The 57,671-nt window shown below is 40.7% G+C and carries 55 protein-coding genes, 1 tRNA gene and 1 other RNA gene (2 of these 57 cut by a window edge); 36 read left to right on the top strand and 21 right to left on the bottom strand.

The window, feature by feature from the left end; all coding sequences use genetic code 11:
* Window positions 1-401, top strand: the 3' portion of a protein-coding gene (locus B3600_RS12655) for a hypothetical protein (protein ID WP_286753179.1). Its footprint begins 196 nt before the window's first position; the window shows 401 of its 597 coding nt (coding positions 197-597); its start codon lies off the left edge, out of view; it ends in the stop codon at window positions 399-401.
* A 277-nt stretch (window positions 402-678) separates the two neighbouring features.
* Window positions 679-763, top strand: a tRNA-Ser gene (locus B3600_RS12650).
* Window positions 764-828: 65 nt separating this feature from the next.
* Here B3600_RS12650 and B3600_RS12645 read toward each other — a convergent pair.
* Complete coding sequence (locus B3600_RS12645) at window positions 829-1,719, bottom strand: winged helix-turn-helix domain-containing protein (protein ID WP_286753178.1); 891 nt, start codon at window positions 1,717-1,719, stop codon at window positions 829-831.
* Window positions 1,720-1,890: 171 nt separating this feature from the next.
* On the opposite strand from B3600_RS12645, the gene B3600_RS12640 reads away from it, so the two are divergent.
* On the top strand, window positions 1,891-2,433 hold the full coding sequence (locus tag B3600_RS12640; RefSeq protein WP_286753177.1) for a hypothetical protein: 543 nt from the start codon (window positions 1,891-1,893) through the stop codon (window positions 2,431-2,433).
* A gap of 388 nt (window positions 2,434-2,821) precedes the next feature.
* Window positions 2,822-3,358 (top strand): ExbD/TolR family protein, encoded by a 537-nt coding sequence (locus tag B3600_RS12635; protein ID WP_070566193.1) that lies wholly within the window; start codon window positions 2,822-2,824, stop codon window positions 3,356-3,358.
* Window positions 3,359-3,546: 188 nt separating this feature from the next.
* On the opposite strand, the gene B3600_RS12630 is transcribed toward B3600_RS12635, so the two are convergent.
* Window positions 3,547-4,113 carry a hypothetical protein gene (locus B3600_RS12630; protein ID WP_070566135.1) on the bottom strand — a complete coding sequence of 189 codons (567 nt, stop codon included), beginning with the start codon at window positions 4,111-4,113 and terminating at the stop codon, window positions 3,547-3,549.
* 167 nt (window positions 4,114-4,280) lie between these two features.
* On the opposite strand from B3600_RS12630, the gene B3600_RS12625 reads away from it, so the two are divergent.
* Complete coding sequence (locus B3600_RS12625) at window positions 4,281-4,694, top strand: group III truncated hemoglobin (RefSeq protein WP_286753176.1); 414 nt, start codon at window positions 4,281-4,283, stop codon at window positions 4,692-4,694.
* A gap of 104 nt (window positions 4,695-4,798) precedes the next feature.
* On the opposite strand, the gene B3600_RS12620 is transcribed toward B3600_RS12625, so the two are convergent.
* The 3 genes from B3600_RS12620 to fbaA form a co-directional block, all read right to left on the bottom strand.
* Window positions 4,799-5,467 (bottom strand): sterol desaturase family protein, encoded by a 669-nt coding sequence (locus tag B3600_RS12620; RefSeq protein ID WP_236585996.1) that lies wholly within the window; start codon window positions 5,465-5,467, stop codon window positions 4,799-4,801.
* A gap of 233 nt (window positions 5,468-5,700) precedes the next feature.
* Window positions 5,701-6,375 (bottom strand): head GIN domain-containing protein, encoded by a 675-nt coding sequence (locus tag B3600_RS12615; RefSeq protein WP_286753175.1) that lies wholly within the window; start codon window positions 6,373-6,375, stop codon window positions 5,701-5,703.
* A gap of 158 nt (window positions 6,376-6,533) precedes the next feature.
* Window positions 6,534-7,613 (bottom strand): class II fructose-bisphosphate aldolase, encoded by a 1,080-nt coding sequence (fbaA, locus tag B3600_RS12610; RefSeq protein ID WP_046672381.1) that lies wholly within the window; start codon window positions 7,611-7,613, stop codon window positions 6,534-6,536.
* Window positions 7,614-7,941: 328 nt separating this feature from the next.
* Between fbaA and B3600_RS12605 the strand changes: the two genes are divergently transcribed.
* From B3600_RS12605 to B3600_RS12580, 6 genes are all read left to right on the top strand, one after another.
* Window positions 7,942-8,289 carry an ArsC family reductase gene (locus B3600_RS12605; protein ID WP_070566141.1) on the top strand — a complete coding sequence of 116 codons (348 nt, stop codon included), beginning with the start codon at window positions 7,942-7,944 and terminating at the stop codon, window positions 8,287-8,289.
* A gap of 169 nt (window positions 8,290-8,458) precedes the next feature.
* Window positions 8,459-10,405 (top strand): M1 family metallopeptidase, encoded by a 1,947-nt coding sequence (locus B3600_RS12600; RefSeq protein ID WP_239468752.1) that lies wholly within the window; start codon window positions 8,459-8,461, stop codon window positions 10,403-10,405.
* Window positions 10,406-10,526: 121 nt separating this feature from the next.
* Window positions 10,527-11,213 carry a hypothetical protein gene (locus tag B3600_RS12595; protein WP_053003519.1) on the top strand — a complete coding sequence of 229 codons (687 nt, stop codon included), beginning with the start codon at window positions 10,527-10,529 and terminating at the stop codon, window positions 11,211-11,213.
* Between the two features lie 115 nt (window positions 11,214-11,328).
* Window positions 11,329-11,742 (top strand): RrF2 family transcriptional regulator, encoded by a 414-nt coding sequence (locus B3600_RS12590; protein WP_112375580.1) that lies wholly within the window; start codon window positions 11,329-11,331, stop codon window positions 11,740-11,742.
* A 7-nt stretch (window positions 11,743-11,749) separates the two neighbouring features.
* A complete protein-coding gene (locus tag B3600_RS12585; protein WP_070566149.1) occupies window positions 11,750-12,397 on the top strand; it encodes an NAD(P)-dependent oxidoreductase in 648 nt (215 codons plus the stop codon).
* Window positions 12,398-12,529: 132 nt separating this feature from the next.
* Window positions 12,530-14,005: an amino acid permease gene (locus tag B3600_RS12580; RefSeq protein WP_046672387.1), complete on the top strand. Its 1,476-nt coding sequence runs from the start codon at window positions 12,530-12,532 to the stop codon at window positions 14,003-14,005.
* A gap of 75 nt (window positions 14,006-14,080) precedes the next feature.
* Here B3600_RS12580 and B3600_RS12575 read toward each other — a convergent pair whose 3' ends face one another.
* Complete coding sequence (locus tag B3600_RS12575) at window positions 14,081-14,623, bottom strand: DUF1543 domain-containing protein (RefSeq protein ID WP_046672388.1); 543 nt, start codon at window positions 14,621-14,623, stop codon at window positions 14,081-14,083.
* Between the two features lie 156 nt (window positions 14,624-14,779).
* On the opposite strand from B3600_RS12575, the gene B3600_RS12570 reads away from it, so the two are divergent.
* Window positions 14,780-15,649, top strand: a complete 870-nt coding sequence (locus tag B3600_RS12570; RefSeq protein ID WP_070566153.1) for a serine hydrolase — start codon at window positions 14,780-14,782, stop codon at window positions 15,647-15,649.
* A gap of 95 nt (window positions 15,650-15,744) precedes the next feature.
* Here the strand turns inward: B3600_RS12570 and B3600_RS12565 are convergent, their stop codons facing one another.
* From B3600_RS12565 to B3600_RS12550, 4 genes are all read right to left on the bottom strand, one after another.
* The gene (locus B3600_RS12565) at window positions 15,745-16,287 is read right to left on the bottom strand and encodes a hypothetical protein (protein WP_070566155.1); all 543 of its coding nucleotides are present in this window, start codon (window positions 16,285-16,287) and stop codon (window positions 15,745-15,747) included.
* A gap of 86 nt (window positions 16,288-16,373) precedes the next feature.
* Window positions 16,374-17,261: a bifunctional 5,10-methylenetetrahydrofolate dehydrogenase/5,10-methenyltetrahydrofolate cyclohydrolase gene (locus B3600_RS12560; RefSeq protein WP_046672391.1), complete on the bottom strand. Its 888-nt coding sequence runs from the start codon at window positions 17,259-17,261 to the stop codon at window positions 16,374-16,376.
* Between the two features lie 64 nt (window positions 17,262-17,325).
* Complete coding sequence (gene lepA / locus B3600_RS12555; protein ID WP_046672392.1) at window positions 17,326-19,116, bottom strand: translation elongation factor 4; 1,791 nt, start codon at window positions 19,114-19,116, stop codon at window positions 17,326-17,328.
* A gap of 146 nt (window positions 19,117-19,262) precedes the next feature.
* Window positions 19,263-20,252 carry a cation diffusion facilitator family transporter gene (locus tag B3600_RS12550; protein WP_286753174.1) on the bottom strand — a complete coding sequence of 330 codons (990 nt, stop codon included), beginning with the start codon at window positions 20,250-20,252 and terminating at the stop codon, window positions 19,263-19,265.
* Window positions 20,253-20,519: 267 nt separating this feature from the next.
* Here B3600_RS12550 and B3600_RS12545 point away from each other — a divergent pair, with 267 nt between their 5' ends.
* The 3 genes from B3600_RS12545 to ssrA all read left to right on the top strand — a co-directional run bounded on the left by B3600_RS12545 (window position 20,520) and on the right by ssrA (window position 24,620).
* Complete coding sequence (locus B3600_RS12545) at window positions 20,520-21,725, top strand: pyridoxal phosphate-dependent aminotransferase (protein ID WP_236560274.1); 1,206 nt, start codon at window positions 20,520-20,522, stop codon at window positions 21,723-21,725.
* A gap of 171 nt (window positions 21,726-21,896) precedes the next feature.
* Window positions 21,897-23,927, top strand: coding sequence for a M3 family metallopeptidase (locus B3600_RS12540; protein WP_046672395.1), 2,031 nt, complete (start codon window positions 21,897-21,899; stop codon window positions 23,925-23,927).
* Between the two features lie 325 nt (window positions 23,928-24,252).
* Window positions 24,253-24,620: a transfer-messenger RNA gene (gene ssrA / locus B3600_RS12535) on the top strand.
* Window positions 24,621-24,655: 35 nt separating this feature from the next.
* Here the strand turns inward: ssrA and B3600_RS12530 are convergent.
* The 3 genes from B3600_RS12530 to B3600_RS12520 form a co-directional block, all read right to left on the bottom strand.
* On the bottom strand, window positions 24,656-25,687 hold the full coding sequence (locus B3600_RS12530) for a glycoside hydrolase family 18 protein (protein ID WP_286753173.1): 1,032 nt from the start codon (window positions 25,685-25,687) through the stop codon (window positions 24,656-24,658).
* An 86-nt stretch (window positions 25,688-25,773) separates the two neighbouring features.
* Window positions 25,774-26,700: a DUF5009 domain-containing protein gene (locus tag B3600_RS12525; RefSeq protein ID WP_376749797.1), complete on the bottom strand. Its 927-nt coding sequence runs from the start codon at window positions 26,698-26,700 to the stop codon at window positions 25,774-25,776.
* Window positions 26,701-26,729: 29 nt separating this feature from the next.
* A complete protein-coding gene (locus B3600_RS12520) occupies window positions 26,730-26,966 on the bottom strand; it encodes a hypothetical protein (RefSeq protein WP_286753171.1) in 237 nt (78 codons plus the stop codon).
* 565 nt (window positions 26,967-27,531) lie between these two features.
* Between B3600_RS12520 and B3600_RS12515 the strand changes: the two genes are divergently transcribed.
* Together B3600_RS12515 and B3600_RS12510 are read left to right on the top strand one after the other, a co-directional pair.
* A complete protein-coding gene (locus B3600_RS12515) occupies window positions 27,532-28,035 on the top strand; it encodes a GNAT family N-acetyltransferase (protein ID WP_286753170.1) in 504 nt (167 codons plus the stop codon).
* Between the two features lie 84 nt (window positions 28,036-28,119).
* Window positions 28,120-28,563 (top strand): hypothetical protein, encoded by a 444-nt coding sequence (locus B3600_RS12510; protein WP_286753169.1) that lies wholly within the window; start codon window positions 28,120-28,122, stop codon window positions 28,561-28,563.
* A gap of 60 nt (window positions 28,564-28,623) precedes the next feature.
* Here the strand turns inward: B3600_RS12510 and B3600_RS12505 are convergent, their stop codons facing one another.
* Both B3600_RS12505 and B3600_RS12500 read right to left on the bottom strand, forming a co-directional pair.
* Window positions 28,624-29,442 carry a universal stress protein gene (locus B3600_RS12505; RefSeq protein ID WP_070565812.1) on the bottom strand — a complete coding sequence of 273 codons (819 nt, stop codon included), beginning with the start codon at window positions 29,440-29,442 and terminating at the stop codon, window positions 28,624-28,626.
* A 117-nt stretch (window positions 29,443-29,559) separates the two neighbouring features.
* A complete protein-coding gene (locus B3600_RS12500; RefSeq protein WP_070565810.1) occupies window positions 29,560-30,447 on the bottom strand; it encodes a sugar phosphate isomerase/epimerase family protein in 888 nt (295 codons plus the stop codon).
* Window positions 30,448-30,710: 263 nt separating this feature from the next.
* Here B3600_RS12500 and B3600_RS12495 point away from each other — a divergent pair, with 263 nt between their 5' ends.
* Window positions 30,711-30,893: a hypothetical protein gene (locus tag B3600_RS12495; RefSeq protein ID WP_070565808.1), complete on the top strand. Its 183-nt coding sequence runs from the start codon at window positions 30,711-30,713 to the stop codon at window positions 30,891-30,893.
* Window positions 30,894-31,332: 439 nt separating this feature from the next.
* Complete coding sequence (locus B3600_RS12490; protein ID WP_286753168.1) at window positions 31,333-31,821, top strand: helix-turn-helix domain-containing protein; 489 nt, start codon at window positions 31,333-31,335, stop codon at window positions 31,819-31,821.
* On the opposite strand, the gene B3600_RS12485 is transcribed toward B3600_RS12490, so the two are convergent.
* Complete coding sequence (locus B3600_RS12485; protein ID WP_286753167.1) at window positions 31,818-32,873, bottom strand: fatty acid desaturase; 1,056 nt, start codon at window positions 32,871-32,873, stop codon at window positions 31,818-31,820. The two genes, B3600_RS12490 and B3600_RS12485, sit on opposite strands and share 4 nt — an antisense overlap.
* A 279-nt stretch (window positions 32,874-33,152) precedes the next feature.
* Between B3600_RS12485 and B3600_RS12480 the strand changes: the two genes are divergently transcribed.
* Complete coding sequence (locus tag B3600_RS12480; RefSeq protein ID WP_286753166.1) at window positions 33,153-33,860, top strand: DUF6266 family protein; 708 nt, start codon at window positions 33,153-33,155, stop codon at window positions 33,858-33,860.
* A gap of 294 nt (window positions 33,861-34,154) precedes the next feature.
* Here the strand turns inward: B3600_RS12480 and B3600_RS12475 are convergent, their stop codons facing one another.
* From B3600_RS12475 to B3600_RS12465, 3 genes are read right to left on the bottom strand one after another with little or no spacing between them, the layout of a single operon-like run.
* A complete protein-coding gene (locus B3600_RS12475; protein ID WP_070565800.1) occupies window positions 34,155-34,565 on the bottom strand; it encodes a hypothetical protein in 411 nt (136 codons plus the stop codon).
* 55 nt (window positions 34,566-34,620) lie between these two features.
* Complete coding sequence (locus tag B3600_RS12470) at window positions 34,621-34,782, bottom strand: hypothetical protein (RefSeq protein ID WP_172462450.1); 162 nt, start codon at window positions 34,780-34,782, stop codon at window positions 34,621-34,623.
* 16 nt (window positions 34,783-34,798) lie between these two features.
* Window positions 34,799-36,661: a vWA domain-containing protein gene (locus B3600_RS12465; protein ID WP_286753165.1), complete on the bottom strand. Its 1,863-nt coding sequence runs from the start codon at window positions 36,659-36,661 to the stop codon at window positions 34,799-34,801.
* A gap of 80 nt (window positions 36,662-36,741) precedes the next feature.
* Between B3600_RS12465 and B3600_RS12460 the strand changes: the two genes are divergently transcribed.
* The 5 genes from B3600_RS12460 to B3600_RS12440 all read left to right on the top strand — a co-directional run bounded on the left by B3600_RS12460 (window position 36,742) and on the right by B3600_RS12440 (window position 42,195).
* Window positions 36,742-37,320, top strand: coding sequence for an RNA polymerase sigma factor (locus B3600_RS12460; protein WP_286753164.1), 579 nt, complete (start codon window positions 36,742-36,744; stop codon window positions 37,318-37,320).
* A complete protein-coding gene (locus B3600_RS12455) occupies window positions 37,307-38,578 on the top strand; it encodes a TonB family protein (RefSeq protein ID WP_286753163.1) in 1,272 nt (423 codons plus the stop codon). The genes B3600_RS12460 and B3600_RS12455 overlap by 14 nt, the downstream gene beginning before the upstream one ends.
* Before the next feature lie 180 nt (window positions 38,579-38,758).
* Window positions 38,759-40,729 carry a DUF3857 domain-containing protein gene (locus B3600_RS12450; RefSeq protein WP_115046761.1) on the top strand — a complete coding sequence of 657 codons (1,971 nt, stop codon included), beginning with the start codon at window positions 38,759-38,761 and terminating at the stop codon, window positions 40,727-40,729.
* 391 nt (window positions 40,730-41,120) lie between these two features.
* Complete coding sequence (locus B3600_RS12445) at window positions 41,121-41,672, top strand: dihydrofolate reductase family protein (RefSeq protein WP_112375548.1); 552 nt, start codon at window positions 41,121-41,123, stop codon at window positions 41,670-41,672.
* The gene (locus B3600_RS12440; RefSeq protein WP_286753162.1) at window positions 41,662-42,195 is read left to right on the top strand and encodes a MepB family protein; all 534 of its coding nucleotides are present in this window, start codon (window positions 41,662-41,664) and stop codon (window positions 42,193-42,195) included. Before B3600_RS12445 ends, B3600_RS12440 begins: the two co-directional genes overlap by 11 nt.
* Here the strand turns inward: B3600_RS12440 and B3600_RS12435 are convergent.
* Window positions 42,192-43,676, bottom strand: a complete 1,485-nt coding sequence (locus B3600_RS12435) for a PLP-dependent aminotransferase family protein (RefSeq protein WP_286753161.1) — start codon at window positions 43,674-43,676, stop codon at window positions 42,192-42,194. The two genes, B3600_RS12440 and B3600_RS12435, sit on opposite strands and share 4 nt — an antisense overlap.
* A 141-nt stretch (window positions 43,677-43,817) precedes the next feature.
* On the opposite strand from B3600_RS12435, the gene bioB reads away from it, so the two are divergent.
* Genes bioB through bioD form a run of 6 tightly spaced genes read left to right on the top strand, consistent with a single transcriptional unit; the run spans window position 43,818 to window position 49,518 of the window.
* Complete coding sequence (bioB, locus tag B3600_RS12430) at window positions 43,818-44,897, top strand: biotin synthase BioB (RefSeq protein ID WP_286709722.1); 1,080 nt, start codon at window positions 43,818-43,820, stop codon at window positions 44,895-44,897.
* A gap of 8 nt (window positions 44,898-44,905) precedes the next feature.
* On the top strand, window positions 44,906-46,222 hold the full coding sequence (bioA, locus tag B3600_RS12425) for an adenosylmethionine--8-amino-7-oxononanoate transaminase (RefSeq protein WP_286753160.1): 1,317 nt from the start codon (window positions 44,906-44,908) through the stop codon (window positions 46,220-46,222).
* Window positions 46,219-47,379, top strand: a complete 1,161-nt coding sequence (locus tag B3600_RS12420) for an 8-amino-7-oxononanoate synthase (protein ID WP_286753159.1) — start codon at window positions 46,219-46,221, stop codon at window positions 47,377-47,379. The genes bioA and B3600_RS12420 overlap by 4 nt, the downstream gene beginning before the upstream one ends.
* Window positions 47,376-48,074 carry a DUF452 family protein gene (locus tag B3600_RS12415; RefSeq protein ID WP_286753158.1) on the top strand — a complete coding sequence of 233 codons (699 nt, stop codon included), beginning with the start codon at window positions 47,376-47,378 and terminating at the stop codon, window positions 48,072-48,074. The genes B3600_RS12420 and B3600_RS12415 overlap by 4 nt, the downstream gene beginning before the upstream one ends.
* 5 nt (window positions 48,075-48,079) lie before the next feature.
* The gene (gene bioC / locus B3600_RS12410) at window positions 48,080-48,838 is read left to right on the top strand and encodes a malonyl-ACP O-methyltransferase BioC (protein ID WP_286753157.1); all 759 of its coding nucleotides are present in this window, start codon (window positions 48,080-48,082) and stop codon (window positions 48,836-48,838) included.
* Window positions 48,839-48,885: 47 nt separating this feature from the next.
* Window positions 48,886-49,518 carry a dethiobiotin synthase gene (gene bioD, locus B3600_RS12405; protein WP_286753156.1) on the top strand — a complete coding sequence of 211 codons (633 nt, stop codon included), beginning with the start codon at window positions 48,886-48,888 and terminating at the stop codon, window positions 49,516-49,518.
* A gap of 97 nt (window positions 49,519-49,615) precedes the next feature.
* Here the strand turns inward: bioD and B3600_RS12400 are convergent, their stop codons facing one another.
* Window positions 49,616-52,129, bottom strand: a complete 2,514-nt coding sequence (locus tag B3600_RS12400) for a phosphocholine-specific phospholipase C (protein ID WP_286753155.1) — start codon at window positions 52,127-52,129, stop codon at window positions 49,616-49,618.
* 160 nt (window positions 52,130-52,289) lie between these two features.
* Here B3600_RS12400 and B3600_RS12395 point away from each other — a divergent pair, with 160 nt between their 5' ends.
* The 5 genes from B3600_RS12395 to B3600_RS12375 all read left to right on the top strand — a co-directional run.
* Window positions 52,290-52,976, top strand: coding sequence for a response regulator transcription factor (locus B3600_RS12395; RefSeq protein ID WP_204990845.1), 687 nt, complete (start codon window positions 52,290-52,292; stop codon window positions 52,974-52,976).
* A complete protein-coding gene (locus B3600_RS12390; RefSeq protein WP_286753154.1) occupies window positions 52,973-54,352 on the top strand; it encodes a HAMP domain-containing sensor histidine kinase in 1,380 nt (459 codons plus the stop codon). The genes B3600_RS12395 and B3600_RS12390 overlap by 4 nt, the downstream gene beginning before the upstream one ends.
* A gap of 175 nt (window positions 54,353-54,527) precedes the next feature.
* On the top strand, window positions 54,528-55,862 hold the full coding sequence (locus B3600_RS12385; RefSeq protein ID WP_286753153.1) for a TolC family protein: 1,335 nt from the start codon (window positions 54,528-54,530) through the stop codon (window positions 55,860-55,862).
* The gene (locus tag B3600_RS12380) at window positions 55,852-56,943 is read left to right on the top strand and encodes an efflux RND transporter periplasmic adaptor subunit (protein WP_286753152.1); all 1,092 of its coding nucleotides are present in this window, start codon (window positions 55,852-55,854) and stop codon (window positions 56,941-56,943) included. The genes B3600_RS12385 and B3600_RS12380 overlap by 11 nt, the downstream gene beginning before the upstream one ends.
* Window positions 56,944-56,964: 21 nt before the next feature.
* A protein-coding gene (locus tag B3600_RS12375) for an efflux RND transporter permease subunit (protein ID WP_286753151.1) crosses the window boundary here: on the top strand, window positions 56,965-57,671 show its beginning. 2,401 nt of this gene lie beyond the right edge of the window; only the first 707 of its 3,108 coding nucleotides appear in the window; its start codon is at window positions 56,965-56,967; its stop codon lies off the right edge, out of view.

Raw genomic sequence — 57,671 nt, 5'->3', positions numbered from 1 at the left:
CGCTGGCATTGTACACAGCGATGTTTATCGTATCCTGCCTTTGTTTTATACAGGCATCCTTAATGATGACCACTGTAGCTAAAATCAAAAAGATCAATGAAGTAGCTTTACCTACCGAGCATTTACAACAGTGGCAACAGTTTGATTCCTTTAGAAAGAAAAGAATTCATTGGAATATGCCCATTTATCATTTAATTCTCTGTATAGCAATCTCGATCTATCTTCGGGAAATCCTAGTGGGTGCCAGTTTCAACTATTATTTACTCACTTACCTTCCAACCTACAGTTGGATGCTATTTTCCTACTTTTATTTAGGCAAAAGACAACTCGCTAAAATTGATCGATCCATCAACGAAGTTATTTTTGAATTACAAGAACTAGAACGACAATTCGGGAATTGAAAAATCGGATCGTGTTTGCTCCTTAAAAATACTTTCATAGCTCCATTTTTAATTGCAATTTCCTTAAAACAAGGTTATGATCACATCTAAAGCGAAAATATCCACCAAGGCGGAGTTTTTTTTGTCGCCAATATGACATCGGAAAGAGGGGCACCCCTTAAAAATAACCAACTGGTATTCAACTACATTTCTATTTAAGAGTGCTAAAACTGCTTTTAAACAAAGAAAAATGTAAAATAAGTTTTGTAATTCTACCCAAAATTTCTACTTTTGTCGCGGAGAGTTGGCAGAGTGGTCGAATGCGGCGGTCTTGAAAACCGTTAACTGTCACAGGTTCGGGGGTTCGAATCCCTCACTCTCCGCAGAAAAAGCCTTTCAGAAATGAAAGGCTTTTTGCATTTTAGCCCAATCCGTCCCCTTACTCTTCTTAAGAACTAACCTCAAGTTTATATCCTTTACCACGTATAACCGTAATTTTGATAGTCGGATCAAACTCCAATTTTTTTCTAAGTTTTGATATAAACATATCTAGACTGCGCCCGACAATAATCCCCTCATCTTCCCAAATCTCTTTTTGCAGCCGGGTTCGTGCTATCGTCTGGTTAGGTGACAAGGCGAAAATATGCAACAGACGAGTTTCCGTTCCGGTGAGATCAATCGTGTTGTCGTGAATGACCATTTCTCGCTCCTGCGGATTAAACAAAACTGACCCTAAGGCTAAAACAGAGTTATTTCGATCGTACAACACAGCACTTCGCCTCCGATCCGTTTTCAAAAAAATGAATCCAGCAAATACTAAAAACCACAGAATAATCAAAAAAAGGCTACTCGCTGCCGTGTTTATTCCGGTAGGTTTAAATTTAATGTTAACCATGTAACATCCTTTAGGTTGCACTCTTCCTCTGCAAGCAATAATATCATCTTTTTTATTACTGGAAATAGCATATCCATAAGCTACGCTTGAGTTGCCACAATTCAGGACGTTAACAACGTAATCACTGGCAAGAGGATCATTGACCAACAGGCGCTGAATAGCACTCACCAGCGAGTCCGGTTTAAAGGTGATTTCATTCTCAAACCTGATCTGATATTCATTTTCTTGAATCTTTTCAATCGGAAGCACCCTTGATCTACTGTCACCCGACTGTGTAAGCAGTTCATCCCCTATCCGCCGAAGCAAAACTTCTCTCCTGGCGCTATCAAAATCGTCTGTACCAGTCTTATCAAAAGCGATAAAGGCCATTGCAATAAACAAGAGCATTATCCCGCCATACAAGTACTTCCGGTTCCCTGAGAAAATATTTCGGCTTTCAGACATACGATTTACAATTTATTTACAAAGATTACATCACTATTTACAGTCTAAATCCCACTATATAAGTATCATCAACGTATTTTTGTTACATCACGCTAAAAAGGATACGAGAAAAAAGTTTGAACGGATCTAATTTACTGTGATAAATCGAATCTTCATTAAATTTTTAAAAATATGAAAAAAATTATCTATTTATTGGTCTTACCGCTTGCCATAGGAAGCGGCTTGGCATTTGCCAATCGCGAAATCAAAAATGAAACTTTTAAAAAATCGGCTGCGAAATCACGCACTCGTTCTGAAATGACCGCCGAAAGGAATAAATGGGAAGCGAGTCCTAATGGTATAAAGTTCAAAAAATGGCAAGAATCTCCCGAAGGCATAAAAGTACTTGACAACGCGGCGAAAATAAACAATCAGATAAAGAATTCTGCCGACATAGCCGCAGTTGTAACTTCGCTTTATCTTCCACTAGGAGCACAGTTAGGTTTCGGTGTGATGGTTAGAATTAATCGTGAAGACTATATTCTCAGTTTTGGCCAGGAAAATTCCAATGAATTTCAACAATTGCGAAGCTTGAAAGTAAACGACAAAATAACGATAAGGGGTCGTGGTGTCATGTACGCGCCTAAGTATTCGTATCCAATAGTAGCGGGCGACTATGTACAAAGAGATAACAAAATAATTTATAAACGCATACCTAACCAAGGCGCTTGCTGAGTAACGTAACAACCACTCCACAAGAAAAGCCTTTCAGCATTGAAGGGCTTTTTTGCAAACACAACTATTTGTACAAAAATTAAAATCACAACGAAAGTAACCTTGTTACTCAAATTAAGTCACCAAACCAACTCGATAAATTTCGACAGCCTAGCAACCGACCTAAATTGGATGAAAGGAAAAATAACAAGCGAATTAAACAAATCTGATCAACAACGAACAAACCAAAACACCAGGTAAAAAAACTGATTACCAACAGTTAAGAAAAAAAAAACAGAAAGTATCTAAAAAAAACTTCATTTTTTTTTTTTTAAACACTGTGGAATCCATTCTTTTCTGCCATCATTATAAGGAGTAACAACAACGTGTTAACCTAAAGATGACGATCATGGCAGAATTAAATCAAAAAACGCAAGAAACGGGAAAGAAAAAAATAAGAAGCAGGAAAATGGCCCCTAAAGTAGATTTAACAGCGATGGTAGACCTCGCATTTCTTCTCATTACATTTTTTATGTTGACCACAACATTAAATAAACCATCTGCAATGGATATCGCCATGCCAGACAAAACTAAATCAGCTATAGAAAGTTCGGTTCTTATTGATGAAAACCGCACGGCAACTCTTATCCTGGGCGAAGGAAAATTCATGTGGTATCATGGGGATTTCAAAAAACCGATCAGCTCTTCACAAATACCGGTAGATATCGACAAAGGGCTCTCGGCTGTTATTGCACAGTTAAAAGCTAAGATTAGCACCATGCCCAATACAAAGGACATGATTGTATTGATTAAACCTAGCAAAGAAGCGCGCACGAAAGATGTTATTCAAACGATAGACCATTTGAAGGACCAGCATATCGCACGTTACGTAATCAGTAAAACGCAAATCGAAGAAGAAAAGCAATTGCTCGCTGCACTCCAGTAACATTGATTTAAACGATATCTTGTCCATGCTTTGAGATAACCTATTGAATGAGCCTTTCATAGGTAAAATCAATTAGTGATCAAAAAATGCGGAAATGCTTACTATTTGATCAAATATACAATAACAAGTTTACCGAAAGATCGTATGATCCATCGATCTTTCGGTAGATTCCAGACGCGTAGCCTATATTATCTTTTATCCAGATTATTCCAATAACGTTCCACATTTTCTTTTACTTCAACCGGTAGGGATGCATAATTGTCCGAAAACGTTGTTTGGCTATAACCATCTGCTTCCTCTGCACGGAGACGGTAAAACTTATTCTTATAAAGAACTAGTCCAATACAGCTTAGCTGCTTTTGCAGGTCATCCTTTGGATGCCTTGAATAGATAAATAATGCATCCAATTTACCATCCCTATCCGCATCAAAAAATGCCTTTCGAGATTCCCAAACCGACGTAACAATCCCTTCTTCGGATATCAATTCATCAGCCACAAGCTGCCACATTCCATCGATCTGCTGAAATTGTTGTACATAAAGTTTATCGGGATCAGCACCCCGTTCCTCTTTTGAAAAAACAATATAATTATCTTCTTTTGGAGTCTGAAGGCGTTCCACTTGTAACACACGCTTCCCCTTAAATGGAAAACCAGAAGACTGAAAATTTTCCTTATTGATCGAAATTGTTGTAACCTGTGCCTCAACAGCATAAAATCCCATCGATAATAGGATTAAAAGAACGTATTTTCCCATATGTTTTTCCCTTAGTATTGAGTCAATTTACTGACAATAAAAGAGAATTACAAAATTTCAACGAGACATCTTTACATCCAAGTGATGCGATTCTCTATAAATGTCACTACATTTAATCCAGATAAACATCATGAAAAAGTTTTTGATCCAGCTATAGGCCTTTATTCATGAGCATAGATCATACGCCGATGAAACAGGATATTCAGACACTCGATAACATTAAAGTATTAGTAGATCAATTCTATACGACGATAAGTAAAGATACTTTGCTCGGACCTATTTTTAAAGAACGAATCCAAGACAATTGGGCTATACATCTTGAAAAGATGTATAGTTTCTGGCAGACTATCCTGCTGGATGAACATAGTTATTTCGGCAGCCCTTTTCCACCCCATATCAATTTACCCATTGATGCACAACACTTTGATCAATGGCTCAATTTATTCGAAGCAACAGTAGATTGCTTATACAGTGGACAAAAGGCCGAAGAGGCCAAATGGCGTGCGCAGAAAATGGCCCAAATGTTTCAGTTCAAACTGGAATACCTGCAGGCCAACCCCAACAAGAAACCCTTGATCTAAAGTTGGCCTACAAAGCCCACTTGATCACATTGATAAATAAAAATTAATCCATAAAAAAAGCCCTTGGAAACTATCCAGGGCTTTTTTAGTTGATGTGATTCAATTTATGCTTTTTCTTCTTTTAAGGAAGTAGATTCTTTTTTGGGTTCCTTTTCTTCGAAACCTGAGCGTAAAATTTCATCCCATAAGGAAGAACTTACTCCAAAGCCTTTTTCGGGATCAGAATAATGATGCAACATATGGTGCTGCTTGATGCGTTTGAAAATGCCGCTTTTAAAATTAGCATGGTGCATCGCATAATGACATTCGTCATAGATCAAATACCCCACCATAAAACCTGAGAAAAAGCAGGCCAGGATAAACTCATTCGAGAAAAACAATGTAAAACCAAGATACACCAAAAGAGCGAGTGGAATACTCGCTGACAATGGCATCACCAAACGCATACGGTCTCTTGGGTAATCATGATGCACACCATGGAAAATAAAAGCAATTCGCTTTCCCCATTCCGTTGTCGGGTGAAAATGAAATACCCAACGATGTAATGCATATTCAAAAGCAGTCCAGAAAGCTAAACCAAAAATAAAATACCCCATGTATGTTAAGAAGGAAACCTCTCCCCAAACTAGCGCTTTATACGAAAAGAACACAACCACGGGTACATAGAAAATCAAAGGTACACTCCAATGCACCTTCGTCAAAGACTCTAAAAAGTCATTCTTGAACATGCGCGTAGATTCCGTAGAATTTGAAACATAATTACGCTTTGCCATAATACTATTTTTATTATTCCCTTACAAAAATAGATATTTTAAGCACAAATGAAGAAGGTTTCTGATGAGAAAAACAAAATAACTGACCTTTTTAATAAAAAGGTTAAACGACGATCATTACCCCGGTTAAGTTAAACCCTTTTTATTCCATCTCCTCCCCTAAATTTCACTCTTTTCGCTTCAATCACCTAAAATCTAAGCATCAGAAAATTGACAAATCCAAGACAGTTCACTTATTTAAAATTGACTGTTCCACCAGCCATTTTCTTTTCTACACGTTGTTCTGGTTTTCCATAAACATCAATGACGCCACCGCCACGTGTTTTGGTTTCGATGGAATCAGTAACATAAACATCCGCTTTACCACCACCATTGACGGTTACCACCGTGGTGTTCGTCTTAAAATCTTTTCCTTCATATTTACCGCCAAAATTCGAAATGATCTCCTGTTTGTTTGCCTTTCCATACAAAGCGATTGTAGCACCTGAGGTCACTTTTATTTCAGCTGTTTTTACCGCTGTATAGAGATCGACCAGACCACCTTCTGAAGCATATACTTTTAAGTGATCAGCAGCAACTGTATTATTTGTGGTCGCAAATACCTTGGCCCCTTTTTTTGCTTCCACATTGTTCAAACTCTTGTAATACACCTTCACAGAGATATTCCCCCCTTGCAGCATGTTCAACGTATTCATTTTCAAAACCAAGGATCCATTTGTGTTGACCACCTTAACATTCTCGTGATTCTGTCCTTCAAACGTCACCAAGGACTCGTCGGACTTAATCAACTCCACCTGAATCTTGTCTGTCGCTACAACCGAAGAAAAATCGCCAACATTTTGCTTCACCTGCCCAAACCCCATTTGGGCAATTAATAAAAGAATTACACTGACTCCTAAAAATTTCATATTTACTTGACTTTTTATTGTTGTTCGTCAAAAAATAAGCCAATTCCTACTAAGAACAATATTTTTAACCTATTTTGACATAAAAAAATGCCCCCATAAAGTGTTTAACTTTTTGGGGGCACTAAAGACGTTTTTATAATCTATTTTTTAGCTTATACTTATAGTTTGCTATTGACATCTACTGCATTCAAATCAGCGAACGCTTCTTTCAGACGAGCAACAAAAGTTTCTTCACCTTTACGTAACCAAACGCGTGGATCGTAATATTTTTTATTCGGAGAATCAGCTCCTTCAGGATTACCGATTTGACCTTGCAAATAATCGTGGTTTTTCGCTTCATAGGCTCTCACACCATCCCAAAACGCCCATTGCATATCGGTATCAATGTTCATTTTGATTGCACCGTATGAAATCGCTTCTGCAATTTCTTCAGGAGATGAACCAGAACCACCGTGGAATACAAAGTTTACTGGTTTTTCAGCAGTAAGATTATATTTCTCACGAATATATTCTTGTGAATTGTGTAATATAACTGGTTGCAACTTCACATTACCTGGTTTGTAAACACCATGAACGTTACCAAATGCAGCTGCCACTGTAAATTTGTCAGATACTTTAGACAGTTCTTCAAAAGCATAGGCAACCTCTTCCGGCTGAGTATACAGTTTTGAACTATCTACATCCGAGTTGTCAACACCATCTTCTTCACCACCTGTAACACCCAACTCGATCTCCACGGTCATACCAAGTGGTTTCATACGTGCTAAGTATTTAGCTGAAATTTCAATATTTTCTTCAATTGGCTCTTCCGATAAATCCAACATGTGAGAAGAGAACAATGGTTTTCCGTGTTGCGCAAAGAATTTCTCGCCAGCGTCCAACAAACCGTCGATCCAAGGTAAAAGTTTCTTAGCTGCGTGATCTGTATGCAGAATAACCGCTACACCATAATGCTCAGCTAATAAATGAACATGTTGTGCTGCGGATACCGCTCCCAATACACAAGCTTGTAAATTATCGTTGTTCAAGGTTTTACCAGCGTAGAATTGCGCTCCACCATTTGACAATTGAATAATTACAGGAGAATTTACTGCTTTCGCAGTTTCCATAACCGCATTGATAGAGTTTGTTCCGATAATGTTTACCGCAGGCAAAGCAAACTTATGTTTCTTCGCTACCTCAAACAACTCTTGTACTTGATCTCCTGTCAATACACCTTTAAAATCTTTTAGGCTCATATTTCTGTTATTGATTTATTTTAATCTTTCATTATACTTGAAGCTACTAAATTATTAAAAATTATTATTACTTCCTAATTTTTATAGTGTACTAAATACACTATCAATCCATAGGGAATATAGAATCTTAACAAATCATAAACCTCTGATTATTCCTTTGAATAGAATAGTCCACTTGTCCCTATTTTTCCCAATACCATGAACAACAGGATATCCGCAATTATCATTGGATCACAGATAAGGCATCTTGAATGTATTCAGAAATACGAATTATTTTAAATATTGTGTCGAGATTGATTAAATTTGGATTCACCAAATTGTCACTATTATGCTACAGGTATACGGTATCAAAAATTGTAACACAGTAAAAAAAGCACTTACATGGTTGGAAGACAACAATATCCCCTTTCAATTTCATGACTTCAAAAAAGAAGGTGTCAGTGAGGATAAATTAAAAGAATGGGAAACACAGGTAGACTGGCAGGCCTTAGTGAATAAAAAGGGAACTACATGGAAAAAACTATCTCCGGAAACTCAAGAACAAGTCGTAGACAGTAATAGCGCCAATAAGGTGCTTCAGGAAAACACGAGTATGATTAAACGTCCCGTTATTGAATACAATAAAGGCATATTACTTGGTTTTAATGAAACAGAGTACGTAACAAATTTAAAATAGTTCCAGAAAGCTCCCTGGAATGGAGGTCTTAAAAAGCCTCCAATTGTACCAAATACACCTTTAAAGTCCCCCTTTTTCCCTTAACTTTTAAGACGTCGTTTTCGTTTTTTTTGGCTCAATGTACTTTTCATTGTATATTGGAGCAAATAAACATAATTTAAGTAAACGTATGATGAAAAGAATTGCACTGGCTTCTTTAAGCCTTGTTGCGTTGAGCTATGCTTATCCGGCCTTTGCACAGGAGAAAACATCCAATTATAGCTATACTGAGGCCTTTGCACCCTTGTTTTTTAAAAATAATGGTAACGAATATCGTTCCGCAGCCGGAAAACCGGGCCCTGCCTACTGGCAAAATGCAGCCGATTATAAAATTCAGGCTTCCCTGAATGATCAAAATGATCAAATTACAGGAGCTGTTGAGATTACTTATAGTAACAATAGTCCGGACAATATGAACTATCTGTGGTTGCAGTTAGATCAAAATATGTTTTCACAACATGGCCGTGGTCAATTGATCTCCCCCTTGACCGACAGCCGTTACGGTGATGGCAACTCCACTTTTGATGGTGGATATCAGATACAATCGGTTACGGACGTAAACGGAAATACGATCGAACATATTATTGACGATACCCGCATGCAGCTTCGACTTCCGACAGCATTAAAGAGCAAGGGCGGAAAAATAACTTTTAAGATTAAATACCAATACACCGTTCCTAAATATGGAGCTGATCGTACCGGTATACTTGATACAAAAAACGGAAAAATCTATGCCATTGCACAATGGTTCCCAAGACTGTGTGTCTATGACGACATTAGAGGTTGGAATACGCTTCCTTATACAGGACCAGGAGAGTTCTATCGTGAATTCGGAAATTACCAGGTTGAGATCACTACTCCAGCAAACCACATGGTTGTCTTGGGTGGCGAATTGTTAAACCCACAGGAAGTATTTACAGCTGAGCAACTCAAACGATACCAACAGGCACAACGTAGCGATGAAACCGTAATCATCCGCTCCGCCGAAGAAGTTACCGCAAAAAACTCCAGACCTGACAAGAAAACCTTAACCTGGAAATATCAACTTAATAATGCGCAAGACATTGCCTGGGCCTCCTCTACGGCATTTATAGTAGATGGTGCGAAGATCAATCTGCCCAGCGGAAAAAAATCCCTTGCTTTGTCAGCCTATCCAATTGAAAGTAACAGTAACAATGCCTGGGAACGCTCGACAGAATATACAAAAGCCGCAATTGAAATCTATTCAAAAAGCTGGTTTGAATATCCTTACCCTGTAGCTGTGAATGTAGCTTCCAATGTTGGTGGAATGGAATACCCAGCCTTGTCGTTCTGTGGCAATCGGGCCAAAGCAGGTTCACTTTGGGGGGTTACTAACCACGAGTTTGGTCACAATTGGTTCCCAATGATTGTCGCATCCAACGAACGTGAACATGGCTGGATGGATGAAGGGTTCAATACATTTATTAACGAACTCGCTACAAAGGAATTCAATAATGGTGAATATTACCGTAATCAGGCGAGCAGATCCTACATCTTTACTGCCCGTAATCTTGAACCGATCATGAGTACTCCGCAAAACATGAAAGAACGTAATATTGGTGCTTTGGTCTACTATAAGCCAGCTTATGGACTGAAATTATTGCGAAACGAAATCATCGGTCCTGAGCGCTTCGATTACGCTTTTAAAAAATATATCCAAGAATGGGCTTACAAACACCCTACTCCAGAGGATTTCTTCAAAGCCATTGAAAACGGTGCTGGAGAAAACCTAAACTGGTTCTGGCGCGGGTGGTTTGTCAACAACTGGCAAATGGACCAAGGTATAAAATCAGTATCCTATGTCAACAACGAGCCAAAATTTGGCGCACTTGTCACCGTGGAAAATCTCGAAAAATTACCGATGCCAGTTATTATTGAAGCGACAACCGTATCGGGCAAGAAGATCCGAAAAAAACTACCGGTGGAAATCTGGGAAAGAAACGATGTATGGCAATTTAAAATACCGACCACAGAATCATTGCAATCCGTACAGTTAGATCCAGACATGGTTATGCCAGACAAGAATCCAGACAATAATTCGTGGAAAGCAAATTAGCAAATTTTCAAAATCTATTCGTTATTTTTGGCTAGAGAACAATCATGAACGTACGGCGTAAACAAAACAGCAAATATCCTGTTCATTCATAGATTGAAAATACATAACTATATTTATTCGCATGAAAATCTTACAAACGATTCTAAGCTGCTTACTTATTACGCTAATGAGTGGACATCTTGTTGCACAGGAAAAAACCAAGGGGATTATTATGGAACTTGTCAGCGGTGAGAAAATCGAGGCTGCACAGATCCAAAATTTAAGAACCAAGGTTGAAGTACAGACCAATAGAGATGGCTCCTTTGCTATTGACGCCAATATAAACGACCTCTTGTTGATCAAGGCCGTCGGATACGAACAGGATACAGTCTTCATTTATGATACAAGCTTACGCAGAATCTATTTGAACAGAATGAATAATGTTATCGAACTGAGTGAAGTTGTCGTCGAACGGATGACAGACAGCAGACTTGCTGCTGAAATCCAGCGCGAGAAGACTTTAGGAAAGTATTCTGACGCCAGTCAAAATCGCGGTGGAGTACGGATTTCTCCAAGCCGCATATTTAGCAAAGAGGGAAAACAAGCGCGTTCAAACTATAAACTTCTGGTCGATGAACTCGAAAAAAGAGCAGTTGACAGAAAGTTCACAGAAAACCTGATTAAAGAATTGACTCCGCTCAATGGTTCGGATCTAGCCCTGTTTAAGGAAAGATTTAGACCATCTTATAAATTTATCCAAAACAGCAGCCAAGAAACTTTGAAGGTCTATATTATGGATAGTTATAAAAAATTTAACGAGAAAAAATAAAAAACAAACACTTTTATCACGTGATTGTCAGAAGGTTTTAAACTGTAATAATTTTTATTTCAGTTTAAAACCTTTTCTGTTACTTTGTGTTATAATTTAGAAAAATCAGCAGAGGATGTTACACAACTTGAGGTTCGCAACAGCATTACACATTATGGTTCTGGCACAGTTAGAGGAGGCAAATCAATGGCTTTCTTCTGAATATATTGCGTCAAGCATTCAGGTCAATGCAAGTGTGGTTCGCAAAGAAATTGCATCTCTTAAAACAGCATCTTTACTCACGAGTAAAGAAGGTAAGGGCGGCGGTATTCGCATAAATCCCGAGAATCCAACGATTACCTTGGCTGATATTTATATCAGCACCAAGCAAAGCGATTTCGGCGGGAAATTTAACAATCCCAATCCGGCCTGTGTTGTTGGCAAAAATATCAACTCCAAACTCCAGGATCTGTATCAGGAAGTCGACACTGATATTGTACAGCGTTTGGAAAAGATAACCCTAGCTGATTTTAGCAAAACATTTAATTAAAGGAAACATGAAAGTAGCAGTAATTGGATCCACAGGATACGTAGGATCTCATCTCGTAAAAGAATTGGTAGACCGCAACTATGACGTCGTTGCAATCGCCCGCCACACCGAAAATATTCCATCGACTGAAAAAGTAACCAAACTCCAAGTAGATATCAATGATAATAATCAATTGGTTTCTGCTCTAAAAGGTGTTGATGTTGTTGTTTCGGCTTTCAATGCCGGATGGACCAACCCTAATCTTTATGAAGATTTTACAAAAGGTGCATTGGCAATCCAACAGGCTGTTAAGGATGCCGGTATCAATCGTTTCATTGTTATTGGTGGTGCAGGAAGTTTATTGATTGATGGAAATAGACTGGTCGATTCACCGGATTTTCCAAAAGAAATTAAACCTGGGGCTTTAGCTGCAGCAGATTACCTGAAAACCATCCAAAAAGAAGATCAACTTACCTGGACCATGTTTAGTCCTGCTATAGAAATGAATTCCCATGCTGGTGGAACCCGTACAGGAAAATACCGTACAGGCCTTGATGCTCCTGTATTTGACCAGGAAGGTCGATCTAGGTTATCAGTAGAGGATCTTGCTGTAGCAATAGCAGACGAAATTGAGAACAAACAATTCCTCAATAAACGCTTTACAGCAGCATATTAGTACCCAAACAAGCATTTGATTCAGATTTTATTACAAAAGGGAGGAGCAATCTTCCCTTTTTTCATTGAGATCATTTATATTTGACATTAATTAAACAATTAAAAAGCTAAATAATCGTAAAGAATTAATCCTATGCTATTTAAAAAATCGATTCCTCAACTCATTGCTGAAGCAAATGAAAATGGTGAACACACGCTAAAGAGGACACTGTCCAGCTCGGGCCTTATCGCCCTCGGTGTTGGGGCCATCATTGGGGCAGGACTTTTCTCCCTAACAGGAATTGCCGCTGCTGAAAATGCAGGGCCAGCTGTTATCCTATCTTTCATTATCGCAGCAGTAGGCTGTGGGTTCGCAGGTCTTTGTTATGCCGAATTTGCCTCTATGATTCCTGTTGCAGGAAGTGCTTACACGTATTCCTATGCCACAATGGGTGAATTTGTCGCCTGGATTATCGGCTGGGATCTCGTCCTCGAATATGCACTAGCAGGAGCTACAGTAGCCGTCAGCTGGTCCCAATATTTCAACCAGCTCCTGATGATATTCCACATCCAACTCCCCGATACCCTACTCAAAGGCCCTTGGGAAGGTGGCGTGGTTAACTTACCTGCGATCATTATTGTTTGTTTACTCTCGCTATTGCTGATGCGTGGCACACAGGAATCATCCCGTGTAAACAATATTTTGGTAATTCTAAAAGTCGGCGTCGTATTGATTTTTATCGCCTTGGGTTGGAGTTTTATCAATCCTGCAAACCACGATCCATTTATTCCTGTAAATGCAGGTGAAGAGCTTGTAAAAAGTGGGCAACAAAGCTTCTGGTCATTTCTAAAGAGTGATGACTTTGGCCACTTTGGCATCAGCGGTGTATTGCGTGCTGCAGGCGTTGTATTTTTTGCATTCATCGGTTTTGACGCGGTGAGTACAGCTGCCCAAGAAGCAAAAAATCCAAAAAAAGGTATGCCTATAGGTATCATCGGTTCATTAATAATCTGTACACTTTTGTATGTTTTATTCTCCTACGTAATGACCGGAATCGAACATTACACGATGTTTAAGGGGGACGCTAAGCCAGTTGCGACAGCTTTTGCCAGAACAGGCTACCATTTCTTAAATACAGCGTTGATTATTACGATTATTGCAGGATACACTTCAGTTATTCTCGTGATGTTACTTGGTCAGAGCCGCGTATTTTATTCGATGAGTAAGGATGGTTTGCTTCCAAAGATATTCTCAGACTTATCCAAAAGACAGACTCCTTGGAAAACAAACGCTATTTTCATGGTATTCGTCAGTATATTCGCAGGTTTCGTTCCAGTTTCAGACCTTGGCCATATGGTAAGTATCGGTACCTTATTTGCCTTCACCCTCGTATGTGTGGGTATTTTAGTACTACGTAAAACAGACCCCAATTTGGAGCGCCCATTTAAAACACCACTGGTTCCTTTCGTTCCGATCATGGGAATCTTGGTCTGTATTTTAATGATGGCTTCATTGCCAATAGAAAGCTGGGAGCGTTTGGCCGTCTGGCTTGGTATAGGCTTATTGATTTATTTTGTATACGGCAAAAAACATAGTGTCATTAGAAAACAACATCAGAACCAACAATAAGCTGGTTAAACATAAAAAAGGCTTCTTTATAGAGAAGCCTTTTTTATGTTTAAGAAATCGAATAGCGCATTCCCTCTATAACGCGCTCAGTTTAAAATAGCCATTCGCAATGGTATCTTCTTCCAAACCGGTCTTTGGGGTAATTTGAATACTATACTGCTCTTTATCACGAGGTAATAGCAAATCTTCGATCTCATAAATATCATCAACATCCAAACCATACTTATCATCGATGTGTGCCGAACTGTGGTGCTTCCAAAAAACAGTCCGTTTTGCCTTTTCAGTAGCCTTGGCCAAACTCGATGCAACAATAAGCTCTTTGTAATGGAACTCATCAAATTCATTCGGTTTGTATCCCCCTAAATTAACAAAAAACAATTTCACTTCCGAATCAACAGCCTGTCCATTCCCCCTTTCAGTAACCTTAATTTCATATTCCCCGATCTTATGGACAATACGGTAGGCATCAATATGGATTTTACCATCAGCCTCAGGCCAAAAATCTTTAATGGGATCAACAAAATCCTTGAGCTCATTCCCAATGCCAAAGAAAATGTCATGCTGTTCTGTCCGTCTATTTTTCGGCTTACAACCGATCAAAATCATAAATAACTTCATAGTCAAAAACCAGTCTTTCAATGTCCATACTAGAATATCCAGTTTATTTTTCAGCGATGTTTATGCGTACGAATCATGGATATTTCATAACTTAAGCCCTATAAAAAATAAAAATAACTATTATCCACCACATTTAACATACATTATAACTTCACAATGCACAAAATATTCCTATCATTTACGTTACTATTCTTATCATTACTGTCCTTTGGACAAAAAGCCGCTACCGATAAAAAACTCGAATCACAGATAAAACAGCTCATTCAGGGTTTTCAAGGCGATGTTGGCATTTATGTACACCATCTTAAAAAAAATAAAGAAGTCAACATTCAGGGCGACAGCATTTTCCCTACAGCAAGCATTGTCAAAATCCCCATTTTAGTCGGTATCTTTGATAAAATTGAAAAAGGTGAACTACAACTTGATCAGCAACTACTCTACCGTTCGAGTCAACGCTATGGTGGCTCAGGACTGATGCAGTTCTTTAAGGATAGTACACAGGTTGACCTGAAAACCTTGGTCGCACTTATGCTATCGTATAGTGATAATGTAACCAGCATTTGGAATCAAAAGCTAGCAGGAGGAGGTATCGCAATCAATCAATTAATGAGTAGCCTTCAACTGCCCCATACACGTGTCAACTCGCAGACAGAAGGGCGGAAACCGGATTGGGAAAAATATGGTTGGGGCCAGACTACACCAAAAGAAATGGCCGACTTGGTCACACTAATCCGACAAGGCAAAGTTGTGTCCTCAAAATCTTCCGATCAGATGTATCGTTTTATGGGCAACATGTTCTATGACGAGAGAGGGCTATCGCAAATCCCTTCCACTATCAAAACAGCTTCAAAAACAGGCTCTTTAGATGACGTACGCAATGAGGTCATTTTGGTCAATGCGCCGAAAGGAGATTACGTTTTCAGTATTTTCACCAAGAACAACACGGACAAAAGCTGGGGTAAAACAAATGAAGCAGAGGCACTTACCCGTAAGCTCTCCAAATTGTTATGGGATTATTACCAATAAGCATATTGAAGTCAATATGATAACGATATGATATAAAAAAGGTGGGCACTCAAAAAAGTGCCCACCTTCCCTATCTTTAAAATGAAATACGTCGACTAATTCTTTAACGCTTCACCTACATTTTTTGCTTTCCGGCTAATATCGTCACCTACTTTTTTGGAAGCATCTTTTACATCTTTAGCGGCCTCTTTCGTTCCAGTCGCAACATCATTTGCAACTTTCTTCGTACCGTCAGCGACATCTTTTGCAGCATCCTTTGTTTTATCAACAGCCGTGTTCGTTGCATCCACTGTCGCATCTTTTGCATCTTTCAATCCCTCTTTTACATCCTCACCGGCATTACGTAGCGCAGCCTTGGTTTTTTCCCAGGCAGTATTAGCTTCTTCAGAGGCAGCGCGAGCTTTTTCTTCAGCTGCTTTATCACCTTTTGCGATAGCTTCATCCAGATCCTTTTTTGCTTGTTCTGCTTTCAAACGTGCATTTTCTTCCGCATTTTTTAAATCTGCGATCGCCGCATCTACATGCTCACCGACTGTTTGTGCCGAATCTGTCGCTGTAGTGTCTTTTTTCTCCGAATTGTTGCAAGAAGACATAACCAATGCTCCTGCTACGACTGCTAAAAGTGCAATTTTTTTCATTATAAATTGATTTATGAGTGTAGTTTTCAACGGCTCATCAGAGCGCGCATACATCAATTTACAACTTCTATGCCAAATAGACAAAATTATTGCTTTGGATAGATCGTTCCTTTCGCAGCTTCGAGCGTATTTTTCAATAAACCAACAATCGTCATCAAACCTACGCCCCCTGGTACAGGTGTAATCCACGAGGCCTTAGGAGCAACATTTTCAAAATCAACATCCCCATATAACTTAAAACCAGATTTCGTTGCTGTAGAAGTTTCTCTATTGATACCCACATCGATCACTACTGCACCGTCTTTAACCATGTCGGCCGTAACAAAATTTTTCTTACCAATTGCTGCAACAACGATGTCGCCTCTCAGAACCTCCGTTTTAAGATCTTTTGTACGACTATGTGTTAATGTCACTGTACAATTACCTGGATTGGAATTACGTGCTAGTAAGATACTCATTGGCGATCCTACGATATTGCTTCTTCCAACCACAACGGCGTGCTTGCCTGCAGTATCGATCTTATAATATTCCAACATCAGCATAATACCATATGGTGTTGCTGGAATAAAACAAGGAAGATTACGTTGCATGCGCCCGAGGTTGATTGGGTGGAAACCATCCACATCTTTGCGGTAATCAATTGCTTCGGTAACTTTATCCGGATCAATATGTTTTGGTAAAGGCAGCTGAACAATCAAACCGTCAATAGACTCATCCTGATTGATTTCTTTGACCTTAGCGATCAATTCATCCTCGGTAATGTTTTCATCATAACGAATGTTTGTTGATTCAAAACCGACCAGTTGACAGTTGCGCATTTTGCTGGCCACATAGGTTTCGCTACCACCATCATTCCCCACAAGGATAGCAACCAGATGAGGTTTGCGGCCAGTCTGTGTCGTAAATTCAGCCGCATCTAACGCAATTTGCTCTTTAATTTTTTCGGAAACTAGTTTACCATCTAATAGATTCATGTTTAGGAGATTTTATTGTATTTAAAAGGAGCCCAAGAGCTCCTTTATTATAGTGTTATTTTGATTAATCTAATTTCAATACCGCCATAAATGCAGATTGCGGAATCTCTACATTCCCAACCTGACGCATGCGTTTCTTACCTTTCTTCTGTTTCTCCAAAAGCTTACGCTTCCGGGAGATGTCACCACCATAACATTTTGCCGTAACATCTTTACGTAAAGCGGAGATCGTCTCACGTGCGATGATCTTTGCGCCGATTGACGCTTGGATACGAATTTCAAATTGTTGACGTGGTAACAGTTCTTTTAGTTTTTCACAGATCTTTTTACCAAAATCATAGGCATTACTTCTGTGAATTAACGACGACAGGGCATCTACAGGTTCATCGTTCAATCGGATATCCAATTTGACCAAGTCTGACTTGCGATAACCAATCTGGTGGTAATCAAATGAAGCATAACCTTTAGAGATTGTTTTCAACTTATCATAAAAGTCAAATACAATTTCTCCCATTGGCATTTCAAAAACCAATTCAACACGATCTGAAGTCAAATAATGCTGATTCATGATCGTACCACGTTTCTGGATACAAAGAGACATAATTGGTCCTACGAAATCCGATTTCGTAATAATATTAGCTTTGATATAGGGCTCTTCGATTGAATCCAATTTACTTGGATCTGGTAGATCTGAAGGATTATGTACGATCACTTCCTCTTTATCTTTGGTCATATAGGCCTTATAAGATACGTTGGGAACTGTCGTGATAACCGTCATATCAAACTCGCGCTCGAGGCGCTCCTGAATAATCTCCATGTGAAGCATACCCAAGAACCCACAACGGAAGCCGAACCCCAGGGCTGCTGACGACTCTGGTTCAAACACCAAAGAAGCATCGTTCAGCTGCAAACGGTGCATAGATTCACGCAACTCCTCGTAATCTTCCGTATCTACAGGATAAATACCCGCAAAGACCATCGGTTTCACCTCTTCAAACCCTTGGATAGCCTCAGAACAAGGACGATCTTTATGCGTAATGGTATCCCCCACTTTCACTTCACGTGCCTCCTTAATTCCAGAGATAATATAACCAACATCACCGGTCTTAATGACTTCTTTGGGTACTTGATTCAACTTCAGCGTCCCAATTTCATCGGCAAAATATTCTTTCCCAGTGGCAACAAATTTCACGCGGTCGCCTTTACGGATTTCACCATTTTCAACTTTAAAATAAGCCATGATACCACGGAATGAGTTGAAAACAGAGTCAAAAATCAAGGCTTGCAAAGGTCCGTCAGGATCACCCACAGGATGTGGAATACGGTCTACAATAGCTTCCAAAATATCCGGAACCCCAAGACCTGTTTTACCGGATGCAGGAATAATCGCATCACGGTCACCACCGATCAAATCCACAATCTGATCTTTGACTTCTTCTGGCATAGCACCTGGAAGATCCATTTTGTTGAGGATCGGGATAATTTCCAAATCATGTTCCAACGCCAGATATAAATTTGAAATCGTTTGGGCCTGAATACCTTGAGATGCATCAACGATCAATAAAGCGCCCTCACAGGCAGCAATTGAACGCGACACCTCATAAGAAAAATCCACGTGTCCCGGGGTATCGATTAGGTTCAAGATATATTCCTGACCATCTCTTTTATAATTCATTTGGATGGCGTGACTCTTGATCGTAATACCACGTTCACGTTCCAAATCCATATTATCAAGTAATTGTGCCTGTGCCTCACGCTGACTGATGGTATTGGTATACTCTAAAAGGCGGTCTGCCAAAGTACTTTTGCCATGGTCAATATGCGCAATAATACAGAAATTACGAATGTGCTTCATATAGGATTTTTAAACTCTTTTGCTAAAAGGCAAAGATACCTTTTTTTATATATATTTATATAACCTAGCTTTTTTTTAGTTTACTATACATGAAGAAATCAGACGATACCGTATGCCTGTTAATTAGGAGAAAGAAACAGTATTCCCTATTCGGCAATAGCATATAAAAAATGTTTTTGATTCCGCGTAACATTTTCCGTATCCCAAGAAATTCTTACCCGAAATTGCTCCGTACGAATTGGGCAATTGTCGACCTGACAATACTGGCAGCACTGTGGAAGACAAGGATCCGCATGAACAAAAAATTCGGTTCGTACCAACATCTCCTTATTGACAATCTTATCCACAGCAGAAATTTCATCGTGCACCTGGGTAAGGTCAAGGTAACGGGGAAGTGTGAGATGGCAATCTACATGAAGTTCGTTCCCATAACGCTGCACACGAAGATTATGGACATCAATCCATTCATCTTTCCGATTGCGCTCCAAGATTTCAACAACATCCTGCACGAGTGCTGTATCCGATTCATCCATCAATCCACCGATCGATTGGCGAAGTAGCTTATAACCATTGAAGAGAATAAAAAGCCCCAATACAATGGAGATGACTACATCGATCCACAGGAAACCTGTCAGTTTCATCAACAATAACCCCAGTATCAATCCGACCGTACTATAGGCATCGACCTGCAGATGTTTTCCATCTGCCACCAAGGTAATGGAGCCCAATGCACGCCCACGCTTCATAATATAGAATCCGACAGCAAAATTTAGCACAGATGTAATACCAATCAGATAAATCCCTTGTTCGAGGTGTGTTAACGCTGCAGGAAAGAAAAGATTGTAACAAGCCTTGGCTAAGATAATGGCTCCAGCGATGAAAATAAGTCCACCTTCCAAAAACACCGAAAAGAACTCCACTTTACCATGTCCGTAAGGATGATTCTCATCCTTAGGCTGTGCCGAAAGATAAATACTATAAAATGCAAAACCCGAAGCAATCACATTAACAATACTCTCTGCCGCATCTGTAAAGATTGCACTGGAGTCCGTTAAGAAGTAGGCAAAAAACTTCACAATCATCAGACCTATTCCCGTAAAAAGCGATAATAAAACCAATCTTCTTTGTCTTGACATGATGCTTATCTTCTATATGAAACCGTTTATGAGCAAATGATGAAATGAGGACTAGCCAACATTTTTGTGAGCGCAAAGGTAAAGATATAACGACAAATCAGAACGATTAGTTTTGAACATCCAACGTCGGGGATCAATTAAATAACTGTGCTAAATCGCTTCAATAGCCCTTTTGTTAAAAAAGCCCAATAAAAGAGCTACTTTTCTTTGTAAATTCTCAAAAATAAAGAAGATTATTTGCAACGTATGTAATATCTTTGTCTTACCATGAGCACATCATCATACTTATCAGACAGGATAAATAATTTGTCCGAATCGGCTACACTTAAAATGACCAAGTTGGGCCGCGAATTAGCAGCAAAAGGCGTTAATGTAATTAGCCTTAGCGTAGGTGAACCTGATTTCAACACCCCTGAGCATGTAAAGGATGCAGCGAAGAAAGCCCTAGATGAAAACTGGACGCGTTATTCGCCGGTACCGGGATACCCTGAATTGCGCCAGGCAATTGTAAACAAGTTGAAGACGGAAAACAATTTAGATTATGATATCTCTCAAATTGTTGTTTCTACAGGTGCAAAACAATCCCTGTCTAATGTAATTTTGACTTTGATCAACCCCGGTGATGAGGTAATTATCCCAACACCTTATTGGGTATCATACTCCGAAATGGTCGTTTTAGCAGAAGGAAAATCGGTATTTATCAATACAGAGATCGACAATAACTTTAAGATTACACCAGCACAATTGGAAGCGGCAATTACACCAAAAACCAAATTGTTCATGTTCTCTTCGCCAAACAACCCTACTGGAACAGTTTACAGCAAAGATGAATTGGCTGCATTAGCTGAAGTTTTCGAAAAACATCCGCAGGTATTTATCCTATCCGATGAGATCTACGAACATATCAACTTTGTAGACAAACACGAATCCATCGCACAATTTGAAAGCATCAAAGATAGAGTGATCATCATCAATGGTTTTTCAAAAGCATTTGCAATGACGGGATGGCGTTTAGGTTATATCGCTGCTAACAAAACCATTGCCGCCGCAAATGATAAATTACAAGGACAGACAACCTCAGGTACCTGTTCAATTTCTCAACGTGCGGGTATCGTCGCTTATGAACAAGGATTAGAATCTGTCAACAAAATGAAAGAAGCTTTCGCTCGTCGTCGCCAATTGGTATACGATCTATTGAGTGAAATCCCAGGTGTAAGAACAAATCTACCAGAGGGTGCATTCTATTTCTTCCCTGAAATCTCTTCGTTCTTTGGTAAAAAAGACCAAGATGGTAATGTCATTAAAAACTCATCTGATTTGGCATTGTACTTATTGAATGTTGGTCACGTAGCCACTGTAGGTGGAGATTCATTCGGTAACGACAACTACATCCGTTTGTCCTATGCAGCTTCAGATGAAAGTTTGATCGAAGCTTTAAAAAGAATCAAGGAAGCATTAGGAAAACTAGCCTAGTCGCTTATCCCAATATAAAAAAAGAGCTCATAGGAGCTCTTTTTTTATGCAGTGCCAATTCCCCATACGTTTTCGACACAGCTTAAACGCCGATTCGGTCAAATATCATCTCAGCTCCATAATTTAAGTAGATGCTATCGCTTGAAATAAATATTTATTACATTTACTCCTATGAGTATTTTAACAGAGAAATTTAAAACGCAGCACGACACGGCTCCGTTTTCACAGATAAAAAACGAAGATTATATTCCCGCATTTGATGAAGCTATTCAACAGACAAAAGATGAAGTCGATGCAATCGTCAACAATCCCGAAACGGCAACGTTCGACAATACGATCGCTGCGATGTCTTACTCAGGACAAACACTAGACCGCTTGTCCAATATCTTTTTCAATCTTCATTCCGCTGAAACCAACGCCGATCTTGAAAAAATCGCACAGGATGTAGCCCCAAAATTATCTGCTTTAGGAAATGATATCACCTTAAATTTCGATCTTTTCAAACGAGTTAAGGCTGTATACGATCAGAAAGATCAACTGACATTGACGGCAGAACAAACGACTCTATTGGAAAAATCCTATAAGGATTTTGTACGCAACGGAGCTCTTTTGAATGATGAACAAAAAGGAAAACTCCGCGAAATAGATGCCGAGCTATCGCTTTTAAAATTGAAATTCGGCGAGAACGTCCTCGCCGAAACCAATGCCTACCAGCTGTTGGTAACAGACGAAAAAGATCTTGCCGGACTTCCAGAGGGTGCCATAGAAGCTGCACATGCTCTGGCTAAAGCCAACGAAAAAGAAGGCTGGCTTTTTACCCTGGATTTTCCAAGCTACCTTCCTTTTGTCACGTATGCCGACAATCGGGAACTTCGCAAAGAAATTACCCTCGCGGCAGGCCGCAAAGGATTTCAAGATAACGAGCACAACAACGTGGACAATGTCCTTAAAATTGTAAAACTTCGCTTCGAACGGGCCAAATTATTAGGCTACGCTACCCATGCCGACTTTGTCCTTGCCGAACGTATGGCACAAGACCCAGGCAAAGTCAAGGAATTTCTAAACGACCTACTGGGAAAAGCGAAACCAGCAGCAGTAAAAGAATTTGCAGAATTATCCCAATTTGCAAAAAACTTACATGGCATAGACCAACTGGAAAAATGGGATGGCGCCTATTATGCCGAAAAGCTGAAACAAGAACGCTTTAATCTGGACGATGAAAAGCTCAAACCTTATTTCAAACTCGAAAATGTCTTACAAGGCGCTTTTGAAGTAGCGCATCGTTTGTTTGGCATCAACTTCAAAGAAGTCGATACAATAGATACCTACCACGAAGAAGTACAAACATTTGAAGTCAGTAAAGACAATGGTGAATTAGTGGCTATCTTCTATGCCGATTTCTTCCCGCGTAAGGGCAAGAGAAATGGGGCATGGATGACCTCTTTCAAACCACAGTACATTCAAGATGGTAAACAAGAACGTCCTCATGTCTCTATTGTCTGCAATTTTACGCGTCCTACAGCGTCAAAACCTTCGCTGTTGACCTTTCAGGAAGTGACAACATTATTTCACGAATTCGGACACGCCCTACATGGTATGCTCGCTGACAGCACTTATCCTACACTATCCGGAACATCTGTGTATTGGGATTTTGTCGAGTTACCGAGTCAGGTGATGGAAAACTGGTGCTATGAAAAAGAAGCCCTTGAGCTATTTGCCAAACACTATGAAACTGGCGAAGTGATCCCGATGGAACTTGTCGAAAAGATCCGCGAAAGCGCGTCCTTTCTTGAGGGGATGGCGACTATGCGCCAATTGAGCTTTGGGCTATTGGATATGGGCTGGCATGGACAGGATCCAACTTCGATCTCGGATCTGAAAGCATTCGAAGACGAACAGTTTGCCTCAACAAAACTCTATCCCGATGTCAAGGAAAATGCCATGAGTACGGCCTTCTCCCATATTTTCAATGGCGGTTATTCTTCAGGCTATTACAGCTATAAATGGGCCGAAGTCCTGGATGCCGATGCATTTGACTACTTTAAACAAAACGGTATTTTCAATAAGGAAATCGCGACTAAATTCAAGGATAATATCCTTTCAAAAGGTGGAACCGAACATCCAATGGTGCTATACAAACGCTTCCGCGGACAGGAGCCTTCGGTAGAACCCTTATTGAAAAGAGCTGGATTGATCAAATAACTGGATTGATTAAATTATAAAAAAGCTGGATGTAAAATCCAGCTTTTTTATTGGAAACATAGGTATACCAAGAACTTCCTTGCCTATCAAAGTCCCTGTGAAAATACCGAGCATTCAGCCGATCAAATAACTTTTATTTCGCACTGTATAATTGCAAGCAACATTAATATTGCACGAATTCCATAGGTTTTATACTGGCCATACCTGATCCTAAGTAATTTTATAAAAGCGTCATTTGTTTTCCATTCAAAACCAGGACATTAAACAAGAATCGCGTATATCTTGCCCATTTAGCAAAAAAATAGTACCTTTGTAGGACATAATTGGGGTTGACCGGAATTGACAGGATGGAGACGGTTATGTAAGCATGTAGTGCGTTGTTAGTAGAGCACTTTAATCTGAACTTTCAGAATTATAACTGGCGAAGAAAACTACGCCTTAGCTGCTTAAGTTAGACTTAACATAGCTATTTGTCCCGTTAGATCCTGTTCTTTGGTTTAACATTCGGGGCATCGAACAATAGAACTGGCAAGTGTGATGTTGCTAAGCACTTGTGAGAAACAGCAACTACGGCGTACGGTATAGGTAGGCGACTCACCTTCCCTCGCTCGACAATTAAAGAGAAGCTAAACATGTAGAAAGCGTATACAGTACCATGACTGGACGAGAGTTCGAATCTCTCCAGCTCCACAAACAACAAAGCCGAACTTAAAGTTCGGCTTTGTTGTTTATTGCATAATACCTTTGTAGACTGCATCCCGTAAGACACCACCTGTTGTATCTCCCGCGTATTCCCAATACATCGCACCGAGCAGCCCCGTCCTATGTACGTAATCGCATTTAAGTGCAATCGACTCTGGCGTTTCATAAGTTAGTACAAAATCACCTTTATCGTTGACAAGATAATGCGCTTTAGCTTCATCGTCCCATTTCTGCTCAAAGCCCTGCAAGGCAAGCAGATCTTTATAATCTATAAAACCTTTGACATCAGTTTTATTGCCCCGGCCATAGAATGGAATTCCCAGCACCAATTTTTCCACAGGCATACCGCCTTCGACATGCGCCTTTACAGCCTCCACACAGGTTGTACCACCCGACATAGCGGAACGATGCAAACTCGCATGATGGTACGGCGGGTGCCCCGAATCATAAGTCATGATATTCACAAAATCCACCTCTTTTCTAATCTTATCAAAGGCGATATACTTACCGTTCGCAACCGAAGCCAAGGTCAACAGTCTTTTCTTACCAATAGCCCTGCGAATATCGTGCATGAGCAAGGTGAAATTTTCCGTATCGGCTAAAGAAGACGAAATCCCGGGAGAAGAATTCGTTGGATATTCCCAGTCGATGTCAATACCATCAAGATTAAACTCCCGCACCACACGCAAGCAGTCTTTGGCAAACTTCTGCCGATTCATTTCATCAGCTGCCATTTCGCTAAACCGGCCGCTTCCCCAGCCGCCAACGGACAACAATACCTTTAGATGTGGATGTGCTTTCTTAAGATCCGTAATAGCTTTCAATCTAGATTCATTATCTATACGCAGGCCGTCAAAGCTATCGTTGACATGTGCAAAGGCATAATTGATATGCGTCAGATAGGTCGGATCAGGCATCACTTTAGACCAGGAAGTGACATAGGCGATAACAACTTTGTTGTTTTTTGTTCGCGCACGACTTACACTAGGGTACAATAATAAAGTCAATAACAGAACAGTGAAGGTCTGGCTAAGTATTGATTTCAATTTAGATTCCATAATAGCTTTTTATTTTGTTTCAAGATGATATTGATTGTCCTAAAATATGATCGTTAAAGTATGCGCATTCGATGCTTATGGGGGACCTACAGTTTCAGATAAATAGGTAGCTTCTTCAGCAAGATCGCATACCACAACATCGCAAAAGCCCAAAGCAATGAACCGGCAATAGCTAAGCCCATATACTCCGATTGTTTATAGAAGAACAGGGGAAGATGAAAACCCCAGCAGATAAAGTAGATTAGATCGGGAGCAAGATAGGTCGTTAATGAGTTCTTTCCAGCCTCCTCAAAAACCCGCATACCCCGCTGGTAGCCTTTCACGTCTATGAAATAATAAAGCGGTATCAAAAGCAATACGCTAATCCCGCAACAAACCAATGCCCAACTCGGCGTACCATGGATTTTGGATAAAATAAACCAAAAACGCAAAACAAAACCCATAGCCAGCCAGATCGTGGCAAGGAGAAACAAGATACGCAACAAGATGCGCGGCGTTGCCGCATATCGTTTCATAAGCATTCCCACAAGTGTTCCGGCTAACACAATACAGGGTATATTACCGGATAATAGGACATGCAGATACCGTCCAATGCCAGAAAGTTCAATTTTTAATTCGGTGTGAGCCAAAATATTGAGCAGAAAAAATATCAGCCAGCCACATACAACAACGATTATCCTACCCCGACTCAACAAGAAAATAGAAGCCGCGGCAAAATATCCCCATCCAATCAGCCCTAAAATCCCCCACCATCCTACTTCCAGCCCCTTTCCATCAGAGGCTTTAAACATGTATACGAGATAAATAATACCCACTACACCAACAAGACGCATCCCCTTAAAAAAGTGCGGATAGGTAGAATCTTTCGGATAATGATTCCAAATCAGAAAAACGAATACATACAGCAGTCCCAACCACAACAAATGCGACATTCCCGTCAGCTGTGGATCAACTCGCGAACCATTCAATATCAATACCCCAATAAGCAATAAACTTAATGTTCTGATCAGCATATGAACAAAAATAACCGTTGTCGACGATCCTAACTTTTCCCGGGCTGCCACAGCATAAGGAACAGCCACTCCAACCATAAAAAGAAATCCCGGGAAAACCCAGTCCGCCAACCCATTCCGTCCTCATCTGCTTCTGTATGAACCAACCATTTAGGCACAGCTGGAATAAACAGGTCATTAACAAATAACATCAGGAATAGCGTAAGACCACGCATAACATCCATTGAACGGATTCGGATTGTAGGTACAGCTTGCAATGCGTTCATAATTGATTCGTTGTGTTCAAAAAGTAGCTATCAGCGTAGCTGCTTAGCCCATCTCTTTCCTGGATCCTTCTTTGATAATTTTTTAGTGATTTTATGGCGACCGGAACCTGGTGAAAAATTCCCGCATAGAAAAATTCCTGTATAACGAAACGAAAAGACAGGCTATTTCGCTAAGATTTATCATCAGTAACGCTAATGAGATATCTTTGAATAATCTAAGATGAGAAAAAAATAACACTATATAGTGAAATATTTGTTCAAATTAGTGTAAATTTTACTCATAAAACACAGAAATCGTGTGCTTTACTGCAGTGATCCTTATAAACGACAACTTACAAGCCAGTCAACGCACAAAAAGAAATGTCATACATGCTCGAATTGTTACTTTTATGATCTGTATTGTATTGCATATAAAAAGCAATTTATCTAAGTTTGACAAAAACAAATTTACGATACAGCCGATCTACATGAAATTCATTCTTTTTATCTGCTTGTTCTTCGCAACACAAGCTATCTTCGGACAGAATATCAGCGTCGTCCAAACAACAAATAAACAGTACAAACCATGAATCAATTAAAATTTCGTGACGCCACGCAACAAGATTTACCACGCATCGTAGAAATATACAATTCTACCATAGCCTCTCGCATGGTCACAGCAGACACTAGTCCAGTATCTGTCGCCAGTAGACAAAAATGGTTTGACGAACACAACGCTTCGAAAAGACCCCTGTGGATGATAGAAGATGTAAATAGCCAGGTACTTGGCTGGGTAAGTTTTCAATCTTTCTATGGTCGTCCAGCTTATAATGCAACAGTAGAAATTAGTATCTATTTGGACGAACAGCAACGCGGCCGGGGCCTGGGTAAACAGATTCTCCAGTACTGCATTGATAAAGCCCCAGGTTTAGGCGTACATACCTTATTGGGATTTATCTTTGCACACAACTTGCCTAGTATCGCATTATTTGAAAAGATGGGTTTCAAGGAATGGGCCAACTTACCCAATATAGCAACCTTGGATCAGGAAGAACGTAGTCTAAAAATATTAGGTATACGAATTAAATAACAGCGTGACAATCTAATTACCCGTCATCAAAAATAAAATTGTTAAATTACAGTATTCATTAGATAAGATCTTTAATTCGGCAATATGAAACATTTTATCCAATTCTCCTTGATGCTGATTGCTTATGTATTCTTCTTTTCCAGCCCCCTGTTGGCACAAAATCCAGAGCGCACCAAAACTATCCCGATCACAAGTGATTCAGCATACAGCAAGATAATTCAAGTGCTTCAGGATGGCGGTTATTTTATTGCACAGCTCGATCGACCTTCGGGATTTATTCAAACTAGTACGTATCTCGAAAACAATAATCTCCTAAGCAATAAAGAAGGAGAAAAATTAATTTTCAACTTCCTGATCAGCCCTTTACAAGCTAAAAGAGCAAAAATAGTTTTAAATATATTTTCAATAGAGAGGCGTAAAGGCGGGAGCTTTGATGCACCTAATTATTATGATGAAGATAAGGGGATCGTCCGGGACAATAAAGCCTACCAGCAAATTTGGGATAGGATACTCCTCCTATTTCAATAAGTACAATCAAGATAAAGCCCAGCTGATCTCAGTTCACCTGGGCTTTTATAATAAAAAAAATTAGATCGAGATGGTCAGTAAAGGAACATCCAGACCCGATGCCATCATCCGTGTTTTACTCCGGTGGGTCAATGAGCTCCAAAAACCGTACTTATAGGGGATCATGACCAGCAGATCCGTACTGCTCTCTTTTACTTCGTCCCGGATCGCTTTTACAACCTCATTGGAGGTTACATTTTTGTAGTAATAACTTACGATTCCCATCACATCGTTGATGGTTTCACGTGTTTCTTTTCCTTTTTCCTCATTCAGCTGCTCAACAGTTTTTCGAATATTGAGAACCTCCAGTACCGCACCAAATTCAGCGGCAAAATCCTTGACTTTTTCAAGAATTTCCTTTTGTACACCACGAACAATATCACAGGCAAAAAGAATATGCTCCAGACCCGTAAATTTTGCGCCCAGCGGAACGGAAAGGATAGGTATTTTTAACTTACTGATTGCTGCCGTGGTGGTATTCCCCAGCATGTCCTGATCAAAGGAACGTTTGGCCATTCCCATCACCAACAAATCCGCATTCGTCTCCTGGATGCATTTTGTCATCTGGTCATAAAACAAACCTGCCGCAAGATAAGGAATAGTCAAAACACCACTTTCGGCCGTAATCGCCTCGGCTTTACGTCGTAAAACCTTACTTTGATGTTCAAAAATCTTGAACATAGAATCGGGAGAAAGTCGAGCGTTCATTGCATGAATGGAAGGATTTTGAAGAGAAAATAAAACGAGCTCGTATTCTTTTCCTGCAAAAACTTCCATAATAAACTTTAAGGCATGTTCGGCCTCTTCAGCATAGTCTGTGGCAACAATAATCCGTTTCATATGGTCTAATTTAATTCAATAAAAAATCCCTTTTTATTACATTCAAGTTAACGAAAAATAATAAATCTATCAAACGGAGAATTGTCTCAACTGGGTCAATTTTCTCCCGATTTTTGGCTATTTTAAGTAGCTAGCCTTTACAAAAGATGCTTTTTTCAGATAATCGATACTTTGTTGTAAACCGGTATAAATATCGTTACGTGTTTCTTCCAGCTCAACAAAAATATATTGCAGGCCAGCAACTTTTGAATTGTTAAAAATTGCATCGAAACCGACCATACCACTTTGGCCAATTTCGCGGTGGTCCTTAATGTGCAAAGCCTTGAATCTGCCCGCATATTTATTGAAGTAATCAACCGGACTAACTTGCCCCATGACCGCCCAATAGACGTCCATCTCGAAGAATACATGTTCAGGATTTGTATGCTCTAACATATAATCGTACATCACTTTATCTTCCACTTTTCTAAACTCATGCGAGTGGTTGTGGTATCCGTAAATGATTCCTTGCTGACGGCATTTCGCACCCACAGCATCCAGGTAGCGACATTGCGTTTCCAGATCCTTAAGTGTTTTAGGTACATCCATCCAAGGCGTGACGATGTATTTCATTCCCGCTGCTTTGTGCGTAGCAATACATTCGTCCCACCATTTTAGGGATTCTGTAAAATCTCCAGAGCTTAACTCTTTCTCTGATAGCGTTTTCGTTGCATGTGATGAAATCACCTTCATTCCAGCTTTTTCAACTTTTGCCTTAAACTCTTGTGGGCTCAAGTTATATAATTTACCATCTTTGTATCCAGCAGCTTCCACTCCTGTATAACCCAATGCTGAGATCTTTTGCAGAATCTGGTCGAAATTGGCGTTTTTACCGATTTCTTCACGTACAGAATATAACTGTAGACCAATTTCCTTTTTTGCAGCTTTCTGTTGTGCAAATGTTGGACTAACAGCCAACATCATACATCCAGCTACCAATGTTCCGATAAGAGTTCTTCTTTTCATTTAGTGCTCAATTATTTATTACAGACTTCGTTTAACGCAAAATTATTTGTAAACGCAGGTTTACAGGTTGTTTAGGTTTGTCGCGTTAATTATAGCCGCAATGTATGCAAATACTCGAAAAAACACAATGCTTTACCGTTTTATTTATTCACGTCGCGTGCTCAGCGCTCCATAACATGCTTTTTTATAGGAATAAAAATATACCCAACTCAACGATTTACAATTTGCAACTGTTCTATTTACAATAACAAACAAGTTGAGTGATGGAAAATAAATATGAAACCCCCGAACATAGCGATCAAAAACAGGAAGAGAAACTACCTGATGTTGCCGTTGAGGAAAAAGATGATGAACCTGCCGGTCGAAATCTCAAACGTACACTTATTATTGCAGTATGTGTGTTGATTGTGTTTTATCTGATTTATTATTTTATGAGTGGACAATAACAGGCGAATAGCCGCAACCATGCAACTCACCACAGCTCCGGCGGAACTTGACGGATTCTTGGAAACCGAAGCCGGGCAAGTCGACTTTTGTCGTCATACACAATCTGGTAGAATCTGACCAAAATTTCGGTCATTGTGCCGACGTACTCGACAATTTACCACGGCTCCGGTGGAACTTGACGGATTCTTGGAAACCGAAGCCAGGTAAATCGACAATATCTGCTTAAATAATTTCGTTTTTCATTCGCCTGTGTGCTACTAGAAAATAACTTTTTATATTGGTTTACACAGGACGGTGACGTAGGGTCTATTTACTAAACAAATCTCAGTACCGATTAAATCATCTGTTATAACAAATATAAAAGAAAAAATAATAAATACAAATTTTTAAACAAAATAATGAACTATATTTTGCGCAAATTGTCATTCAATTCGTTGTATGACGGATGAAGACAAAGCATTACTGGAAACAATTGGTTTACGCTTTCGCGCGAAACGAAATGATCTTTATTATTCACTACGGGATCTATCCCATCTAACAGGCATTTCAACAGGAACACTCAATGGTATAGAAAAGGGAAAAGACTTAACGCTCACAAACTTTTTAACTTTATGCCGCAGCCTGGAAATCCAACCGACGGTATTTTTTCAGCATGATATTGTTTTTAATTCGCCCTATTCCCTACCTCCTGATGCGCAGGAAAGAATCACGCTAAGCAAAAAACTGGATGACCTCGTCTATCATTCGGATTTTTTCCACGCAGCACGACGTGTTTCGGAAGTGTTGGTCCAATTGGGTATTGACAAGAGCCAAAGCAACAAATTCTCTGTTTATCTAACCAACTATTGTGAAGAGGGAGCCCTCGTCTATCAGCAGCATGGTAACTATAAAACCTATCGTAAAAAAAAGGTAAATAAAAATGACTAAACTTCTTTGTTGGAAAGTTCACGAAAACGGTTTGCCCTTCTAAACGTTCCCAAATCATTAAAACGAACCCCATACTTGCGCAAAATTTCTTGTGCCTTCTTGCGCCCAATATGACGTACGTAAAATGTCTCATTGACGACAAAATGATGGATGCTATGTGTCCAACCGAAAAAGAAACAAAACAATTGCATCGGAAAAGTCCACCAAACTGTCAATACTTGTGTCTGCTCAATAACATTTCCAGCTTCAACATCACCAAAATAATGCATGTTTGATGTAATAAAATGCAAACAAAACTGACGTAATAAGTTTGGCAATAGAATAACATAAATGATCCCATGCAGACTTATCAACATGTTATTAACATAGTGTGGAAAACTCAAATCTAACTCAAAAAACTCACTTAACCAACCAAATAACAGGTCTGCAAAAAAGAAATATAAAATCACATGTGCAAAAATCGTCACTGGAACAATGCTCAAAAACATAATCCGTTTTAGTTTTGAAGAAGTCTCCAACTTTAGATTTCCATTTTTCACCTCGCTGTCCATATCGTTAAACATGCGATGCAGTCGAAAGAGCCCACCCAACACAACATCGGGAGTTGTTAACAGACGTTTGATCGACCACTGCTCGCCATTCGTAACACTGCGTTCCTCAACATCATGTAATGTACCCGAAAACTTATGATGATGATGATGCAAGGTCCTGCGTATCCAAGGATTTACCGTCAATGGACGTAATATCCATACACTAAAAAGCATAAAATGATGAATTGCCTTTTGTCTTTTAAAATAAAGCCAATGAATCAGATCATGCTCTATTTCATGCAACACGCCCATAAAAAACGCATTACTGACAATCATAAGCCAAGTTGGAACAACAGCGCGAAACCAAGCTATCGATACAACGACAATTGCCAGGATCGCCAGTGCGAATAGAGCCATTCCGATACTGTTCTGACTTTTTAAGATGGGATACATTCCTTTAAGCTGCTGGTAGGAAAGATTTATTTCCCTCCTAATCTGGCTCGACTTTTCCTGATGTGTCAAATTCGATGTGATTTAATTGGTAAAAATAAGTTTTTTTTTCGCAAACACCAATTTACCAACACCTCATCAATAAGCGATTTCACCCAAAAAAAATAATGCACTTAAAGGGATTTGGTAGGGACTTTATAGGGACCTTATAGGGACCTCATTCGGATGAAGCCGGCTTAACTACCTATTAACTCCCTATTACGTAACACCTTATTTACAATTATTTAACAGATTAAACTAAACTTATCTATTCGTTGTGTGTTAGTACCCCTACACATTTAATTTAATACTATGGCAAATGTAACACAGGGTGTAAATGGTCCTCCCTCGGGCAAAGTGGGGGCAGTTGTTTTTTGTAAATGGAAAGAGATCAATTATGTCAGGTCTCTTCCGAGGGTGAATAAAAAAAGAGCACTTTCTGAAAAGGAAGTGAACAACCGAAACAAATTTGGACTTATGCAACAATTCTTAAGTCCTTACACGAGAGTCATACGGCTCGGCTTCTCAACCTCCGCCAAAAATATGACAGCATTTAATGCAGCGATGTCCTATAACCTTCACCATGCCATGCAACAAGACGATGAAGGTTTTCATATCGATTATGAAAAGATTGCCATAAGCCGAGGTTTGGACGAAGAGATTACAGGGGCAACATTTCAATTGTTGAACGAAACTATCCATATCACTTGGGAACTAAAAAACACCGAAAAACTCTTGTACGAGGATCTGACAGATTTCCGAACCTTGGTACTCCTCATTCCTGAAAATCCAATAAACGCTTCACAAGGTGTTTTACTTCAAAATTACATTATGGATTTGCGAGAATCTATTCAAATACCGAAACTAACCCAAAGTGATACATATCATCTATATCTAGGTTTTGTTGCAGCTGACGGAACTAATCGGAGCATGAATAGCAGCTATCTCGGAAATATAAACCTAGAAAGAGGATTAAGGTCCCCCCGGGAATTAAATTCATCAACAGGAGAAATAAAATAATTCAAAAACAAACACACAACACGCTTAATCACAATAAGATAACAACATTTTAACACCGAATTCATGTTAATATGCTTACTTCGTATAAGCGATATGATTTACAATCGATGGTTTCAACAGCCACATCAATTTCGGCCATGAAGCCAATCGTCTTTATATCTAGTAGGCATTTGGTTACCCCCTCAGCAATCCTCAACACATATCCATGTGCAAGTCCTACTACTTTCTCTATTCAGTTCGGCAAGCTCATACCTTGCCGAACATTCTATTACCCAACGGATCCCCCATTACGATTTAACTTCCAAAAGGATCTGTCTTTTTTTCGGTCTTTACGATTTTAACCAAATGCTCCAATGCATTTTTCAGACGTTTAGCATCTTCTTCCGTTTGGATCGCCCATAAAATTTCATCCGTGCTTGGCGAAGACTTAAATCGAATTTGATAACCGGATTTTACTCTTGCAATGACAAGTACATCTGATTTGGCAATATCACTTCTAAAATGCTGGCCACTGGAAAGAAAGACTGTTAACACCTTCCCATCTACCGTTACCGTGTCAATTTTCGTATCCTTATAACGGTAAGCTACCTTATATAGCTTATTAATATAAGCCATGGTCTGCTGTTTATTCAAGCTCGCATTTTGGGCTACCGATGGCACTGTAATACCAATAGCCAAAAGAAAGCACAAGAAAAAATTCTTCATTTATCTAACATTTTTTATTTCCATATACTATAACAACACATCGCTCAGATTGCACTTACTCACCAAATATCACATAGCGCAAATCAGCAGAAGCAAAATACGTTCCTTTTATTGATGAACTAAAAATATAGATTTTATTTACTTTTTTACCTATTGCCCCACAAACTAAACTTATTTCCAGTAGCCGCATTTCGATTGCTGCTACTGAAAAATTCATCTTTAGCCATTTTTAGTTATTCTTTCGATCTCGATAAATCCCGTGCATTCTCTGCCATACGGATAAATTCAGCACGATAACCTTCCTCATCTTTGCCTTTGGAAGCTTTTGCGCGCGCGATGAGCTGATCAAAACTGGCCTTTTGCTTAAAATCAGAATCACGAAGTAATAGACCAAGTTCCGCTACCGCAGTGGCGAACTGTAAATCTTCACTCACGCGATTCAATTCCGTAACAGTAGTTCCTATCACCTTTTGTTGCAACTTGCTTTTCTCCCCTTCGGGCTCCTTATACCGAAATTTCACGGTTGCCAGTTCAGCATTTCTCCGCTCAGCTACCTGATCCGCTTGTTGTTGATATTTTAAGGGATCTACCGTTCCGACCATCCCAGACTCCACACCGACCGGTACAATTTCATATAGGGCTGTCACCACATGACCTACCCCCATATCACCACCCATCTTTTGATCGTCATTGAAATCTTCAGCTTCCAACAAGCGGTTTTCGTACCCCACTAAACGGTATGCCTGCACATAACTGGGATTAAATTCGACCTGGATCTTGACATCTTTCGCAACGGTAAACAAGGTTCCCCCGAATTCGGTCACCATCGCTTTTCGTGCTTCAGAAATGTTGTCGATATACGCATAATTCCCATGCCCTTTGTCTGCAAGGATTTCCATCTTACTGTCCTTCAGATTCCCCATGCCATACCCCAATACTGTGAGGAAAACCCCCGATTTACTTTCTTTGGCAATCAGCTCTTCCATCGATTCGTCACTGCTTTCCCCAACATTGAAATCGCCGTCACTAGCCAAAATAATCCGGTTGTTTCCACCTTTGATAAATTGTTGCTTCGCAATTTCGTAAGCCTTCTTAATTCCTGCAGCTCCAGCCGTACTTCCACCGGCTTCCAGCTCCTCAATAGCCGATTTAATTTTCATCTTTTCATCACCGGGCGTACTCTCCAGTTTTACCCCTGCCGATCCAGCATAGGTCACAATGGCAACATGGTCTACAGCACGTAGTTGATCAACCAACATCTTCAGCGAAGCTTTCACCAAAGGCAGACGCCCCGGTCCCATCATTGATCCCGACACATCGATCAAAAACACCAGATTGGAAGCTTTAAGATTCGCCGTCGGTATATCTTTCGCCTTTAATGTTACGCGCATGAGCTGATGTGTAGTATTCCAGGGTGCCTTGGTCAATTCGGTGACGATATTTACAGGTTCGCCATTCTTAGGTCCGGCCACTTGATACTGAAAGTAATTGATCATCTCTTCAACCCGTACCGCATCTTTTTCAGGTAGTGTTCCTGAATTGATAAAACGACGTACGTTACTATAGGAAGCAGCATCAACATCGGCCGCCAACGTTGATAAAGGTTCTTTTCGTGGATTGATAAACTTGTTTTCCTTTATTTTTTGATAAGATTCTAGGTTCTGATTAGGCACATAACCCGTCCCTCGAATATACAGACCCGATACTTGCCCTGACAAAGCTGCATTAACATTCATCACCGACGCCGTCTGACGCTTCGCCCTGCGCTCAGATCCGGTCACCACAACTTCATCCAGTGTGGTGTTTTGTTGCGCCAAGGCCACATCAATCGTTGTCCGATGATTGACCGCTATCCGTTGCTCAAGATATCCGATATAACTAAAAATCAAGGTATTTTTACCGTCAAGGACTTGAATACGATAGTTTCCCTTATCGTCGGTCTGCACGAGCGCTTTTGTAGCAACATTGCTCACCTGTACGCCCGCAAGGGCAGTCCCTGTATTCGCATCGACAACCTTACCGCTGACCTCATATCCCTGCTTGGCATGTCCACCTAAGGATAGCAACAAGCCTATTACAAAAAGTATTGCTCTCATATCTTTACATTTTTGCCAAGGGATGCCACAAATATTAAATTTCCATAAACCAGAAAAAAAAAATATTTTTAGCCAATAAAATGTTCGCATTCAAGTCGTCAAAAATAGATACTGCACAAGACCACGAGCTCTTGCTGCACTACCAGGAATCCATGGAGCTCCAGGTATTGGGAGATCTATACCAGCGACATACCGAGATGGTATACTATGTTTGTTTACGGTATCTCCAAGATTCCGAATTGAGCAAAGATGCTGTCATGAATATCTTTGAAGAATTAATATATAAAGTCAACAAGCAAGAAATCAAGGACTTCCCAAGATGGCTTTATGTACTAAGCAAGAACCATTGTCTGATGTATTTAAGGTCTCAAAAGAACAAATCTCAAATTTCTTTGGATGAATTTGTGAAATTTCCAGGAGACGTGCATCAGTATGAACAATATGATGAAAAAGAAGAACAGCTAACAGCCATGGAAGGCTGTCTGGAAAAGTTGCCAGACAAACAGCAGCAGTCGGTCAGACTCTTCTTCTTAGAGGAAAAATGTTACAAAGAGATTAGCGAATCTACCGGTTATAGCTTGAACGAAATAAAGAGCTATATACAGAATGGGAAACGGAATTTAAAAAATTGCATGGAGGCTTGGAATGAGCAACAGTAATTACGACATAGCATACTTAAAGAAATACGTCAACGGCGAATTATCTCCTACGGAGATGTACGCGCTTGAACGTGAGGCACAGCGTGACCCCATGCTGGCCGATATTCTTATGGGTATGGAGATGGATCAGAATAAAACCGTACTTACAACAATCAACAACCAAATTGCACAACGTGTTCAGAAAGATAATACCGCTAAAATAAAGGTCTTTGATTGGAAGAGACTTGCCATCGCCGCAGCGGCAGTGATCGTATTGGGGATTGGTCTCCTCCTTTACCGTCAACAGGACAAAAATTCATCCGAAGCGAGGCGTACCGCCGAAGTAAGTATTACGCAGGAAAAACCCAAAACAAAGGTTACAGCAGCAGATTCTATCATTCCTTCAGATGATATTGCATCAAAAATAGGATCTCAAGATCATTTGCCACAATTAGCCGATAATAACCGAACGCGGCTTCATGAACAGCATCCACTCGAAGAGGTGACCGTTTTATCCCGGGAACCATCCCTGCGTGTAAAATCATTGGAAGAAATAAAGGAAGGTCTCAATAATGATCGCCCTGTATTTGGATTAAGACCTGCAGACAGTACAATTGTTATCGGTTATGCACCAATGGCAAAGAAAAAAGATGCTTCCCAAACCATTATGATTCGGGGAACATCAAGTTTAAACAATACCCTTGCAGGCAGAGCTCCGGGTATTGCGATGCCACAACAACAAGGTACCCCGCTACAACTTACAATTCGGGACAAAGAGACAGGCTTACCTATTTCGGGAGTGACAATCATTCAACCCAATAGCAAGTTTGCGACGAATACCGACGCACAGGGACAAGCTACCATCCAACCCAGCACAATGGATTCACTCGTCGACATCATGGCTCTGGGCTACAATTCTGTCGCATTGAATATGCGTCGCAGCAAAAATACGACGATCAAAATGCAACCTTCCGGCGCCTCTCTTGATGAAGTCGTCGTTACAACGATGTCTTCACGCAAGTCAAAAAGTGCCGAACCTATCTGGGGCTGGAGATCGTTCAACAATTATATCAAGAAAAAAACAGCTAAAAGCCGTTATGAGGGCACTGTCCGTTTAAGCTTCTATATCGATAAAGATGGACTCCCAACAAATATCAGCGTTCTCCAAAGTGCAAATGATTACCTCGATGCCAAAGCCAAAGAGATTCTACTTTCGGGACCAAAATGGAAAGGGGAAGACTACCGCTATGTCACGTTAAGCTTCGAATTCACCTTGTAAGGATGCGATCTGAGCACATCCTATCTAATTACAACACAAGTTTATCTCGCTATCGGGACAAATAAGCAATCGCAATTGATCGATCCATTTATCTTTTCAACCAATTTAATTTATAAGGGTTTGGATTTAAAATTATTTCATACTTTAGTGTTATAATTCTTAACCATACAGTCATTTTTTATGAAAAGTTTTTTCACTGGCCTCCTCCTGCTTAGTGGTGTATACCTACAAGCGCAAGATTTTTCGTTCGGTAAAATAAAAAAGGAAGATTTTGCCATTACTGTTGACAAAATAGATACAGCAGCAAATGCCTTTGTCTTACGCGAATATGGATCAGCCGAAGTAAGTTATGATAAAAACAAAGGTCCGGTTGTTCAATTTTTCAGACACGTCCGCATTAAAATATTAAATAAGGAAGCTTATAATTACGCTAATTTCAGTATCCCTTTATATAAAAGCGGCAACGACCGGGAAGTCCTTATGGACATCAAGGGAGCGTCCTATCACCTCGTCGGAGATAAGGTTGTAGAAACAGAGATGACGAAAGCGAATATTTTTAACGAAAACGCCTCAGAAAACTATGCGGTAACGAAAGCGGCCATTCCGCAGGTCCAAGAAGGTACAATTATTGAATACCGCTACCGCACAGAATCGCCATTTATTTTTAACTTAAATGCCTGGGAATTTCAGGAAGATCTCCCAAAAATTTATAGCCAATACGTCACGCGTATTCCCGAAGTTTTTCATTACAAAGCCAATTTAAAGGGGGGATTAGCCGTCAGTGACCGGAAGGTAGAAAATTACAACACAGGCCTGGATTCTCAAGTTGGAGAAGTCTTAGGCAATAAAACCACCTATACCATGGAAAATATTCCGGCTTTCCATACCGAAGATTACATGACCTCTTCCAAAAATTTTAGGTCAATCATTTTCTTTGAGCTTGGTCGGTATAGCATTCCAATGGGACCGACAAAAGACTTTTCGCTCACGTGGGAAAATGTCAGAGATAAACTCGTACAGGACGAAAGTTTTGGTGGACAGGTAAAGCGAAAAACGGCATTGAAAGAGTTCATTGAACCGGTATTGCAGGATTCAAAAGATGACCTGGAGAAAGCGGTACGACTGTATACCTACTTCCAGAAACAAATAAAATGGAATAACCGCCATTCGATCTACGCAAAAAATATCAAAGAAGCCATCGAAAAAAGAACAGGCAATAGCGCCGATATTAACCTTGGACTGGTCAATGCCTTACGTTATGCGAAACTAGATGCCATCCCTGTTATTTTATCGACACGTGAGAATGGCTATGCAGGGCTCTATGCACCAGCGATATCAGAGTTCAACCATGTCATTGCCCAGGTAAAAATAGGTGAAAACTACTACCTGCTGGATGCGACCTCTCCCTATGAGATGTTTGGAAATATTCCAATGAAATGTGTCAACTTTCAGGGAAGATCAATTCCTCTGGAAGGCGAATCTGACTGGGTAAAGCTCGAGGCAAATCTTGCCTCTACTTACAGTAACTTCTTCTACGGTGAACTGTCGGAAGATGGTGCATTAAAAGGAAAATGGATTACCTCACGTAACGGTTACGGTGCTTCCAAAATGCGTGAGCGCCTTCAAGGAAGTAATTCTGAAGAAGAATTCTACGAAAAAATAGATGAAGAAAACAATCGCATCAAAATCAATAGTTTTAAAGTATCGAATCGGGAATCCCTTGATAAACCGCTAACGGAGGAGTTTGAAATTGAGATTAAGAATTTTGCAACCCTGCAAAATGAACAACTTCTATTCAATCCTTATATTGACACAAAAATGTCCAAGAATCCCTTCAACCTTACGGAGCGGAATTATCCGATCGACTTTGGTTCTTTAGTCCAAGAAGAGTGCTACATTGAAATCAAACTGCCAAAAGGCTATGCATATCCAACGGAAGGAAAGTTAAAAAACATCAGTATGGCTCTTCCTGAACGTGCGGCCCGATATATTTTCAAAATCAATAATACAACACCGGATGTTCTGATCATCGAATCTGCAACACAATTAAACAAACCCTTGTTTATGCCGGAAGAGTATTTTGATTTAAAAGAGTTTTTCAGTCGGATCATCCAGGCAGAAAAATTAGATGTTGTACTCAAAAAAATATAACGATATCACTTAACACAAACTTCATTTTATATTGACGATTAGCTTAAATAAGGGTGATAACTTTGAATATCAAAAAATAGTAAAATGATTAAAGATTCAGATTTATTCGAACTAGAGAATACCTTCCTTGGTGAAGGTTTCGAATTAGATGGTGATGATATTATCACCGATGAAGACTAGGTCTTCACTTTTTTAGCAAGTATTATTCCCCTTATATAATCTCAAAGCCCAGACATTCTTTGCTGGGCTTTTTCTTTGCTCCGTTGTTCGGCAATTTGGCCAAACCTTATTATTTCTCTATCTTTATGTTATCCTGACAATCCGCCGTTGAGCTAACCCAGCTTCTATTATTACGGGAACGCAAGTAACAGGTTTAAAGCAAATAACACACATGAGAAAAATAATATTGGATCTGGCCATGACCCTAGATGGCTTTATTGAAGGCTCACAGGGAGAGGTTGACTGGTGCATTATGGATGATGACATGGATTTCGATGGCTTTTTGGCTTCGGTCGATACCATCTTTTATGGCCGGGTGAGCTATGATGCCTGGGGTAATTTCCAACCGGGTGCTACGGCCGATGAAACGGAAATAAATCTTTGGAAAAATGTCCATGCGAAGAAAAAATATGTTTTTTCCAGTCAAGCAAGACAAGATGAAAACGCTACTTTCATCCAAACTGATATCACTGAACATGTTCAGGAAATAAAAGCGCAGCCCGGAAAAGATATTTGGCTATATGGGGGAGCACGTCTAATCACAACATTCATCCAAGCCAACCTTGTTGACGTCTATCGCATTTCCGTTCACCCCATTGCCCTGGGAAGTGGCAAGCCTTTATTCGAAAACTTACCTGAACGACTATCCCTAAAACTTGTCCAAAGCGTCACATTCAAATCGGGTGTTGTTCAGTTAATCTATATCCCTCAACATGAATCTTAACCATCAGGCAGCCCCACAGATCGCTGACCAGATGATTAGGAAAGTACTAGATCAGCTCGAAAGTATATTTATGCCCCATTGCTCGCTCCTATCGGAAGATCAACCAGGTAGAGCCTATTATGGTTTTAATTTTCAACTGGGCAACAAAAACTTCAAATTTAGGAAGGCTAAGATAACACCAAGAAAAGTGGGGTTATTCGTTGCTCTTTGGAAACGTGACAGCGGTGGTCAAACCATCCCCTTTACTGCAGATGATCCTTTCGATTATTACCTTATTTTAGTTGAGCAAGACCAGCATTGCGGCTTATTTGTTTTTCCAAAACAGGCGCTCATTGAACATGAAATCCTCACAGCAGGTTGTCAAGAGGGTAAACGCGGATTCCGAATTTATCCAGATTGGAGCATCCCAACGAACAAACAGGCTACCAAAAGCAAACAATGGCAGCACACATACTTTGTGGATTGCTGTGGGTCTCCTCAAGAAGCCAAAAACAAATTGACCCATATACTGCAAAGCAACTAGTCGATATTTCCGACCAAATCGGCATAAGCAGCACGCAACAAAGAAATTGCCGTCACCATACTTTGTTCGTCAAGATGGGCAAACCCCAACCGCAATGCTGTAACGGTTTTATTTTGATAAAGGCAATTACTCGGCAACAAGAGTCCTAGCAACCGCACTTTTTCTTGCAAGGCTGTCAGCGAAACAACCCGATTAAACTGTATCCAAAAAGCCAGTCCCGAGGACGGGATTTCAAACCGGATCTGATCTTCAAAATGCCGTAACAGCAATTGGGCAAACAATTCTTTTCGCTCAGCAATTGTTTTCTGAAATTTACGCTGATACCGAAAGATATCACCCTGATGGATAATTTCACCCAAGGTTTTCTCGATCATAAAATTCGGTTTTCCGAAGATATTCAAATACTTTTTACCTTCATCCAACAGATCCTGTGGTGCGATCAAAAAGTTCATTTGGAAACCAGGGTCAAAGAAACTACCGAAAGCACCTGTATAAATCACGCGGTTACCGCCATTTTTCCGAAAAAGTGATTCGCCTTTCTCCTTAAAAAAAGAAGACTCAAAATCCACATCATCCTCAATAATGATAAAGTTATACTGCTCGGCCAACGCTAATAATTGAATTTTCCTCCGCTCGGAAAGGTTAACCGTCGTTGGATACTGACATCTGGTATTGAGGTAAACACATCTGATTTCTCCGGGTTTAAATTGATCTCCGATTTTATCTACATTCATCCCCTCCGCATCTACCGGAATGGTTTTTAGCTTGGCCCCAGCTTGACTAAAGATCATGTTAGGTAAAAAATAACTTAAATTTTCCACCAGCACAATATCACCTGGTCGGATCAATAATCTGGATAAAATTGAAAAAATCTGCTCGCGGCTGGCAATAGGCAACAAGAAATTCCGGGAAAGATGAAACCCTCTTGTTAAATTCAGATAATAGCTTAACTGGTCCCTAAAAAACAAATTCCCTTCAGTCGTCGTCGGAAAATCATCACTTTTCTTTTTCCGTTTCACCATGGATGCATAAAAACGCACCAGTTCCTCCGTTCCAATGACATTATAATCCGGTGTTCCATCCGTAAAATAGTACCTTTCGGGAACCTCTGAAATAGGCATATCTAAGATGAGTTCCTTTCTAAAAAAGTAAGGTGCAAAATCAGGCGGCTGTCTAAATGCCTTAACTGCAGACCTGGAGGTACCGATACGCTCGGGATTTTTCACAAAAGTTCCGCGATTAGGTAAAATTTTCACCCAGCCCTGTTCCTGCAATTCCGCTAAAGCAGCTACAATGGTTTTTCGGTGCACATTTAGTTCATCAGCAATCTTCCGACTTCCCGGCAACAGATCGCCATCTTCCAATAGATTACGTTTGACGGCATTGATAAATTGATAAACAATCTGCAGATAGATGGCATCTTCCTTACGGCGATCTATCTTAATAAAGGAATGAAAACCTATACTAACCGGACTACTCATTATGTTTATTTCGGACTACCAAAGTTATCATTTAAACTATAATCTTTGCAATTATCAAGAAAAAATAATCGCGTTGAATACTCAATCCCAATGGTCATTAAGCAAAATAGACCTGACTTTCGCATAAAAATTAGCAATAATATGGAAACAAAACCACAATGGACGCAGGAAGAAGTTGTTGCTTTATACAACAAACCAATAATGGATCTTCTTTATGAAGCGGCATCGATACATCGGAAATATCACGACCCCAATAAAGTACAAGTGTCCACATTGATCTCAATAAAAACAGGTGGCTGTCCCGAAGACTGTGCCTATTGTCCACAGGCCGCACGTTACCATACGAATGTAAAAGCGGAAGGCCTAATGAGCCTAGAGCAGGTAAAGGAGCAGGCACTGGCGGCCAAAGCTGGCGGTAGCTCACGAATCTGTATGGGGGCCGCCTGGCGTAATGTTAAAGATGGCCCTGAGTTTGATCATGTACTGGAGATGGTCCGCACATTGAATAGACTTGACATGGAAGTCTGCTGCACACTAGGTATGCTGACCGAAAACCAGGCACATCGTCTTTCAGAAGCCGGACTATACGCCTACAACCACAACCTCGACTCCTCTGCCGACTACTATAAGGAAATTATCTCGACCAGAAGCTATGATGATCGCCTGCAAACGATCGAAAATGTCCGTAAAACCAACATAACGGTATGTAGCGGTGGTATTATTGGGATGGGAGAAAGTATCGCCGACCGTGCAGCGATGTTGGTCACGCTTGCTTCGCTCATTCCACAACCCGAATCGGTACCGATCAATGCACTCGTTCCTGTACCCGGTACTCCAATGGAGGTCATGGAAGCAGTTTCGATATGGGAAATGGTACGCATGGTCGCTACAGCCCGAATTTTATTACCCACCACACAGGTTCGCCTTTCTGCAGGGCGTACCAACATGAGTACAGAGGGACAAGCTTTATGCTTTTTCGCAGGAGCCAATTCGATTTTCTCGGGCGACAAACTCCTCACCACGCCCAATCCCGCTATCAACGAAGATATGGATATGTTTAAAACACTGGGGTTAGTGGCACAGCAGCCTTTCGAGAAAAAAAATCAACCCGAAACCATCGCAACGGAGATGGCGCATTACCATGATCTTGGTGAAAGACCAAGATGGTCAAGACCAGAACATAAAATCCAGCGTAACATCGCTAAACAGCAAGACAAATAACAAACCCTATGCAGCAAACCATAATGGAAGGAAAAGAAATCAACCAACAAGACCTTATCGATGATTTTGACAGAGCGCATTTATGGCATCCGTATACAACCATGACTAATCCCTTACCTGCCTACAAGGTTAAACGGGCAGATGGCTGTATAATCGAGTTGGAAAATGGGCAGCAGCTTATCGATGGTATGTCCTCTTGGTGGTGCGCCATCCATGGCTACAATCACCCCGTCCTGAACGCTGCGATCACAGCACAGCTCAGCAGCATGTCACACATGATGTTTGGCGGACTTACACACGAACCAGCAATTGCCCTCGGTAAAATACTGCTTGATATCACCCCTGCTTCACTCAACAAAATATTTTATGCCGATTCGGGTTCTGTTGCAGTGGAAGTTGCGCTTAAAATGGCTACTCAATACTGGGTATCACAAAAAAAGACCAATAAAACAAACTTTGTCACGATTCGTTCGGGATACCATGGCGATACCTGGAACGCGATGTCGGTCTGTGATCCCATTACTGGCATGCACCGCATCTTTGAACATGCTTTACCCAAACGCTATTTTGCCCCTGCCCCAAAAATAGGATTTGATCAGGAATGGGATGCCAATGATATTCAACCCTTAGCAGACCTGATCTGCTCGCATAAGGACGAACTGGCCGCTCTCATCCTTGAACCTATCGTTCAGGGAGCCGGTGGTATGCGTTTTTATCATCCGGAGTACTTGCGTCAGGCAGCACATCTTTGCAAACAAAATCAGCTGCTATTAATCTTTGATGAAATTGCTACCGGGTTTGGGCGCACGGGAAAGCTCTTTGCCTGGGAGCATGCCGGCATAGTACCCGATATCATATGTATCGGTAAGGCTCTGACCGGAGGTTATATGACGCTATCAGCCGTGATCACTTCAGATCAGGTTGCAACTACAATCTCCAACGGTAAACCGGGTACATTTATGCATGGGCCAACTTTTATGGCCAACCCCTTGGCTTGCGCTGTAGCCCACGCTTCTATCAAATTACTGTTGGCAACGGACTGGAAAGCGAAAGTAACGTTAATCGAGCAACAATTGAGACGGGAACTTAGTGCTGCTACAATGCTGCCCCAAGTTGAGGAGCTCAGAATTTTAGGTGCAATTGCAGTTATCGAGATGAAAAACTCCGTCGATCTATCCCGCATACAACAGCGGTTTATCGAAGAAGGAATTTGGGTTAGGCCATTCGGAAAACTGATTTATATCATGCCCCCTTTTATCATAAACGAAGGCGAGCTACACAAGTTAACACAGGCATTACTAGCCGTAATCAGCACAATACAATGAGTGAAAACAGTTTAATCCAGCGCATTGAAGACGAATTATTTACCCTTGAAAAACAAGGGAATATACGAAAACTCCCCCTTATCACACAGCAGGGTAAAGCAGAACAGGAGTATGTTAACGCGCTTCACAACCTCTCTTCTAACGATTATCTTGGCCTGGCAACAGATCAGATACTTCGTCAAGAATTCCTAAACTCGGTGACAAAGGATAATGCGGTATTCAGTGCTTCCTCTTCACGTCTACTCACAGGAAACCATGCAGGCTATACGCAATTGGAAACAACGCTGTGCCGTATGTTTGGCACGGAGAGTGCATTGGTCTTTAACAGTGGCTATCATATGAATGTAGGCATACTTCCTGCAGTGTGTGATACACAGACACTAATTCTCGCCGATAAGGGCATCCACGCAAGCCTAATTGATGGCATCCGACTGTCCAATGCGGCCTGCTACAGGTACCGCCATTCCGATTACACCCACTTAACGCAATTATTGGCAAAATATGCCCATCGCTTCACACGCATCATCATCGTCACAGAAAGTATTTTTAGTATGGATGGTGATTGCACTGACCTCCATTATCTGGTCAGTCTAAAACAGCGTTACCCCAACACCTTACTCTATGTCGATGAAGCGCACGCCGTAGGGGTACGCGGAATACGGGGGCTTGGCTGCGCAGAAGAACAGCACTGTATTACCGACATTGATTTCCTGACAGGCACCTTCGGAAAAGCGCTAGCATCGCTTGGTGGATACCTGCTCTGTAAAGAACCCATCCGGAATTATTTGATCAATAAGGCTCGTACGCTAGTTTTTACAACCGCGCTACCACCGATCAACCTTTTATGGACCGCGTTTATTCTGGAACGCTTAAGCGACTTCACTGACCGGCGCCAACAGCTGCACAAAAATAGCCTATTGCTTCAACAGCAAATAATTGCCAAAGGCTTTAATTCTCCGTCAGAGAGCCATATTCTACCAGTCATTATCGGTGATAATAAGGAAACGATACTGAAAGCAGAAGACCTGCAGCGAAAGGGATTTTACGTACTTCCCATACGTCCGCCGACAGTACCAGAAGGAACTTCAAGAATCCGGCTTTCATTGACAGCAACAATGACCTCGGCCATGATCAAACAACTCGCAGCAAGCTTATGATACTTAAAAGAATCTCCCCTAAACGGGTCACTTCAGCCGATAATTTCCCAAGGCAGTATCTTCACCCAAAATCCAACGAAAAACTGCTTTTATTTTTTGCAGGCTGGGGCATGGATGAACAGCCTTTTTTGCACTACTCTCCTGTGGGCAAAGATCTTATTGTTGCCTATAGCTATACGGATTTACTGTTGGACGAACGTCTGCTCGCAGGATACCGGGAAATTGAGGTTTTCGCCTGGTCTATGGGGGTATGGGCAGCAGCAACGGTACTGCCCGAGCTCCAAAACAGCAATTACCCCATCAGTACATGTACCGCAATCAATGGAACACCATTTCCAATAGATGACGAAAAAGGAATTCCAGCCCAGTTATTCAAAGGAACATTGGATACACTGAGCGATAAAACACTGGAAAAATTCAGATTCCGCATGTGTGGTTCCAAGGACCTTTTCAACAACTTTCTTGACAGAGCTCCTCAACGGGACATCGAAGACCTCCGTTCTGAGCTCATCGCCATTGAAAAAACCGCAAGTACAAAATCAGCAACAGCATTTCAATGGCATCAGGCATATATCGGTAAAGAAGACCGAATCTTCCACGTAGAAAATCAAAAACGTGCCTGGTCCGATACCGCATATACGATAATTGACGCTACGCATTATCCCGAACAATTATTTAAGCACCTTTTAAAATGATCATCATGATGGACAAACAAAGGATTATGGCCCGTTTTTCTAAAGCTGCGCGGAACTATCAGTCGGCAGCGACTGCTCAGTACGAAATAGCAAAAAAAATGATCAGCTTAATGCAGGAGTACATACCGCTCAAACCGCAAAAAGTATTGGAAATTGGCTGCGGCACGGGACTTTTTTCGCGGTTGATGCTACAGCATCTCAAACCTCAAAAAATGGTTTTAAATGATATCTGTCCAGCAATGATGCCCGAAGTAATGGATATTTTGACCTCGCCGCACACGTTCTGCTGTGCTGATGCAGAAACCTATGCTTTTCCCAAAGATATCAATCTAATCGCTTCCTGCTCTACGATTCAGTGGTTCAACAATCCCCGCGCTTTCTTTGAGAACTGTTATGTATCGCTACCGAACTCGGGTATCCTTGCCTTCAGTACTTTTGGTCATGACAATATGCACGAGATCAATGCTACTGCAGATGTTGGACTAAGCTATCGATCTAAATCCGAACTTATCGCCGAACTTTTAACATTGAATTATACGATCCTCGTTGCACAAGAAGAACATTTACAACTATACTTTGAAAGCCCTTTACAAGTTCTGCTCCACCTGAAGCAAACGGGAGTGACGGGAATAAAAAGTCACCGGTGGACAAAAGGCACGCTCCGGGCTTTCTGCGACCAGTATACTGCTCGTTACGGGACAGAAAAAGGCGTATCGCTAACCTACCATCCCATCTATATTATTGCAAAAAAAAACATCAGCTGAACACGCCAATCACCAACAATCGGACAACCAACAAAAGAAACATAGCAATGAATGAAAATATCTATTTTGTTTCCGGCATAGACACCGGGATCGGAAAAAGTTATGCTACTGGCCTCCTCGCGAAACAATGGAATACAAGTGGTATACGCACCATTACTCAAAAGCTGGTACAAACTGGAAATACAGCTATTTCCGAAGATATCGTCCTGCATCGCCAACTCATGGAAATCCCATTAACGGTGGAAGATCATCAGAAAATCACCATGCCGGAGATTTTCACCTACCCGGCCTCCCCGCATCTGGCAGCGCGCCTAGATAATCGTGAAATTGATTTTACCAAGATCAGACAGGCAAGCTTGACATTAAGCCATCGCTACGATGCTGTGCTTATTGAGGGCGCAGGTGGATTGATGGTTCCATTAAAAGAAGATTATCTGATTATTGATTACATCCAAGAAATGCAATATCCTCTTATTTTTGTCACATCCGGAAAATTAGGGAGTATCAATCATACCTTACTAAGTCTGGAAGCTATCGCCAAGCGCAAGATCAATCTACACACCCTGGTTTACAACACGTTCCCCGTTCATAAAGACCGCACCATAAGTTCTGATACGGAATTATATCTTCGTCGTTATATAGAAAAACACCATCCGGAGGCCTTATTTGTCCGCTTGTAAATAAGGTCAACCGGATACGATTGATAGACTTATATAGCAACAGCAGGTAGACCAGTCAAAAAGAATTGGCCGCCATTCCTGCGGAAACAAGTATAGGTTATGCTAATAATGGATCAGTTGTACACTCGACACCTGTTTCCAATCGCCCTGCGAGCTGAATGAGGAAGCTGCTGTCTTCCTTGAGTCGTACAGCAATATCATACCAATTCCCTTGCCTTTCAACATCGAGGATCAATGGCACTTCTTCGGCGGGAGCGATTTCTTTCGTTACGGCATATTTTCCATAGCTAAGGCTCTCGACAACTACGGTTACCCGCTGGTCGCTATTGTTCCCGAGTTTCAATTGCAATTTTCCTGTTGCCGCCTGAGTCAGCGCTTTGAGCTCCGGAGAAACGGTTGTCGCTAGCGCCACAGCTCCTTTCTGTCCAGAAAATTTTCGATAAAAACCATTTGGACCATGTAATTCAAAAGCATAGCGGTCTCCTGCAAATCGTGCCAGGTCCCACTGATATGTCAAACGATCACCGGCCTTCACCGCAAAATTCCAATTGCGGTAGGTTTCACTTTGCCCCTGTTCATCACGATATTCCAACGGACTATACACGTTGAAAGCTGTACCGGAAGTCTTTTTTCCGAAAAACTTGTTGTCTACAGTCATCGCCAGATGAAACTGTCCATCTTTCACATAGCCCACCGCATCGTGTGCATAAGGCAATTGCAGGGATTTACGAATCCCCCGCTCCTGTATTCGGTCAAATCCCGGGATCCATCCGTTTTTAGTCGCAAGATCAGGATCTTTGACCTCAACAAAGCCTTGTGGATCATCTTTGAACTGCGCATTGTATATCGTTTCGATATATTGATTCCGATCAAGAAAAGGAAGTTGTTCCTTTTGCTGCGTAAAAGGTGTAAAGGCGCTTGTTAAATCACCACAGATTGTTCTACGCCATGCACTGATGTTTTCCAAATGCAGATTTTTGTTCAGCTTTTTGTTAAAGAAAGATTCCAAAAATTGCAAAGTAGAGGTATGATCAAATACCTGAGAGCAGACCTTACCACCGCGCGACCAAGGCGACGCAATATACATGGGAACACGAAAACCTAAGCCCACAGCCCCTTCGCGTGCCTGTTTTTTAGGGATCCCCTGCTTTAGCTCATTTTCTAAACGGACCATCTCCACCTCCGTATCGATCCCTGGAGAACATGCGCCTGTATCTTTCTTCTTTAAATCTGGCACCAGAAAAGGTTTAACATGGTCGTAGTAACCATCGTTTTCATCATAGGTAATGATAAAAATTGTTTTTTTCCAAATTTCGGGGTTCTTCGTTAAGATATCTAAGACTTCAGATACATACCAAGCTCCATACCAGGGCGCACTCGGGTGGTCCGAAAAATTCTGCGGACCGGCCAACCAGGATACGGCAGGCAGTTTCCCGGTATCAACGTCTTTCCGAAATTGATAAAGAATATCTCCTTTAGGGACTTCCAGCGTGCTTTTTTTTCCCTGTGTCTTAAAACGTAAGGTATCAAGCGATCTATAATTTTTATCCCCCTTGTTTACCGTAAACGCCCGCTCATTTAATGATTTCGTAAAATCACTTAGCTTGTTATAATTGTTTGCATTGAATTCCTTTAGTTCGGTCTCAGCTCGCTCCAGTGCTTCACTTTTTTTGCGAATATCAGCGCGTATCTTTTCTGCTTGTTCCTCGGAAGAAGGTGACTTCTCTTCCAACTTAGAAATCTGCATGGGCAAATCCCGAACCTGTGTTTCCAGGCTTCTGATATAGTTCTCCTTAAATTTAACTTGATAAGCCTGAAAAAACTCCAGTAGATTACACCCAAAATTGGATAACCATGCTCTTTCCTGCCCGGAAAAACCTCCGCCACAGCTGGTCTCATTTTGATAGAAACGCCAGTTAATGCCGTTCTTTTCAAGCAATTCCGGAAAAGTTGCCCAGGTCATTTTACCATAGCCAAAGTCATCGTTCCGAATATTTACTTTTTGCAGACCATCTTTCATCTCTGTAATCTTACCCGTCCAGAAAAAGGAACGGTTAGGCGTCGTGCTTGTCATGCCCGAGCAAAAATTCTGGTCACATACTGTAAAAGCATCCGCTAAGGCATAATGAAAAGGTAGATCTTCCCGTGTAAAGTATCCCAATGTCAGTGGCATCGCCGCATATTGTTTATTCCCTGATTGCTTCGATAAGAGCCAATGATCGTAACGTCCTTGGTTAAAGGCATCCACCTGGCTTGCTCGACTATGTGGAAGCGAACCCATCCAGGTCACTTTACTTTCTTTCAGATTTAATCGAAAAGGAGCATAAGTTTTTCCCGCTTTATCCGTTTGATACCAGACGGGTAAACCGTTTGGTAAACGTATCGAACGGGGATCATTAAACCCCCGAACTCCCGAAAGACTACCTAGCGTATGGTCAAAGGAGCGGTTCTCCTGCATCAGGATGACGATATGCTCGGCATCTAAAAAACTGCTTCCTGGGGCAGGGTCTATCGCAAAGGCTTTCTGGATCGATGCGGGCATAAAGCTGGCAATACCTGCTGCTCCCGAAAATAGTAGGGTCTTTCGGAGGAATTCTCTTCTGCTTTCCATAATACTTATTTATAATTTCGATTTGAATCTACTTAGATTTCTTTTTGTTTCATATTTCTTCATGTAAATCTTATGTTACCAAATTAAGCGCTAAGAAAATATCTCCATGATAGGATGACAAAAATTTGTTTATTTTTACGAAAACACAACAGATATACATATGGTGGACATTTTGCTGCTCGAAGACGACAAGGTACTCTCTAAGGAGATTCGCTCTTTTCTGTTAAGCCAGGGTTTTACCTGTGATCAAGCCTTTGACGGTATTGAGTTTTTGGCCAAAACGCACCAGAAAAAATATGGTTTTTATCTATTGGATATCAACGTGCCCAAAATCAATGGACTGGAGATCTGTAAAAAGATAAGAAGCCATGACGCCTTTACCCCAATTATTATTCTCTCAGCATACGACGATATAGATGATAAAAAGGAGGCATTTCTCCGGGCCGCGGATGACTATTTGGTCAAACCTTTTGTTTTAGATGAGTTACTGATGCGGATCTATTCATTGCTGCGTCGACAACAACATAGCGAAAGCAATGAAACAAAAACATGGGTAGTCGATGATCTGATCATTTATCCTGATGAGGCCCGTGTACTACGTGCAAATGAAGAAATTAATCTTACTCAAAAAGAATTTCAACTGCTGCTTATCTTAGCGCAGGCAAAGGGCCGCACCTTATCCAAGCAACATATTTCTGAGGAAGTATGGCAAAACCAATTTCAAACAACACAGAATACAATTGAAGTTTACATCAACTTTTTACGAAAGAAAATTGATAAAAACTTTGAAAATAAACTAATCCATACAAGACCTGGATTTGGTTATTACCTATCGGCAGAAAAATGAATTTAAAAAAGAAGATAGCGATTAGCTTTAGCATTGCATTCTCCGTCCTTTTCGGTATGGCGATGTTGATTATCTACTATGCTAGTTTCGATTTTCGGAAAGATCAATTTCGCCAGCGACTGATTGATAAATTGGATAATATCTCCCATTACATCGCCAGTAATCCTTATTTCAACCGTCAGTCTTACAAAAACTATTTCCACGATGACGAAGATGGCCTCTTCTATGAAGATGTGATCATCCTTGACAAAAACAAACAACTGGTCTTCAGCACCGTAAAGGATCAGACCATTACCTGGAATGCTTCGATTGTCAATCGGCTAAATCAGGAAAAACAGATTTTCTACTATCAGGATCAATACGAAACCTTGGCCAAATATTACCGCATCAACGGTTTACCTTATTATATTATCGTAAAAGCACAGGATTACTCCGGGAATGAAAAAATGGATCATCTGGCGCTCGTCCTAACCATATTATTTGTACTGAGCGCTGTGCTGGTCTGGATATTCAGTTATAACCTTATCCAACGTTTATTGATCCCACTCGATAAATTAAAAGATAATATCACCCAGATCAATGCCAGCAAACTGACCAAACCTGTCGAGTATACCGGTAAAACAGATGAGATTGCTGTACTAACCCGAGCATTTAACACCATGCTGCTACGGCTTTCGGCTGCTTTCGAATCGCAGAAAGAATTTAATTCCAGCGCCTCTCATGAATTGCGAACACCGCTTGCCCGAATGTCCTTCCAGCTGGAGAACCTTTATCATCAGAATCAGTTGAGCGAAGAAGTAAGGCAGGTATTGCGTAATATATCCAAAGAAACCTTACATCTTTCGGAGGTAACCGATTCGTTGATGTTACTTTCAAAATTCGACTCCGAGCGTTTGAAAATGACTTATGCGGAGGAAAGAATTGATGAAATTATCTTTACGGCTTATGAAAAGGTAGCCAAGGTATTCCCCGACCTACAACTGGATTTTTCAATTGGCGGAGTCGAAGATCCCAAACTGAGTATTTTCTGTTCTGCTCAATTGATTGAAATCGCTTTTGTGAATTTATTTAAAAATGCCGCGCTTTATTCCGATACCAAGGAGGTAAAAGTAATGATTGTAGAATCAACGTGGGAACTTAAAGTGCTTGTCAGCAATACTGGCCCGGCCTTGAGTACAATCGACCAAAAGCGGATTTTCGATGCATTCAGCCGCGGTGAAAACGCAAGTGAAACAACAGGATCAGGCCTAGGGTTACGTATCGTTCAGCGTATCATGCAATCGCATCAAGCAACAATAGCATATCAGGCAGATTTAAAACAATCTACGCATACTTTTGTATTACTATTTAAATTGTTTCCGAACCGGGAAGTATAGTTGCTTAATTGCGGTAGACAATGTCAAGTCTATGAGCAATAAACGCATATATTATTATACCTATCCATAGCTATCCGCCGATCTGAAAAACATGCTTTTTTAAGCTTTTTTTAAGCATTTATTAAGGGGTCTTTAATCTTCGACCAGTTATTTTGTTACATAAGTTTTGAAATACATGACAAAGACACCCCTTATATTTTTATTGCTTTGCAATAGCATGGCTTTTGCTCAACAAAAACCACCACAGGCAGATTACTTGAGCATTCATGAAAGTACATTTGGAATAAAGCAAAGTGAGATCTCGGGAAAAAAGATGACGCTTCAAGAATGCGAAGAGGCTTTTATTAAAAGTAATCTCTCCCTACTCGCGCAACAATATGACATCAGTCAAGCCGAGGCAGACGTCATACAAGCCAAAATATGGGATCTGCCACAGTTGGAACTGTCTGCCAATGCCTACGACCCACAGAACAAAAAAACATTTCATATTGGTCAATCCAAGGAAGCAAGTGTATCCCAATTGATTTATCTCGGTGGAAAAAAGAAGAATGAAGTTGAATTTGCCAAATCAAATGTTGAACTTGCTAAGCTACAATTTAGCCAATTGCTGGCAAGCCTTCGCGCCCAGCTGCGTACAACTTTCTACTCCCTTTACTTTGAGCAACATAAGTTGGCGGATATTAAAATTCAGCTGGATTACCTCAATAATCTGCTCGCCGCTTATAAAGAGCAAGGGAAAAAAGGAAACGTTTCTTTAAAAGATCAGGTTCGCCTTCAAACAATGGCCATTGATCTCAACAATGAAAAAACGACAGAAATTAATAATAGTATCAATCTACAGCAGCAATTACGTGTGCTTATTTCCAGTCAGGAAGATGTATTACCGAAGTTAACAGATCAAGAAGCAGATCAGGAACTTGCCGTAAAGCCAACAATGCCTTTGGAAAACATCTACCAATTGGCCTTGGAAAACAATGCCGATTATCAATTTGCCTTGAAGACCTCGGAAAGCGCACAGTTATTTACCAGATGGCAACAGTCTTTAAACACACCGGATATCAACCTTGGTCTTTCCTACAGCCAAAATGGAGGTGTATTCCGCAATGAGCTCAATGTCACAGCCGCCATTCCGATCCCGTTGTGGAAACAAAATAAAGGAAATGTGATCAAAGCGAAATACGCCGAAGAAGAGGCAAAGAAAAATATTGAAGTCCAACGGCAGCTGCTGGAATCACAGATCCGTTCCAACTATCAGTCCTGGGAAAATCAATATACCCAATATTTTACCATTACACCAGACGACCTGCATAACATCGCTGTGGTCTATGATGGCATATTCAATAATTTTAAAAAAGGGAATATTTCTCTAGTTGAGTTCACGGATTTTATGGACAGCTATCGCATATCCATTCTTAAGCTATACGATATGAAAAAGGAAATTATTCTCAACGCCGAACAATTAAACTACCTGGCTCAAACTTCTATATTTAATTCAACTCATGTCAACTAAAAAACTTCTTATAGCCGCTGTGGCAGTAGTACTACTTTACTCTTGCCAAAATCATAAAGAAACAGATAATGCAGCCATTGTCAAAGGTTTCGAAATTAGTGAGACGATGCTTAAATCGACAAGTTTTGCTACGGTAAAAAAAGAAAATGTGACCGAAGAACTCAACTTCTTTGGAAAGATATCGGCCGATCAAAACAATTACATTGATATTTTCCCGCTCGTTGGGGGGAATGTGGTCTCCGTTAATGTTTCTCTGGGTGATTATGTCCATAAAGGTCAGGTATTGGCAACAATCAGAAGTACGGAAGTTGCCGGTATACAAAAGGATCTTTCCGATGCCAGAACCGATGTGTTACTCGCCGAGAAAAACTACCGTGTGGCCGAAGACATGTATAATGGTAAACTGAGTACAGACAAAGACATGCTGGAAGCAAAGGGGCAATTAACCAAAGCCAAAGAGCAACTACGTCGTTCAGAAGCCGTCAGTCAGATCTACAATGTGCGCACAGGTAATATTTATTCGGTCGTATCTCCAATCGATGGCTACATCGTCCAAAAGAACATCAACAAAGACATGCAGTTGCGTAGTGACCGCAGCGACAACATCTTTGATGTGGCCAATACAAAAGATGTATGGGCAATTCTTAACGTCAACGAAACGGATATCGACAAGATTAGTATGGGCATGCCGGCTATTGTGTCCACCCTGAGTTACCCGGACAAAAAATTCCAGGGCAGTATTGATAAAATCTTTAAGATCATCGATCCCCAAACGAATTCAATGCAGGCACGCGTGGTGCTAGACAATAAGGATGGTTTACTTATTCCGGATAGTAAAGCGACCATTAAAGTGTTGCATCGCTCCAATACGGAAGCGCTTGCAGTTCCTTCTGATGCGGTCATTTTCGATCAAAACAAATATTTCGTATTGATCTATAAATCCCAAAATGATATTAAGATTCGCGAAATATTGCCGATCAAACAAAACGAAGGAACAACTTACATGGCTACGGGGCTACAGGAAGGTGAAAAAGTTGTTGTCAACAATAAACTTTTGATCTATAGAGCATTGAATAATTAATCGGTCTTAGCATTTACACGAATGAACAAATTCATTAAAAATATCATCGCCTTTTCCATTAAAAATAAAGCGTTTACCTTTATTTGGGTCGGTATTTTGGCTATTGCTGGTTTCATTAGCTTTAAAAGCATGCCCATTGAGGCATTTCCCGATGTGACCAATACACAAATAACCATCATTACCCAGTGGAACGGAAGGAGTGCGGAGGAAGTCGAACGCTTCGTAACGACACCAATCGAACTGGGCATGAGTCCAGTCCAAAAGAGAACTAGCATACGGAGCACCACCATGTTTGGCCTTTCTATTGTTAAAATCATCTTTGATGATGGTGTCGACGACACTTTTGCCCGCAATCAGGTCAACAACCTCATGCGGTCTGTGAGCCTGCCAGACAATGTCGACCCTGAAGTACAGCCCCCCTACGGCCCTACAGGCGAAATCTTCCGTTATACATTGCATAGCGATCAACGCAATTCGCGCGACCTCCTTACTTTACAGACCTGGGTCATTGACCGCGCTTTGCGTGGTGTCCCTGGTGTAGCCGATATCAACGTTTTTGGTGGACAGGATTTGGTTTACGAAATAAGTACCGACCCCATCAAACTCGACAAATTTAATCTGACCCCGTTACAGGTATTTGATGCTGTCAGCAAAAGTAACCTGAACGTCGGTGGAGATGTCATCGAAAAAAGTGGCCAGTCCTACGTCGTACGCGGTATTGGTTTGGT

It is taken from the genome of Sphingobacterium sp. UBA2480 (assembly GCF_002341965.1).
GTDB lineage: Bacteria > Bacteroidota > Bacteroidia > Sphingobacteriales > Sphingobacteriaceae > Sphingobacterium > Sphingobacterium multivorum.
The sequence above is the reverse complement of the archived record's forward strand: the minus strand, read 5'-3'. Positions and strand labels throughout refer to the sequence as shown.

Bases quoted from the DNA above. Each gene is read 5' to 3' on its own strand.
- B3600_RS12645 (WP_286753178.1), bottom strand. From the start codon at position 1,719: ATGTCTGAAAGCCGAAATATTTTCTCAGGGAACCGGAAGTACTTGTAT.
- B3600_RS12640 (WP_286753177.1), top strand. From the start codon at position 1,891: ATGAAAAAAATTATCTATTTATTGGTCTTACCGCTTGCCATAGGAAGC.
- B3600_RS12635 (WP_070566193.1), top strand. From the start codon at position 2,822: ATGGCAGAATTAAATCAAAAAACGCAAGAAACGGGAAAGAAAAAAATA.
- B3600_RS12630 (WP_070566135.1), bottom strand. From the start codon at position 4,113: ATGGGAAAATACGTTCTTTTAATCCTATTATCGATGGGATTTTATGCT.
- B3600_RS12625 (WP_286753176.1), top strand. From the start codon at position 4,281: ATGAGCATAGATCATACGCCGATGAAACAGGATATTCAGACACTCGAT.
- B3600_RS12620 (WP_236585996.1), bottom strand. From the start codon at position 5,467: ATGGCAAAGCGTAATTATGTTTCAAATTCTACGGAATCTACGCGCATG.
- B3600_RS12615 (WP_286753175.1), bottom strand. From the start codon at position 6,375: ATGAAATTTTTAGGAGTCAGTGTAATTCTTTTATTAATTGCCCAAATG.
- fbaA (WP_046672381.1), bottom strand. From the start codon at position 7,613: ATGAGCCTAAAAGATTTTAAAGGTGTATTGACAGGAGATCAAGTACAA.
- B3600_RS12605 (WP_070566141.1), top strand. From the start codon at position 7,942: ATGCTACAGGTATACGGTATCAAAAATTGTAACACAGTAAAAAAAGCA.
- B3600_RS12600 (WP_239468752.1), top strand. From the start codon at position 8,459: ATGATGAAAAGAATTGCACTGGCTTCTTTAAGCCTTGTTGCGTTGAGC.
- B3600_RS12595 (WP_053003519.1), top strand. From the start codon at position 10,527: ATGAAAATCTTACAAACGATTCTAAGCTGCTTACTTATTACGCTAATG.
- B3600_RS12590 (WP_112375580.1), top strand. From the start codon at position 11,329: ATGTTACACAACTTGAGGTTCGCAACAGCATTACACATTATGGTTCTG.
- B3600_RS12585 (WP_070566149.1), top strand. From the start codon at position 11,750: ATGAAAGTAGCAGTAATTGGATCCACAGGATACGTAGGATCTCATCTC.
- B3600_RS12580 (WP_046672387.1), top strand. From the start codon at position 12,530: ATGCTATTTAAAAAATCGATTCCTCAACTCATTGCTGAAGCAAATGAA.
- B3600_RS12575 (WP_046672388.1), bottom strand. From the start codon at position 14,623: ATGAAGTTATTTATGATTTTGATCGGTTGTAAGCCGAAAAATAGACGG.
- B3600_RS12570 (WP_070566153.1), top strand. From the start codon at position 14,780: ATGCACAAAATATTCCTATCATTTACGTTACTATTCTTATCATTACTG.
- B3600_RS12565 (WP_070566155.1), bottom strand. From the start codon at position 16,287: ATGAAAAAAATTGCACTTTTAGCAGTCGTAGCAGGAGCATTGGTTATG.
- B3600_RS12560 (WP_046672391.1), bottom strand. From the start codon at position 17,261: ATGAATCTATTAGATGGTAAACTAGTTTCCGAAAAAATTAAAGAGCAA.
- lepA (WP_046672392.1), bottom strand. From the start codon at position 19,116: ATGAAGCACATTCGTAATTTCTGTATTATTGCGCATATTGACCATGGC.
- B3600_RS12550 (WP_286753174.1), bottom strand. From the start codon at position 20,252: ATGTCAAGACAAAGAAGATTGGTTTTATTATCGCTTTTTACGGGAATA.
- B3600_RS12545 (WP_236560274.1), top strand. From the start codon at position 20,520: ATGAGCACATCATCATACTTATCAGACAGGATAAATAATTTGTCCGAA.
- B3600_RS12540 (WP_046672395.1), top strand. From the start codon at position 21,897: ATGAGTATTTTAACAGAGAAATTTAAAACGCAGCACGACACGGCTCCG.
- B3600_RS12530 (WP_286753173.1), bottom strand. From the start codon at position 25,687: ATGGAATCTAAATTGAAATCAATACTTAGCCAGACCTTCACTGTTCTG.
- B3600_RS12525 (WP_376749797.1), bottom strand. From the start codon at position 26,700: ATGCTGATCAGAACATTAAGTTTATTGCTTATTGGGGTATTGATATTG.
- B3600_RS12520 (WP_286753171.1), bottom strand. From the start codon at position 26,966: ATGAACGCATTGCAAGCTGTACCTACAATCCGAATCCGTTCAATGGAT.
- B3600_RS12515 (WP_286753170.1), top strand. From the start codon at position 27,532: ATGAATCAATTAAAATTTCGTGACGCCACGCAACAAGATTTACCACGC.
- B3600_RS12510 (WP_286753169.1), top strand. From the start codon at position 28,120: ATGAAACATTTTATCCAATTCTCCTTGATGCTGATTGCTTATGTATTC.
- B3600_RS12505 (WP_070565812.1), bottom strand. From the start codon at position 29,442: ATGAAACGGATTATTGTTGCCACAGACTATGCTGAAGAGGCCGAACAT.
- B3600_RS12500 (WP_070565810.1), bottom strand. From the start codon at position 30,447: ATGAAAAGAAGAACTCTTATCGGAACATTGGTAGCTGGATGTATGATG.
- B3600_RS12495 (WP_070565808.1), top strand. From the start codon at position 30,711: ATGGAAAATAAATATGAAACCCCCGAACATAGCGATCAAAAACAGGAA.
- B3600_RS12490 (WP_286753168.1), top strand. From the start codon at position 31,333: ATGACGGATGAAGACAAAGCATTACTGGAAACAATTGGTTTACGCTTT.
- B3600_RS12480 (WP_286753166.1), top strand. From the start codon at position 33,153: ATGGCAAATGTAACACAGGGTGTAAATGGTCCTCCCTCGGGCAAAGTG.
- B3600_RS12475 (WP_070565800.1), bottom strand. From the start codon at position 34,565: ATGAAGAATTTTTTCTTGTGCTTTCTTTTGGCTATTGGTATTACAGTG.
- B3600_RS12470 (WP_172462450.1), bottom strand. From the start codon at position 34,782: ATGAATTTTTCAGTAGCAGCAATCGAAATGCGGCTACTGGAAATAAGT.
- B3600_RS12465 (WP_286753165.1), bottom strand. From the start codon at position 36,661: ATGAGAGCAATACTTTTTGTAATAGGCTTGTTGCTATCCTTAGGTGGA.
- B3600_RS12460 (WP_286753164.1), top strand. From the start codon at position 36,742: ATGTTCGCATTCAAGTCGTCAAAAATAGATACTGCACAAGACCACGAG.
- B3600_RS12455 (WP_286753163.1), top strand. From the start codon at position 37,307: ATGAGCAACAGTAATTACGACATAGCATACTTAAAGAAATACGTCAAC.
- B3600_RS12450 (WP_115046761.1), top strand. From the start codon at position 38,759: ATGAAAAGTTTTTTCACTGGCCTCCTCCTGCTTAGTGGTGTATACCTA.
- B3600_RS12445 (WP_112375548.1), top strand. From the start codon at position 41,121: ATGAGAAAAATAATATTGGATCTGGCCATGACCCTAGATGGCTTTATT.
- B3600_RS12440 (WP_286753162.1), top strand. From the start codon at position 41,662: ATGAATCTTAACCATCAGGCAGCCCCACAGATCGCTGACCAGATGATT.
- B3600_RS12435 (WP_286753161.1), bottom strand. From the start codon at position 43,676: ATGAGTAGTCCGGTTAGTATAGGTTTTCATTCCTTTATTAAGATAGAT.
- bioB (WP_286709722.1), top strand. From the start codon at position 43,818: ATGGAAACAAAACCACAATGGACGCAGGAAGAAGTTGTTGCTTTATAC.
- bioA (WP_286753160.1), top strand. From the start codon at position 44,906: ATGCAGCAAACCATAATGGAAGGAAAAGAAATCAACCAACAAGACCTT.
- B3600_RS12420 (WP_286753159.1), top strand. From the start codon at position 46,219: ATGAGTGAAAACAGTTTAATCCAGCGCATTGAAGACGAATTATTTACC.
- B3600_RS12415 (WP_286753158.1), top strand. From the start codon at position 47,376: ATGATACTTAAAAGAATCTCCCCTAAACGGGTCACTTCAGCCGATAAT.
- bioC (WP_286753157.1), top strand. From the start codon at position 48,080: ATGATGGACAAACAAAGGATTATGGCCCGTTTTTCTAAAGCTGCGCGG.
- bioD (WP_286753156.1), top strand. From the start codon at position 48,886: ATGAATGAAAATATCTATTTTGTTTCCGGCATAGACACCGGGATCGGA.
- B3600_RS12400 (WP_286753155.1), bottom strand. From the start codon at position 52,129: ATGGAAAGCAGAAGAGAATTCCTCCGAAAGACCCTACTATTTTCGGGA.
- B3600_RS12395 (WP_204990845.1), top strand. From the start codon at position 52,290: ATGGTGGACATTTTGCTGCTCGAAGACGACAAGGTACTCTCTAAGGAG.
- B3600_RS12390 (WP_286753154.1), top strand. From the start codon at position 52,973: ATGAATTTAAAAAAGAAGATAGCGATTAGCTTTAGCATTGCATTCTCC.
- B3600_RS12385 (WP_286753153.1), top strand. From the start codon at position 54,528: ATGACAAAGACACCCCTTATATTTTTATTGCTTTGCAATAGCATGGCT.
- B3600_RS12380 (WP_286753152.1), top strand. From the start codon at position 55,852: ATGTCAACTAAAAAACTTCTTATAGCCGCTGTGGCAGTAGTACTACTT.